The sequence below is a fragment of the Collinsella sp. TF05-9AC genome, assembly GCF_003438495.1.
GTDB lineage: Bacteria > Actinomycetota > Coriobacteriia > Coriobacteriales > Coriobacteriaceae > Collinsella.
The window spans coordinates 1-48,680 of record NZ_QSSH01000013.1 but is presented as its reverse complement, the minus strand read 5'-3'; the positions used below and the strand labels follow the sequence as shown (position 1 = coordinate 48,680).

General features: G+C 60.6%; 37 protein-coding genes and 2 pseudogenes. 17 read left to right on the top strand and 22 right to left on the bottom strand.

What is annotated here, in order from left to right; all coding sequences use genetic code 11:
* Positions 1–113 precede the first annotated feature (113 nt).
* Positions 114–3,566, bottom strand: coding sequence for a CAP domain-containing protein (locus tag DXC52_RS05320; protein ID WP_117746450.1), 3,453 nt, complete (start codon positions 3,564–3,566; stop codon positions 114–116).
* Between the two features lie 305 nt (positions 3,567–3,871).
* Here DXC52_RS05320 and DXC52_RS05315 point away from each other — a divergent pair, with 305 nt between their 5' ends.
* Positions 3,872–5,011, top strand: coding sequence for a DUF389 domain-containing protein (locus DXC52_RS05315; RefSeq protein ID WP_117746449.1), 1,140 nt, complete (start codon positions 3,872–3,874; stop codon positions 5,009–5,011).
* Between the two features lie 125 nt (positions 5,012–5,136).
* Here DXC52_RS05315 and DXC52_RS05310 read toward each other — a convergent pair whose 3' ends face one another.
* The 10 genes and pseudogenes from DXC52_RS05310 to DXC52_RS05260 form a co-directional block, all read right to left on the bottom strand.
* Complete coding sequence (locus tag DXC52_RS05310; protein WP_147330598.1) at positions 5,137–5,586, bottom strand: hypothetical protein; 450 nt, start codon at positions 5,584–5,586, stop codon at positions 5,137–5,139.
* Between the two features lie 191 nt (positions 5,587–5,777).
* Positions 5,778–6,560 carry an aryl-sulfate sulfotransferase gene (locus DXC52_RS10335; RefSeq protein ID WP_158554598.1) on the bottom strand — a complete coding sequence of 261 codons (783 nt, stop codon included), beginning with the start codon at positions 6,558–6,560 and terminating at the stop codon, positions 5,778–5,780.
* Positions 6,479–7,513, bottom strand: a complete 1,035-nt coding sequence (locus tag DXC52_RS10330) for an aryl-sulfate sulfotransferase N-terminal domain-containing protein (protein WP_158554597.1) — start codon at positions 7,511–7,513, stop codon at positions 6,479–6,481. Before DXC52_RS10330 ends, DXC52_RS10335 begins: the two co-directional genes overlap by 82 nt.
* 141 nt (positions 7,514–7,654) lie before the next feature.
* Positions 7,655–8,373 (bottom strand): annotated as a pseudogene (locus tag DXC52_RS10250) (aminoglycoside N(3)-acetyltransferase).
* 202 nt (positions 8,374–8,575) lie between these two features.
* Positions 8,576–9,535 (bottom strand): 3-hydroxyacyl-CoA dehydrogenase, encoded by a 960-nt coding sequence (locus DXC52_RS05290; protein WP_117746446.1) that lies wholly within the window; start codon positions 9,533–9,535, stop codon positions 8,576–8,578.
* A 415-nt stretch (positions 9,536–9,950) separates the two neighbouring features.
* Positions 9,951–14,732 (bottom strand): 2-hydroxyacyl-CoA dehydratase, encoded by a 4,782-nt coding sequence (locus DXC52_RS05285; RefSeq protein WP_117746445.1) that lies wholly within the window; start codon positions 14,730–14,732, stop codon positions 9,951–9,953.
* 11 nt (positions 14,733–14,743) lie between these two features.
* Positions 14,744–15,454 carry a TetR/AcrR family transcriptional regulator gene (locus tag DXC52_RS05280; RefSeq protein WP_099432134.1) on the bottom strand — a complete coding sequence of 237 codons (711 nt, stop codon included), beginning with the start codon at positions 15,452–15,454 and terminating at the stop codon, positions 14,744–14,746.
* Between the two features lie 120 nt (positions 15,455–15,574).
* Positions 15,575–16,432, bottom strand: a complete 858-nt coding sequence (locus tag DXC52_RS05275; protein WP_117746454.1) for an HAD-IIB family hydrolase — start codon at positions 16,430–16,432, stop codon at positions 15,575–15,577.
* A 260-nt stretch (positions 16,433–16,692) separates the two neighbouring features.
* Positions 16,693–17,712 (bottom strand): putative ABC transporter permease, encoded by a 1,020-nt coding sequence (locus tag DXC52_RS05265; protein ID WP_233504856.1) that lies wholly within the window; start codon positions 17,710–17,712, stop codon positions 16,693–16,695.
* 3 nt (positions 17,713–17,715) lie between these two features.
* Positions 17,716–18,252, bottom strand: coding sequence for an HD domain-containing protein (locus DXC52_RS05260; RefSeq protein WP_117746443.1), 537 nt, complete (start codon positions 18,250–18,252; stop codon positions 17,716–17,718).
* 227 nt (positions 18,253–18,479) lie between these two features.
* On the opposite strand from DXC52_RS05260, the gene DXC52_RS05255 reads away from it, so the two are divergent.
* The 6 genes from DXC52_RS05255 to DXC52_RS05230 all read left to right on the top strand — a co-directional run bounded on the left by DXC52_RS05255 (position 18,480) and on the right by DXC52_RS05230 (position 24,993).
* Positions 18,480–20,261, top strand: a complete 1,782-nt coding sequence (locus DXC52_RS05255) for a 1-deoxy-D-xylulose-5-phosphate synthase (protein ID WP_117746442.1) — start codon at positions 18,480–18,482, stop codon at positions 20,259–20,261.
* Positions 20,262–20,671: 410 nt separating this feature from the next.
* Entirely contained in the window at positions 20,672–21,667 is a 996-nt protein-coding gene (locus DXC52_RS05250; protein WP_117746441.1) for a glutamate ABC transporter substrate-binding protein, read from the top strand.
* Between the two features lie 138 nt (positions 21,668–21,805).
* Positions 21,806–22,465 (top strand): amino acid ABC transporter permease, encoded by a 660-nt coding sequence (locus DXC52_RS05245; RefSeq protein ID WP_022094657.1) that lies wholly within the window; start codon positions 21,806–21,808, stop codon positions 22,463–22,465.
* The gene (locus DXC52_RS05240; protein WP_117746440.1) at positions 22,462–23,295 is read left to right on the top strand and encodes an amino acid ABC transporter permease; all 834 of its coding nucleotides are present in this window, start codon (positions 22,462–22,464) and stop codon (positions 23,293–23,295) included. The genes DXC52_RS05245 and DXC52_RS05240 overlap by 4 nt, the downstream gene beginning before the upstream one ends.
* Before the next feature lie 36 nt (positions 23,296–23,331).
* On the top strand, positions 23,332–24,096 hold the full coding sequence (locus tag DXC52_RS05235) for an amino acid ABC transporter ATP-binding protein (RefSeq protein WP_117746439.1): 765 nt from the start codon (positions 23,332–23,334) through the stop codon (positions 24,094–24,096).
* 87 nt (positions 24,097–24,183) lie between these two features.
* Positions 24,184–24,993 (top strand): gamma-glutamyl-gamma-aminobutyrate hydrolase family protein, encoded by an 810-nt coding sequence (locus DXC52_RS05230; RefSeq protein ID WP_117746438.1) that lies wholly within the window; start codon positions 24,184–24,186, stop codon positions 24,991–24,993.
* Between the two features lie 105 nt (positions 24,994–25,098).
* Here the strand turns inward: DXC52_RS05230 and DXC52_RS05225 are convergent, their stop codons facing one another.
* The 3 genes from DXC52_RS05225 to DXC52_RS05215 form a co-directional block, all read right to left on the bottom strand.
* Complete coding sequence (locus DXC52_RS05225) at positions 25,099–25,455, bottom strand: Hpt domain-containing protein (RefSeq protein WP_117746437.1); 357 nt, start codon at positions 25,453–25,455, stop codon at positions 25,099–25,101.
* A 24-nt stretch (positions 25,456–25,479) separates the two neighbouring features.
* Positions 25,480–27,360 (bottom strand): diguanylate cyclase, encoded by a 1,881-nt coding sequence (locus tag DXC52_RS05220; protein ID WP_117746436.1) that lies wholly within the window; start codon positions 27,358–27,360, stop codon positions 25,480–25,482.
* A gap of 211 nt (positions 27,361–27,571) precedes the next feature.
* On the bottom strand, positions 27,572–28,369 hold the full coding sequence (locus tag DXC52_RS05215) for an alpha/beta fold hydrolase (RefSeq protein WP_117746435.1): 798 nt from the start codon (positions 28,367–28,369) through the stop codon (positions 27,572–27,574).
* 225 nt (positions 28,370–28,594) lie between these two features.
* On the opposite strand from DXC52_RS05215, the gene DXC52_RS05210 reads away from it, so the two are divergent.
* The 3 genes from DXC52_RS05210 (at position 28,595) to DXC52_RS05200 (ending at position 31,484) form a co-directional block, all read left to right on the top strand.
* A complete protein-coding gene (locus DXC52_RS05210) occupies positions 28,595–29,371 on the top strand; it encodes a radical SAM protein (protein WP_117746434.1) in 777 nt (258 codons plus the stop codon).
* A gap of 160 nt (positions 29,372–29,531) precedes the next feature.
* Complete coding sequence (gene map, locus DXC52_RS05205) at positions 29,532–30,419, top strand: type I methionyl aminopeptidase (protein ID WP_117746433.1); 888 nt, start codon at positions 29,532–29,534, stop codon at positions 30,417–30,419.
* A 129-nt stretch (positions 30,420–30,548) separates the two neighbouring features.
* Positions 30,549–31,484, top strand: a complete 936-nt coding sequence (locus DXC52_RS05200; protein ID WP_117746432.1) for a D-2-hydroxyacid dehydrogenase — start codon at positions 30,549–30,551, stop codon at positions 31,482–31,484.
* Between the two features lie 82 nt (positions 31,485–31,566).
* Here DXC52_RS05200 and DXC52_RS05195 read toward each other — a convergent pair whose 3' ends face one another.
* The 3 genes from DXC52_RS05195 to DXC52_RS05185 all read right to left on the bottom strand — a co-directional run bounded on the left by DXC52_RS05195 (position 31,567) and on the right by DXC52_RS05185 (position 34,031).
* Positions 31,567–32,058 (bottom strand): PIN domain-containing protein, encoded by a 492-nt coding sequence (locus DXC52_RS05195; protein WP_117746431.1) that lies wholly within the window; start codon positions 32,056–32,058, stop codon positions 31,567–31,569.
* Positions 32,051–32,431: a translation repressor RelB gene (locus DXC52_RS05190; RefSeq protein ID WP_117746430.1), complete on the bottom strand. Its 381-nt coding sequence runs from the start codon at positions 32,429–32,431 to the stop codon at positions 32,051–32,053. The genes DXC52_RS05195 and DXC52_RS05190 overlap by 8 nt, the downstream gene beginning before the upstream one ends.
* 214 nt (positions 32,432–32,645) lie before the next feature.
* On the bottom strand, positions 32,646–34,031 hold the full coding sequence (locus DXC52_RS05185) for a M18 family aminopeptidase (RefSeq protein WP_233504854.1): 1,386 nt from the start codon (positions 34,029–34,031) through the stop codon (positions 32,646–32,648).
* 161 nt (positions 34,032–34,192) lie between these two features.
* Here DXC52_RS05185 and DXC52_RS05180 point away from each other — a divergent pair, with 161 nt between their 5' ends.
* Together DXC52_RS05180 and DXC52_RS05175 are read left to right on the top strand one after the other, a co-directional pair.
* Positions 34,193–35,278, top strand: coding sequence for a carcinine hydrolase/isopenicillin-N N-acyltransferase family protein (locus tag DXC52_RS05180; RefSeq protein WP_117746429.1), 1,086 nt, complete (start codon positions 34,193–34,195; stop codon positions 35,276–35,278).
* Positions 35,279–35,418: 140 nt separating this feature from the next.
* Positions 35,419–36,498, top strand: coding sequence for a 6-phosphofructokinase (locus DXC52_RS05175; RefSeq protein ID WP_117746428.1), 1,080 nt, complete (start codon positions 35,419–35,421; stop codon positions 36,496–36,498).
* Between the two features lie 537 nt (positions 36,499–37,035).
* Here DXC52_RS05175 and DXC52_RS05170 read toward each other — a convergent pair.
* On the bottom strand, positions 37,036–39,801 hold the full coding sequence (locus DXC52_RS05170; RefSeq protein WP_233504852.1) for an FtsX-like permease family protein: 2,766 nt from the start codon (positions 39,799–39,801) through the stop codon (positions 37,036–37,038).
* Positions 39,802–39,806: 5 nt separating this feature from the next.
* Entirely contained in the window at positions 39,807–40,508 is a 702-nt protein-coding gene (locus DXC52_RS05165) for an ABC transporter ATP-binding protein (RefSeq protein ID WP_117746427.1), read from the bottom strand.
* Positions 40,509–40,777: 269 nt separating this feature from the next.
* Between DXC52_RS05165 and DXC52_RS05160 the strand changes: the two genes are divergently transcribed.
* The 3 genes and pseudogenes from DXC52_RS05160 (at position 40,778) to DXC52_RS05150 (ending at position 42,161) form a co-directional block, all read left to right on the top strand.
* Complete coding sequence (locus DXC52_RS05160) at positions 40,778–41,416, top strand: GyrI-like domain-containing protein (protein ID WP_117746426.1); 639 nt, start codon at positions 40,778–40,780, stop codon at positions 41,414–41,416.
* A gap of 170 nt (positions 41,417–41,586) precedes the next feature.
* A pseudogene (locus DXC52_RS10410) lies at positions 41,587–41,934 on the top strand (Abi family protein); the annotation flags it as partial.
* 32 nt (positions 41,935–41,966) lie between these two features.
* Positions 41,967–42,161: a chloride channel protein gene (locus DXC52_RS05150; RefSeq protein ID WP_117635684.1), complete on the top strand. Its 195-nt coding sequence runs from the start codon at positions 41,967–41,969 to the stop codon at positions 42,159–42,161.
* A 206-nt stretch (positions 42,162–42,367) separates the two neighbouring features.
* Here the strand turns inward: DXC52_RS05150 and DXC52_RS05145 are convergent, their stop codons facing one another.
* From DXC52_RS05145 to DXC52_RS05135, 3 genes are all read right to left on the bottom strand, one after another.
* Complete coding sequence (locus DXC52_RS05145; RefSeq protein ID WP_233504850.1) at positions 42,368–42,946, bottom strand: methylated-DNA--[protein]-cysteine S-methyltransferase; 579 nt, start codon at positions 42,944–42,946, stop codon at positions 42,368–42,370.
* A gap of 352 nt (positions 42,947–43,298) precedes the next feature.
* Positions 43,299–44,324 (bottom strand): aspartate-semialdehyde dehydrogenase, encoded by a 1,026-nt coding sequence (locus tag DXC52_RS05140; RefSeq protein WP_117746424.1) that lies wholly within the window; start codon positions 44,322–44,324, stop codon positions 43,299–43,301.
* Between the two features lie 174 nt (positions 44,325–44,498).
* Entirely contained in the window at positions 44,499–45,887 is a 1,389-nt protein-coding gene (locus tag DXC52_RS05135; protein ID WP_117746423.1) for an aspartate kinase, read from the bottom strand.
* 103 nt (positions 45,888–45,990) lie between these two features.
* Here DXC52_RS05135 and thrC point away from each other — a divergent pair, with 103 nt between their 5' ends.
* Together thrC and thrB are read left to right on the top strand one after the other, a co-directional pair.
* Positions 45,991–47,508, top strand: a complete 1,518-nt coding sequence (gene thrC, locus DXC52_RS05130; protein ID WP_117746422.1) for a threonine synthase — start codon at positions 45,991–45,993, stop codon at positions 47,506–47,508.
* A 201-nt stretch (positions 47,509–47,709) separates the two neighbouring features.
* Positions 47,710–48,591 carry a homoserine kinase gene (gene thrB / locus DXC52_RS05125; protein WP_006234874.1) on the top strand — a complete coding sequence of 294 codons (882 nt, stop codon included), beginning with the start codon at positions 47,710–47,712 and terminating at the stop codon, positions 48,589–48,591.
* The last annotated feature ends 89 nt before the right edge of the window (positions 48,592–48,680 follow it).

The window sequence follows — 48,680 nt, the reverse complement described above, 5'->3', positions numbered from 1 at the left end:
GAAACAAAGAAAGGCCGGCGCGCTGCGTTTGACAGCGCGCCGGCCTTATCGTTTGGCTAACGAGACGGTCCCACTATGAATTGGAGTTCATTGCAGAGCCGACGCCCGAATCACTACATGTGCTTGCGACGACGATCACCCAGCGTCACGCCTGCGGCCACGAGCGTTATGCCGCCGATGACGAAGACCTCACCTGCAAGCGCGGAGGTATCACCCGTCTGGGCAAGCGCACCGTCCGCGGCCTTCTTCTTGGTGACAGAAGCCTTTGTAGCAGCCTGCGCAACCTGAGGCTTGGCCTGCGGCTCAGCCTTGGGATGATACTTGTCGTACTCGGCCTGAGCGGCAGCCAGGGCATCCTTGGCATCGCCAAGCTCGGCAAGCGCGGCGGCATAGGCGTCGTTGGCATCGGACAGCCTGGCATCGGCATCGCTCAGAGCAGCCTTGAGGTCAGCGGCGGCATCGACGGCGGCTTTATAGCGAGCGTAGGCAGCGTTCAGCTTGACCAGCTTCTCGTTGCCCGTCGTGCCCGCGGCAAGGGATGCCTTGTGGTCGACAGCCTCAAGATCGGCCTTGAGTGCCTCGTCGTTGGCAAGCTCGGCCTTGGCCTTAACGATCTCGAGGTTCGCATCGACGACGGCTTCGTTGGCGGCCTCGAGCTGCTTCTGGGCATCGGCGACACCGGCGACGGCAGCGTCATAGGCGGCCTTGGCGTCGTCGACCGCCTTCTGGGCGCCGGCGAAGCGCTCGAAGGCCTTGTTTGCGGTGGCAAGCTCGCCCTCGGCGGCCTTGGCCTTCTCCTGTGCGTCGGACAGGGCCTGCGTCTTGGCGGCAACTGCCTGCTTGGCGTCCGAAAGAGCGGTCGCGGCGTGCACATCTGCGGCCTGAGCCTTGTCAACGCCAGCCTGGGCAGTGTCGTCGGCCTTCTTGGCATCGTCAAGCGTGCCCTGCTTGTTCGCAAGGTCCGTCTTGGCGGCATCGCGCTTGGCGGTAAGGTCCTTGACCGAAGTAGTGGCGTTGTCATACGCCTCGTTGGCCTGGTCGGATTTTGCCTTGGCGGCATCGCGGGCGCTGCGAGCCTTCGCCTTGTGAGCGGTGGCCTCGGCTGCCTTCGCCTTGCTGTCAGCAAGCGTGGCGTTTGCCTTATCGAGAGCTGCCTGGGCAGTAGCGGCCTTGCTCTTGGCGGCTTCGAGCTTGGTCTGGGGCGTCTTGACGTCGATACCCTTGAGTTTGGCTTCGGCGGCGTCGTATGCCGTCTTCGCGGCGGCGGTGCCGGACTTAGCCTTCTCGTACTCGCCCTTGGCGGTGTTCATGTTCACATCGGCCGCGGTGAAAGCGTCCTGGGCGGCATCCTGCCCGTTTACAGCTGCGAAGTAAGCTTCCCTAGTAGTTCCAAAGTTCTTCTGCGCCTCGGCGAGCTTGCCCTGAAGCTCCTTGAGCTGCGCCTTCTGAGCCTGCGTGCCGCCTGCATTGTAGGCGGAATCGATGTAGTCGTTGACGAGCTTCTTGAACTCGGAGACAGTGAAATCCTTCTGCCCCGTGCTCCCGCTATAGTCGAAAACGGTTACCTCGGAATCGGTGTTCTTACCGCTACCGGTTGCGATGCCGATAGCCTTCGCACCGGCATCGATGATGTTGAGATAGTGTCCGCACTCATGGTAGATGCTGTTGTAGTGCTGGTAGATATAGTAGGAATCATATCGGTGGCTGCCGAGTTCGTCGCCATACTGCGCAACGTACTTATCGAATGCCTCTTTCTCTTGGGTGTAGAGACCGGTATATGGCCAGCCGAGGGTATCCTCGGTTTCGCCTCCGGTGTATGCTCCGCCGCCGCCTGCAAGGTTCTCACCTTGATCGAAATAGCAGTTCGAGTGTCCCCAGATGTTCGATGAATATGATGTATTAAGTGCGGCTGCCGCAGTCATGCGGAGGCTGACGCTGAGCTCCGACTGACCGTTCGCCTTGCGGAGGTTGTTCTGGGTATCGAGGTAGGTCAGGGCGTTGCGCATCTGCTCCAAGGAGAGCGGATTGGTGTCGCGAGACATGTCCTGATCGACGTAACTATCATACCAGTCCTGTTTCTCTGTCGTCCCCATGAGCATCGACGCGGCAGTACTTGCATTCGACTTCTGCTGGGCTGTGAAATCGCTGCTGTTGCTGATGTAGGCCATAAAGCCGAGCATGCCCTTATTGATGACTTCCTGGTCAACGGTCATGTTGGACTTGAGGTCAGCAATCTGCTGCTCAAGAGCCTCAACCTGGGCATTAGCAGCGTCATAAGCCTTTTCCGCGGCGTTCGAAGCGGCGCAGGCTGCCTCCCACTCGCTGCGCTTCTGCTTGCGAACTTCGACAAGCTTATCGTACGCAGCCTTCTTGTCTGCTTCGGTCTGCTGCGCCTTCTCGTATGCGGCCTTGGCGGCGTCGCGCTCGCTGGCGGCGGCGTTGTACTCCTCGTTTGCCGCATCGTATGCAAACTGGGCAGATGCCACAGCAGCGTTGGCGGCGTTGGCCTTCTCCTGCGCGGCGGTGGCGGTATTCTGGGCCGCCTGCAGGTTCGCCTGTGCGGTGGCGTCTGCAGTCGTCGCGGCATCGAGCGCGGCCTGCGCGGTCGCGAGCTCGCTGGCGGCAGTGGCCTTGGCAGCCTCGAGCGCGTTCAAATCGATACCCGCGCCCGAGGTCGCGGCATCAAGCGCGGCCTGCGCCTGGTTGAGCTTCTGCTGGGCGTTATCGCGCGCGGTGGTTGCGGCTGCGAGAGCAGCGGCAGTCTCCTGCTTCTTGGCCTGGGCGGAAGTCAGAGCGGCCTCAGTGTCATTCTTTTCCTGCTGAGCGCTAGCCTCGGCAGCCTTGGCCTGGTCCAGATTGGCCTGTGCAGTAGCAACGGCCTTATTGACGTCATCGAGCTTTGCCTGCGCGTCCTCGACGGCTTTCTTGGCAGCCTCGTACTCGTCCATACCCATAGCCTCGAGCTTGGCCTGGGCATCATCGAGAGCCTTCTTGGCCTCATCCTGCTTTGCCTTGGCGTCCTTGAGCGCCTGGGTCTTATCCTCGACACTCTTGTTGGCCTGGTCGAGCTGATCGTTCAGGTCGCCCAGCTTCTTCTGCTGCTGCTCGGTCTTTTCGACGGCGGCTTTGAGCTCGTCAATCTTCTCCTGGAGCGCGGCGACTTCTGCTGCGTTCTGCTCGATTTCGTTGTCGCTCACAGCCTGCGAGGCCTGATTCTTTTGCTGCTGCGCCTGCTTTTGAGACTGGCCCGCCGCATCGGCGTTCTTCTGGGCGGCATCGTAGGCGGCCTGAGCGTCCTTGAGCTGCTTTGCCGACTCCTCGGCCAGCTGGGCAGCCGTCTTTACGACCGCTTGGTTACCGGCGGCAACGGTGTTCTCTACAGAACTACCCCCCTGAACAGAATCGCCGTTATCGGTTGACGGTGCGGCGATTGCCGCCAGCGGCGACATGAGCGGCTGAGCGATGAGACCCGCCGTCAAAACGGTTGCGACGGCGCGGTTAGCAACGCCCTTGACGTTGACGGCCTTAGCCCGAGGCTCAAAGTGTTGTGGACTGTAGTTTGCCATGGCTTTCTCCCTTTGACACGGATGTATCCATACGCTTCAAAATGTAGGAGCTGGTTTTTGAATTCTGTTGCGCAACATTGGTCACCGGCAGAGTTTTTGAAACTAACACCTCATGGCATCACAATTTCGACACATATGAGGGCGTTCGTGAATCATATTTTCGTGAGATGGCGTCCGCTTTGTCGTATACGCTTGTTCTTACGTCATCCGCCCTGCCAGCCGACATCCAACTAGCGCCCTGCCCGCCTCGGTGTAGAGTAAGGGCGACGGGCGGGATATGCGGCCCGCGCCAGAACGAGGTGAACATGGAACTCGACAAGCAACAGATCGAACGACTGCGTGAGCGTCATCATCGGCGTCACGGCATCCGCCCTGCTCATAGCGAAGCCATGGAAAACGTCACCCGCTTCCTCAAGCGCGCGTTCAACATTCGCGAGGGACGCGCGCCCTATCACGCAATCCGAAAGCGCTTTGTAAACGGGGCGCGCCTGACTGGCTCCCACCTATGCATCCCCATCATCGCCATGTTAGTCGCGAGCATCGGCCTCGATATCGATTCGGACATCGCCATCGTGGGCGCCATGCTCATCTGCCCGCTCATGGGCTCGGTTCTTGCCATGGCATACGGCATTGCCACGCTCGACCGCGAGATTACCGTCGAAGCCGTCGCCGGCCTTGCGCTGCAAATGGCCTTTTGCCTGGTCACATCCACGTTGTACTTTAAGCTCTCGCCCCTTGGCGCCACCACAGCCGCCATTATCGACAACTCGACGCCCACCGTGTGGGACCTCGCTGTCGCGCTCGCCGGCGGCTTTGCGGGCGGCCTAGGCAACTCACGCGACCAGGAGCCCGCAACGCTCATCGCCGGTGTGGCCGTGGCGACCGCGCTCATGCCACCCCTGTGCGCGGCGGGCTACGGCATCGCCATCGCAAGCGGGTCGCTGTTTCTCTCGGCGCTTTACGAGTTTGGCATCAACGTCGTCTTTATCGCACTGGCCGCCGAAACCGTGCTACTTCTTCTGCGCGTGCCGCTCAAGCGCGACCTTAACGGCGACGGCATTGTGACCGCCGAGGAAAATGCCGAGGTCGACGAGCTGTCGCGCAAAGTGCGCCGCCGCATCATCGTGGGCACGGTGATCTTTGCCATCCCCTGCATCGTTATGACCGCGGGGTCTATTGGCTCGGCGCAGGCCGGCGTGCAGGACGGCTACGGCGTCACCGAGACCACACGCGAGCTTGCCGCGGTGCTGCCGGGCTTTAAGGATTACACCGTCGCCGTCGAGACCTCGACCACCGAAGACGACGAGGAGGGCATCGTCGAGCGCGAGATTGTCGCCCATGTGACAACGAGCGAGGCGCTCGGGGCGCACGACCGCCACGTCGCCCGCAAGCTCATCGACCTCAACGTGCCCGAACTCGATCGCGTGGAGTTCGATGTGAAGTGATGCCGGCGTGGGATGAATGCTCGCACGGACGCAAGTTACGACAAGGCGCAGACGCGATACGGACACGAGCAAATAGCGGGGTGCAGTTCACACCCGCGCCCCGCTCTCTGTTTTATTACCGTGAATCAACTGTCCGGATCGACATCGCCGGACTCCACCGTAAACGCAGGTTTGGTGCTCACCAGATAAAATCGGGTCACTTTGCTATCTCTAAATAGATAGAGCTGGCCTTGCTCGCGTCGGCGTGACATATACGCCACGTGGACCGTACCGAATTCTTCACCGTTTTCCTTCTTTAATATCAGGATATTGGGGTCATCCGTACGCTTAAACTGCCCGTCTGTGCAGATTCCGTCTTGGTCGACCAGCTGCCATCGACAGTTGTCCTCCTCAAGAAAAGCCAGGGTTTCCCGACTCGTTTTGTCATCCCGATAGAAACCATCAATGGCAAACCCTTCGGAAGCGCATTCCTGCATATAGGACGTTTCTCGGCTTATAGCAAACAGCCCTGTAGCGCCCAGGAGCACAGTCAGGCAGACCACTGCAAGGGTTATCGAAATAGCACGGCGACCCATGTTAGCCCAACCGATAGTTATTTAACGGAGCGCGAAACATACCTGGAACCTCCGATATCAGGGGGGAACGTCACCGGCAGGCCAGCGACACCTATATGCTTCTTTTATCAAACCATATGGCTGTCACTCGCGGAGGGGGCATCGGCGAACGGCGTGCTTTCATACGCCATTGGTCAAACCTAAGCGCGGCCCTACAACCCGTACTTGTACACGCGGTAGATGAACTTCTCGGCTTCCATCTCGTAGGTGGCGATGGGCAACCCGTAGCGATCGTACTCGGCAAAGGTCTTGGCCCGGCCCGATGCCACAAGCATGCTATTCGAATCGCCGACGCGCTGTGCACTGCTTACGTAGCCCGAAAACGGCACGGCGATCTGGTCCTCGAGCTCGTAGGTACGCGCGGTCTCGTCTACCGCGAACACGCGCCCAAACGAATGCGTGCCCTTGTTGTAGTCGGTCACCACCGCGGCGCCCAGCTGGCCCCAGTCGAACTTGGGATAGCTCTCGGCCGCACCAAAGTTGTTGTCGTACAGCAGCACCTGGTAGCAACCGGTCGTTGCCGTGTCAGGACTCGGCAGATACGTCACGCTGTGCTGGCCTGCGTTGAGCGAAAAATCGCCCTGGGCTTGCAGCAGTTTGTCCTCAAAGCCCGAACCGGCCCAGAAATCGGGCGAGCCCATGAGCCAATCGACCGTGGGCGTGCCGTAGATATCGGCGAGCTTGATGACCGTCGAGGTTTCGCGCGAGCTGAGCAGGACGGTACCGCCGCCGAGCCACTGAATCGTGTTGATATGGATCCAATCCAGGTCGCCGTCCAAGGCCACCTTGGCGCTCGCTTTGAGATCGGGGAACATGTCGCCCAGGTCCACGACGAGGGAGACATCGCCGATTGTCACGTCGATTTTGATGATGAGGTCCTCGACATTAACGCGGTCGTCCTTGCCTTTTTTGGCAGCCGCGCGGTCGACGTCCAAATCGGCTTCGGAGCCGGCATGGCTCGCCAGCACCAGCAGATTGCGTCGTCATCGAAGGCGTAGTCGTGGTGCAACTCATAGTCGCCCGTGCTCCAGACGTTTACCACCTGGCCGATGGCGTTAATCTGGGCCATCTTGGTAGTCGAGACGCTCATGATCATGCTGCCGTCGCCTGGGAACAGCAGGCGATGGCAGCGGTAGCCGACAATCGGCACCTCGCCGCGGATCTGGCCGTCGTTGTCGTAGAGGTACATAAAGTCGAGCTTGGACGAGTCGTTGCCCAGGATGGTAAAGAGACCATCGGCAAGCGGCGTGTTGGACTCCCCCGCCGTGACGGCGAGGCGTTCTTCCTCCTCGCCCTTGAGAGCCGGGGTCTCAACCGTGAACGTCGAGGTTCGGCTGGCGCCGTCTTGTGCGGTACAGGTGAGGGTTACCGTGTTTTTGTGGTTGGGAATGAGGCCGATGACCTTGAACTCGTGCTCCGTTGCCGGCGTGTCGCCGCTGTGGGGCCCACGGGAAAAGGCGGCGACTTTGGGCGCGTCACCGGACTTTTTGCGACCGGCGACCTTGTAGGAGACGGTTACGGGATCTACCGTTGCAAAGCGGACGTAGCAGCTCAGGATGTCGGTGCCAAAGGAGTCCTGTGCGACAAACGGGGCAGTTTCGTCGTAGCCGCCTGCAGCATACTCAGCATCGAGCCGCTCCTTGATGGCCGCTTGTTTCTCGACGTCATAGGTCGCGACAATCTGCTTGTGCAGCTTCTTTTGCTCGTCGGTGAGCTCGTTGCTCGCAGTAGATGCGTCGTTCGCGCTGACGCCAAAAGCAGAGCAGCCCATGAGCTCTGTCCCGGCAAGCGCCAGCGCGCCCGCCGCACCCGCAAGAGCCGCTCGACGCGAGAACAGTCTGCCGTCTTTGTCACGCAATTTCAAATCGTTACCGTCTTTGAATGCCACTGTCGTTTCCTTCATATGCGGAGGCACTTGCCCAGCCTTGTCCAATATCGCTCGCAGCTTAGCAAACGCCCCTTAGCGGTAGCTTAGGTTTGCGGCGATGCAGAGACACAGGACGCACAGTTGGCCCGCAATGCCCCCGAATCATTCGAGACGGCCGCGATGGCGCTCAATCCAGCCCACGGCAAAGTCGACAAGCTCGCGCTGGCGCATAAAACGGATTATCCCGTTACCGAGAGGCGCCGTACGAACCGAGCATTCACGCTCAAAAGCAGCACCGATTTCATCGAAATCCTCGCCATCGACAAAGAGCGTGCGGTATTCCTTCCATATGCGTCGACCGTTTTCCACAATCGCACTGTGTTCCACACAGTCGTGCTTGCCGGGGTACTGCGCACGGGCATCTGCCAAATGCAGTGACGTATTCTTGTCATAGCCAACGCCCACCAGCAGAACATAGCCGTCCAAATCGTACAGACGCGCGATGGGCGATCCATCGCCAAAGATGTTGCTCAGGTCGTGGTTCTCCGTCAGGAATTGCGCTGCTGGCCGTTTGCCGCCACTGAACGCGCTGGGTGATCGCTGCGAAACGTGCCCGGCCACGTCCGGAACATCTCAGCCACGGCACCCATCGTGTTGGTGGGCGTAATGCGCTTGTCATAGGCAGGCCAGTTATCGCGAATCAGCTGCAACTATTCTTGCGGCTCTTGCCAATGGACACCACTCTCGGGGTCCAAGCTTTTCCATGATTGCGTCGGCATCATGATGGTACCGGTCTCGCCCACCATCTGGAGCAGCGCCTCGATTACCGGCTGTGCGCCGCCGCACACATATCCAAGCGCGCTGAGCGAGCAATGGACCATAACCGTCTGCCCTGCGCACATACCGACAGCGGAGAGCGCGTCGAGGATATCCTGCTTAAGCACGATTTGCCGATCCATTACCGTTTCCCCTCTATCCCCGCACATCAGTTTCTTTTGCGTCATGCGCCGAAATGGCACACAGGCTATGCGGCGCATGACGCTGCAAATGATACGTTTCCTAATGTTGCCGAGGGATCATTATTTAGTACTTGAAGAAGCCCTCGCCCGAGCTTTCGCCCAGCTTGCCTTCGTCGAGCATCTGCTTGAGGACGGATGCCATGGCCTTAAAGTTGTAGGGCATCATCATCTTTTTGAGCAGCGGGCTCACCAGGCCCGGCACCTTCTGATACTGCATGACGATGTTGTAGGCCGTCTGGATACCAACCGTGTCGAATACGCGGAACGGACCCTTGGGGGCGCCAGTGCCACGCGTCCACGCGAGGTCGATGCTCTTGGGGTCACTCACACCCGAGGCATACAGGTCAAGGCCCGCAAGCAGCCACGGCACCAGCATGGAATTGAGCAGATAGCCGTTCTTTTCCTTGTTGACGGGCAGGGCAAGCATGCGAATATCGTTGGCAAAGTCGACGAGCTCATCGAAATAGCGCTTGTCGGTTTGGCCCTGTGCCATGACCTCGGTCATGTTGTTCTTCCAGATGGAGTTGGCAAAGTGCAACGACAGGTACTTCTCGGGGCGGCCGGTGTACTTGGCAAAGGTACTCGGCAGCAGCGTGGAGGAGTTGGTCACGACGACGGTCTTTTGCGGGAGTACCGGGGCGAGCTTCTTGTAGAAGTCGATCTTTGCCTGGGTGTCCTCGGCCATAGACTCGATGACCAGGTCGGCGTCGGCCACTGCCTTGGCAAGATCGAGCTCCAGCTTGAGTGTGGAGTAGGCGCGCTCGACGGCGGCGAGTGCCACCTCCTTGTCGAAGGGCCGATCGCTATCGGCGATACCGGCGCACCACTCGCCCGTGCCGTCCTCCATGCCCTCGATAGCAGCGATGTACTCCTCGCGCACATGATCGATCTTGGGCTGGGTGCGGCCGATGCTGCCCTCGCTGCGCAGCCAAATCGTTACATCAAAGCCGCAGTAGGCAGCCTGAAAGGCAATCTGGCTTCCCAACACGCCGCCGCCAGCAACACAAACGGTCTTGTAGCTCATGAAACGGTCCTCTCTTACGTAATTCCATAGATGTGTATTTATTCAACCGTAAGGGGACTGCACGCTGGGGGTGGGTTCTATAAACGGACGGTAATTTGCGGCGAACGGCTACACCTGTTCATTATCTCAGGGCTTTAAAGGCCGTTTATCGTACCGCAGGGCCGTCGTTTTCGGAAGTGCGGTGAAAAATTGAGTTTCGCCGACCAGACCGACTTTTTTAGCAACAAAACCGCAGGTAACGAGAGCCCAAAAGAGCAGTGTGCTCGGAGGTTCGGAGTTTTTCCCCGCACTTCCGAAATCCGAGTCCGCTGAAGGCGTCAACAAGCCCATTTACGCAACATATGTCCAGCAAAAACGGGTGGTAGCCGGCACGGCTGCCACCCGTTTGTCTCATGTCCAGCCCAAAGCAGGCCAGTTACTTCTTAATGCCGCGTCCCAGGCGCTCAGCGACCGATGCCACGGCCTCCTCGCCGGCCGGTCCGCAACTCGTGCAGCCGTCGTGGGCACGCATCTGGCCGGTAACCTCGTCCATCGCGAGCGGCGCCACCTTCTCGAGCTTAAAGCCCTTGCCGGCGCGCATGTTCTCCTTTGCCACGCTAATCATGAGCTTAATACGGTTGAGCTGGTTGACCTCGGACGCGCCGGGGTCATAGTCCACCGCGACGATATTGCTCTCGGGGTGCTGGCGGCGCAGCTCCTTGATCACAGCCTTGCCCACCACGTGGTTAGGCAGGCACGCGAAGGGCTGCGTGCAGATGATGTTGGGCGCACCGTGGTCAATCAGGTCGAGCATCTCGGCCGTGAGCAGCCAGCCCTCGCCCATGTTGTTGCACACCGAAAGCACCGTACGGGCCTTGTCCGCCATGGTGCCGATGCGCTCGGGCGCCTCGAAGCGGCGGGACTTCTCGAGCATCTCCTCCACCGGCGTACGCATCCAGTCCACCAGCTTGATGAGCGCCTGCATACCAGCGCGCGTGGTAGCAGAGCTTCCCAGCTCGTCCTTCTGCAGTTCGGCGTTACTCATGGAGTACAGGAAGAAGTCGAGCAGGCCCGGCACCACTGCCTCGCAGCCCTCGCGCTCGATAACGTCGACCACGTGGTTGTTGGCTGTGGGGTGGAACTTGACCAGAATCTCGCCGACCACGCCCACGCGCGGCTTGGTGCCCTCGCCCACAAGCGGCATAGTGTCGAACGCGCGGATGGCCTCACGCGCAAGCTTGGTGTAGTTGTGCCTGTTGAACTTGGGCGCCAACTTGCGGGCGCGTGCCATGTACTCCTCGTAGAGTGCGTTGGCAGCACCGGGCGTGGCCTCGTACGGGCGGCAGCGGTAGAGCATCTGCATCATCACGTCGCCAAAGAGCACCGCGTAGACCGCCTGCTTAAGCAGCGCCGGCGTAATCCTAAAGCCGGGGTTGTCCTCACCGAGCGCCACTGCCGAAAGCGAGATCACCGGAATCTCGGGGTGCCCGCTCTCGCACAGTGCCTTGCGGATGAGCGCGATGTAGTTGGTAGCACGGCAGCCGCCGCCGGTCTGGCTGATAACCACGGCCGTCTTGGACAGGTCGTACCTGCCGCTCTCGATGGCCTCCATAATCTGACCCGTTACCAGAATCGACGGGTAGCAAATGTCATTGTTCACGTAGCGCAGGCCGGCCTCGACGGCATCGTGGTCGGTCGAGGGCAGCAGCTCCAGGTTGTAGCCGGCACCGCGGAACACCTCTTTGACCAGGTCAAAGTGAATCGGCGCCATCTGCGGACACAGGATGGTGTAGCCCTCCTCGCGCATCTGCTCGGTAAAGGGCACCTTGGGCCACGCGGTCGAAGCACCCTCGCGCTGAGCCTCAAACGTGTACTTGCGGCTCGCGAACGCGGGGGCATCCGTGGAGGGTGCCACCGGCGCGGCGTCGCCCCGCTCGTAGGCCTCGCCCGCGGCCGTAGCCTCGGCCAGGCGCTCGGCTTCCTGGTCCTTGAGCGCGGCCATGAGCGAGCGGATGCGGATGCGCGCGGCGCCCAGGTTGGACACCTCATCGATCTTGAGCACGGTGTAGATCTTGCCGCTGGCCTCCAGGATCTCCTGCACCTGATCGGTAGTCAGGGCATCGAGACCGCAGCCGAAGGAGTTGAGCTGAATCAGGTCCAAATCGTTGCGCATCGTCACAAAACGGGCGACGGCGTACAGGCGGCTGTGGTACATCCACTGGTCGACGACGCGGATCGGGCGCTCGGGCTTTACCAGATGTGCGAGCGAATCCTCGGTAAAGGCCGCAAAGCCAAAGCTCGAGATAAGCTCGGGCAGGGCGTGGTTGATCTCGGGGTCGTTGTGGTAGGGACGGCCGGCGAGCACAATGCCATGGCCACCGTGGTCCTCGACCCACTTAAGGGCCTCCTCGCCCATGGTCTGGATGTCCTCGTGGAAGCGCGCGTCGGCCTCAAAGGCGGCGTTGACGGCGGCATCGACCTCGGAGCGCGTGATCTTGGGACCGCGCACGCGACCGCGACCGGCCTCAGCATCGGCCACGCGGTCGACGGCGAGCACCTGGTACAGACGACGCTTGAGCTCGGTCTTGTCGTGATAGGGCACAAACGGATACAGGAACTCGATGTTCTGCTCGCGGATCTCGTCAATATTGAGCGCCAGCGCCGTGGGGTAGCTCATGACGATGGGGCAGTTGTAACAGTTGCCAGCCGTCGGATCCTCCTTGCGCTCCCAGCGCACGCACGGCATCCAAATGAAGTCGACATCGCGGTCGATAAGGTTCATCACATGGCCGTGGCTCATCTTGGCCGGATAACACACGCTCTCGGACGGCATGGACTCGATGCCCGCCTGGTAGGTCTTCTTACTCGACTGGTCGGACAGCTGCACGCTAAAGCCTAGGCGCGTAAAGAACGCATGCCAGAAGGGGTAGTTCTCGTACATGTTGAGCGCGCGCGGAATGCCGACGGTGCCGCGCGGGGCCTCGTCGGGACTCAGGACCTCGCGGTTAAAGAGCAACTCGTTTTTCTTTTTGAAGAGGTTGGGGGCCTCGGTTTTCTGCTTTTTGTGGCCGGCGCCCTTCTCGCAGCGGTTGCCGGTAATGAAGCGCCTGCCGCCGCCAAAGTCGTTGACGGTAAGCTGACAGTTGTTGGAGCAGCGACCGCAGCGGACATGCTTTTGCGTCACGGTGAGGTGCGCGATGTCCTCGGCAGAAAGAATGGTCGAGGTGCCGTCGGCGCCGGCGCGATCGCGGGCGAGCAGGGCAGCGCCATAGGCGCCCATGCAACCGGCGATGTCGGGACGCACGGCGTGAACGCCGGTGAGCTGCTCAAACGCGCGCAGCGTGGCATCAGACATAAAGGTGCCGCCCTGAACGATCACCTGGCTGCCGATCTCCTTGGGATCGCGCAGCTTAATAACCTTGAACAGGGCATTCTTAATGACGGAATAGGAAAGACCGGCCGCGATATCGCCCACCGTGGCGCCTTCCTTTTGCGCCTGCTTGACACGCGAGTTCATGAAGACCGTGCAGCGGCTGCCCAGGTCGACCGGGGCCTTGGCATGGATGGCGGCATCGGCGAACGCGCGCACGTCCATGTTCATAGAGACGGCGAAGCTCTCGATAAAGCTGCCGCAGCCCGACGAGCAGGCCTCGTTGAGCATGATGTGCTCGATGACGCCGTCCTTGACGCGCAGGCACTTCATGTCCTGGCCGCCAATGTCCAGAATGAACTCGACGCCGGGCAGGAACGCCTTGGCGCCGCGCAGGTGAGCGACGGTCTCGATTTCACCCGAGTCTGCCTTGAGAGCCTCGATGAGCAGCGCCTCGCCGTAGCCCGTGGTGGTCACGTGGCCGATGGTGCAGCCGGCGGGGATGTGGTTGTAGAAATCGGCCATGATGACCTTGGCCGTGCCCAGGATGTCGCCATTGTTGTTGCCGTACCAGGTGTGCAACAGCTGGCCGTCCTCGCCCACGAGCGCGGCCTTCATGGTGGTGGAACCGGCGTCGATGCCGATGAACACGCGGCCGGTGTAGCCTTCGAGTTTGCCCTTGGGGACGACTTCCTGGTCGTGACGGGTTTTGAACTCGGCGAAGTCCTCGTCGGTGGCAAAGAGCGGATCCAGGCGCTCGACCTCGGCACCCTGTGTGTCACCCAGGGCATCGATAGCCTCGATGAGCTGCGGGAACGTGCTGAGCTTGTTGGACTCATGCGCCATGGCGGCGCCGCTCGCCACAAACAGGTGGGCGTTTTGGGGCACAATGCGGTGCTCCTCGTCCAGGTTGAGCGTGAGGTAGAAGCGGTGGCGCAGCTCGGAGAGGTACTGCAGCGGGCCACCCAGGAAGGCGACGTTGCCGCGGATGGGACGGCCGCACGCTAGGCCCGAGATGGTCTGGGTCACGACGGCCTGGAAGATGGAGGCAGCCACGTCCTCGGGGCGGGCGCCCTCGTTGAGCAGCGGCTGGACGTCGGTCTTGGCAAAAACGCCGCAGCGGCTGGCAATGGGATAGATGGTGGTGGCGTTTGCCGCGAGCTCGTTGAGGCCGCTGGCATCGGTGTGCAGCAGAGTGGCCATCTGGTCGATGAACGCGCCCGTGCCGCCGGCGCAGGTGCCGTTCATGCGCTGCTCGATGCCGTTGTCGAAGTAGATGATCTTGGCATCCTCGCCGCCCAGCTCGATAGCGACATCGGTGGCCGGGATGAGGGTCTCGACGGCGCGCTTGCTGGCGATGACCTCCTGGACAAACTCCAGGTCGAGCCACTGGGACAGCAGCAGGCCACCCGAGCCGGTAATGGCGCAGGTCATTTGGGCCGTCGGCAACACGGTCGCGGCGCCTTCGAACAAGTCGCGGGCACAGGCGCGGACATCGGTGTGATGGCGCTGGTACTTGGCGTACACGATCTGGTTGTTGTCGTTGAGCACGGCGAGCTTGACGGTGGTGGAACCCACGTCGATGCCCAGGTGCAGGTTGCCGCGGACGGCCTCGGGGTTGAAGATCGCGCCTTCGGGGGCCTGGGCGGCGGCTACGGGCTCAGCGGCGGTGGCGGGCTCGCTGACGACGGACGTCTCCCCTGCCACGTTCTTGGCATCGGCAACTGCCTCAGCAACTTTCTCGGCAGCCGCGGTCGCGGCCTTCTGCGCTGCGTCCACCACGGCGGGCGCAGCCTCGCGTGCGGCAGCGACCACACGGTCTTTAATGCCCTCGACGAGTTTGCTCATTGTCTCTCCTCTTAGTTGTTGGACTCGACGGTTGCGGTGGTGTCGACCGCGTCCTCGAGCTGCAGATTCAATAGCTTCATGCCGTATTCCGGCACGTTGATATCGATGGGTTGGCCATACAGGTCGCCGGGGCGCACAAAGGCGATGACCGTCATAATGCGCGCCATGGTCTCGGGCGATTCAGAAAGGTCACGCTCAAACCAACGTTGGATCATGCCGACCTCGGCACTTACGACATAGGTGACGTAGTAGTCAAAGAAGGTGCCCAGCGCCAAGCCCAAAATGCCCGTCTGTGCACGCGGCACCACGGCCTCGCGTGCGGTATCGATGATCTTTTTAATAAAGGCGGGGTCGCCGCCCGGGCCCAGCAGGGCCCCGATAAGGTCGCGATTAGCCGCAAGATAGCGAAGCAGCTCAACCGAGCCGGGTGCCGGCTCGAGCTCGTCGATGTTGCGGTAAAGATCGGGTAATTGAGCTGCGGTGATAAGCTCCACCCGCTCACGAATCTCGGCAAGCAGGCCGTCCTCGATCTGGCTGATAAAGTCGGGGATATCGCGGTAGTGCGAATAGAACGTGCGGCGCGTAAGGCCGGCACGCTCGGTGAGCGACGCGACGTTAATGCGCGAAAGGTCGCCGCTTTCGGCAAGCTCGCTGGCAAGTGCCTGGCGAAGGGCGCGCTGCGAGCGAAGGGACCGGCGATCGCATTTCTCGAGCTGGGACAAGCGTCCTCCTTGTTACTCAGCCTGTGCGCTATTGCACAGTGCGAGTATTATTACACACCGTGTGCATCAACACGTAAAGGCAATATTTAGGATGTGACGAAGGGCAGTCCCTTTGTCACATTATTCGATGACGGTGCGGGAATTTTGCTTGCGCATGGTGGCGAGCATATGCTTGGGGACGGCGTGGACCATGCAACTGCCGATGGTCACGCTCGCGGCGGCCTTGGCCGCGTCACTGCCGTTTTTGGTCGCGTAGCTGTGACGGAAACGCTTGAGCATGGCGATATCGTTGCCGCCGTCGCCGTAGACCGCGACCTCGTCCTCGGCAATACCGTAGTAGCCCGCCAGCCACGCCACGCTCTCGCCCTTGTTGCACGCCACGTCCGTGATCTCGAACATCACCGGATCGAACGGCGCGTTGACCACGCGGTCCGATCGCTCAGCCAAATATGCCTTAAGGTCGCGCTCCAGCTCGGGCGAGGTCACGCGGCAGTTGATTTTGCACACGTCATGACGCAGGATGTCACCGATCGGCTGGTCGAAATACTGTTCCTCGTGATACCCGCCACGTGCACGCATGCCGCGCATCACGATGCGCTTGATAGGACTGTCCTTTTTAAAGCCCGCCTGGTGCATCTCGAACGAACCGCTCGAGAACATGCCGTCGGGCGTGGAGCAGTCGAAGCAAATGTCCGGGAACGCCTTGAGCAGCTCCTCGGTAACCTGCGGGTCGATGGTCCAGGTCTTGAGCACCTCACCATGGCTGTCGCGCACGATGGATCCGTTGGAGCAGCAGGCGTCGAGTGCCAGACCTGTGAAGCCATGCTCGCCGATCGGCAGCGTCGAGCGTCCGGTCGCGGGAACCACATGCAGCCCGGCTTCGGTCAGCTCGCGAATGGCGCGGCGGATGGTTCCGTCGGCCTCGTGTAGGGCATTCAGCAGCGTTCCGTCTAAGTCACTCGCAAACATCTTGATCATGGGCATGCCTCTCCTTCGTCTGCACGATATTGTAGACGAGAACGGGCGCGCCCCAAGAGAGGCACGCCCGTCAGGCGAAAGATTGTCCTACACCGCGGCGGGGCCATGTTCGCCGGTGCGGATGCGGATAACCTCCTCGGCCGGCTCGACCCAAATCTTGCCGCCTCCAACGGCACCGCAATCTTGGAAACGGCGCGGCAACGGGCGCGAAACCAACGGGAAATACGCGAGCAAGGAAGCCGCGAGCGCGCCCGTCCCGGCTAGCGCCGGAACAGCTCGCGGGCTCGGTCGCGGAGATCGGTAGCTCGGATGACGCCCTCGTAGCGGTTGATACGCAAGCGCGGGAAGGCATTGAAGAAGCGCAGGTCGCGGCGGCTGAGTGACACGCTCGGCACCGGACGGCTTATGCCCTTGCCGGCAAGGCGACGACTGAGCGACGGACGCGGCATGCTCGGTGCGGCATCGGCCACGCGGCGGGCGGCAAGCGCCAGGCCGCGAGCACCATCCGAGATAAACGTCGGCATCGAAGCCTTCTCGCGCAGGGCATCGAGCGCCGCGTCGCCCAGCTCGACCAGCCACGCGTTAACGGCACGGCCGCGGATGTGCGTCTGCGCCACCGAGTCGATCGCCGAATCGGGAATACGTTCGAGCATGGAGTCGGACGCATCGGCAAGCGACTCATTGATGCGGTCGGCAAGGTCGGCCCGGACGCGCTCCAGCTGATCGGACAGACGCCGCCAGCTCGCCAACGAGCACAACGCGTCGACCATCATCGCGACCGCGACGATAAAGGCGGACAGCCGCACAATCAGCACCGGCAGATGGCCAAGCAGCCCCAGCAATGCCGGCTCCACTAAACGGCAAATACACAACGCACCCAAGCCAAACGCGCAGGCCCAGTACAGGCAAATGCGTCCGTGCAAGTTAAACGGCAGGTGCGAGTAATCCCAAAAGCGAGCGCCCGTTGTTTTTTCCAACAGTACGCCTACGCTGTACTCAATCACGCTGCATACGAGCGCTGCAGCGACAAACTGGCTTGAGGCATCCGGAATCCCGCGCAACAGCAGCCAGCAGGCAATGCCGCCCACACCATAGATAGGACAACACGGCCCCAGCAAAAAGCCGCTGTTGGCAAATCGTCCGTGATTGAGCATGGCGCAGACCGTCGACTCCCACGCCCAGCCGCAAAACCCGTAAAAGGCAAACGAGAGCACCAGTGCCGAAAGCGGGCAGACGGCAAGCGTCGCGCCGCCAAACGCCATATCAATCGCGGTCCCCACCGTCTACCCTCTCCTCTTTTCGCTCGATTCGCCACTCACGCCATCGTCTGCCTCGTCCTTGCGCGGCAGACGGCCGGCGATCGTCTCGCGCAGAGCGCACCATTTATCCGCCAGGCACACAATCCATGCCTCACGACACGTCGGCGGCACCGGCACCAGCGGAAACATATGGCGCACGATAATATTCCGCTCGCGCGGCGTCAGATCAAAATCTTCCTCCGCACGCGCCAGGGCAAAAAATGGATGCCGAAATCCGTGCAGTCGATGGCTTGGGTCGGGATCGTGCCAGTCATAGAGAAAGTAATCGTGCAGCAGGGCCCCGCGCAACAACGAGGCGCGGTCGACCGAGACACCGACGCGGCCCAGGCGCTCGGCAAAGGACAGACTTGCCCGCGCCACCGAGGTCACATGCGCATACACCGTCACGTCGCCATGCTGGATAAACTCGCGCGTCAGGTCCAAGCGGCCCGCCTGGGCGAGCTGGCGGGCGGCATCGTCGACCTCGTGCGCGATTTTCTCGGCACGAACGGCATCGGACATGCTGCCTCCTTCCAGCGGCTCACGGCGGCAAGCCACGGCCTGCACGTATTGAAAAAATCATCATCGAATCTATCAGTATGGCATCGGACAAAACGTTTTGCCCCACCAGTTGGCGAATTACCGCGCCGCCGTCACATATCAAACGCCAAAATGTGCGAGACTGTCTTGTGCAATTGTGTCGGCCGAGGGAGCGCCGGCACTCGATTCGCATGGAGTAACCCACAACGATGCTGCTTACGCAAACGACAACGCCCGAGGACGTCAAGGCTCTTAATCGTGCCGAGCTCCCGCAGCTCTGCGACGAGATTCGCCACGCCATCCTCGAAAGCTCCGCCGCCGTCGGCGGGCACGTTGCCCCCAACCTGGGCGTCGTTGAGCTTACGGTCGCGCTCCATCGCGTGTTTAACTCCCCTATCGACAAGATTCTCTTTGACGTTTCGCACCAGACCTACGCCCACAAGGCGCTGACTGGGCGCGCGTACACTTATATCGATCCGAAGCGCTTTGGCGAGGCCTCTGGCTTTGCCAATCCCGACGAGTCCGAGCACGACCTGTTCGCCATGGGCCATACCTCCACGTCGGTGAGCCTGGGCTGCGGCCTGGCGCACGCTCGTGACCTGGCGGGCGATGCGTACAACGTCATCACCATCATTGGCGACGGCTCGCTTTCGGGCGGCCTGGCGTTTGAGGGCTTCAACAATGCCGCCGAACTCGACAGCAACCTGATCATCATCGTCAACGATAACGACCAGTCCATCGCCGAGAACCACGGTGGCCTCTATCGCAATCTGGCCGAGCTGCGCGCCAGCAACGGCACCTGTGAGCGCAACGTTTTCCGCGCGATGGGACTCGACTACCGTTATTTGGACGCCGGCAACGACGTGTTGGCCCTAGTCGACGCGCTGCAGGAACTGCGCAATATCGATCATCCCATCGTGCTGCACGTCTCCACCGCCAAGGGCAAGGGCTTTGAGCCAGCCCAAAACGACCCCGAGCGCTGGCACCACGTGGGTCCGTTTGACATGGCGACCGGGCGCAAGCTCTGCCCGGGCCATCCGAGCGAGCCTGCGCCGCGCACCTACGCCGACATTACGGGCGAGGCGCTCAGCGCCGCCATCGAGCGCGATCCGCAGGTCGTGGGCATCACGGCCGCCACACCCTACATCATGGGCTTTACACCCGAGCTTCGCGCCGCCGCCGGCAAACAGTTCGTCGATGTGGGCATTGCCGAGGAGCACGCCGTGACCTTTGCCACCGCGCTTGCGCGCTCGGGCGCCAAGCCAGTCTTTGGTGTGTACGGCACGTTTTTGCAGCGCGCCTACGACGAGCTGTGGCACGACCTGTGCCTCAACGACGCCCCCGCAACCATTTTGGTGTTTGGTGCGTCAATCTTTGGCACCACGTCCGAGACGCACCTTTCGTTCTTTGATATTTCCATGCTGGGCGGTCTTCCCAACATGCACTACTTGGCGCCGGCCTGCATGGAGGAATATCTGTCCATGCTGAGCTGGTCGCTCGACCACCGCGAGCATCCCGTGGCAATCCGCGTACCGGGCATCGGCCTGGTAAGCCGCCCCGACCTTGCGCCCGCCGAAGACACCGACTACAGCGCCGTTCGCTACAACGTGGTGCGTCAGGGCCGCGACGTTGCCGTGCTCGCGCTTGGCGATTTCTTTGAGCTGGGTGAGCGCGTGGCAAACCGCTTGGCCGCCGAGTACGGTATCGAGGCCACGCTCGTCAACCCTCGCTTTGCAGCCGAGCTCGACCGCAAGTTCCTCGACAGCCTTGCCGCCGAGCATCGCGTCGTCGTCACCCTCGAGGACGGCATCTTGGACGGCGGCTGGGGAGAGCGCGTGGCATGTTATCTGGCATGCACGCCGTTGCGCACGCGTACCTTCGGCATCGCCAAGGGCTTCCCCGACCGCTACGACCCCAACGAGTTGCTCGCGCAGAACGGCATGACGGTCGAGAACATGGCCGCCGAAGCCGTAAGGCTACTCAACGAGTAAATAACCTCCGCAAGGGAAGCACCCCTGCGGAGGTTTTTATTTTCGCGGCGCGATTATCTCAATCTGTAACATCTAGAGCCCGAATTCCCGTCTAACTGTTACAGATTGAGACATTCGAATTCCCCTGAAGAGAAAATCTCAATCTGTAACAGTTAGAACCCATTTCCTCGTCTACCTGTTACAGATCGAGACAAAACAGCGAGGCGGGCCGTCCGAAAAGCACTATCTCAGCAGCAACAACCGACGTTTGTCCAGATAAAACCTGCCAAAATAAACCTGTCCCTTTTTGGTAGGTAGAATTACCCATAAGGTAAGTATGTTTCTGAGTTATTTTGTGTTGACCCATTTGAGCGCGATAGGGTATAACTCTACTCAACCGCTAGGGATTTTATTGAGAAAGGTGTTCTACCATGAGCAAGAACCTCTCCCAGCAGGTCGTTCTCGACCGCCGCGGCTTCGTTGCCGCCACCTTCGCAACCGTCGCCGGCCTTGGTCTTGCCGGCTGCTCCGACACCAGCGCCGAGGCCGACAAGGGTTCCGCCGCCGGTTCCTCCAAGAGCTCCGAGGATACCGAGGCTTCCACCACGCTCGACGCCAAGGCATTCGACAAGCTCGTCGACAACGGCCCCAAGGCCGATGACGATGCCGTCGCCGCCAGCACCTGGGCCACGGCCGTCAAGGACGCCGGCGTCTTTAAGATCGGTGGCGTTCAGACTTCCACGCTCTTCTCCCTCCTCAACGAGAAGGACGGTCAGACCCGTGGCTTCGATGCCGGTATCGCGCAGCTCCTGTCCAACTACATCCTGGGCGAGAACAAGGTCGAGATCACCCAGGTGACCTCGGACACGCGCGAGTCCGTCTTGCAGAACGGCCAGGTCGACGCCGTCTTTGCCACCTACACCATCACTGACGAGCGCAAGAAGCTTGTCTCCTTTGCCGGTCCCTATTACTACACGCAGCAGGCCATCCTGGTGCTCGCCGATAACGACGACATCAAGAGCGTCGACGACCTGGCCGACAAGAACGTCGCCGTCCAGTCCGGCTCCAACGGCCCCGCCATCCTGGAGGAGTTCGCCCCCAAGGCCAGCCAGCAGGAGTTCAAGACCGACGAGGAGGCCCGCCAGGCACTCCAGCAGGGCCGCGTTGACGCCTACGTCATCGATAACAACATGCAGCAGAGCGCCCTGGTCCGCGAGCCCGGTAAGTACAAGATCGCCGGCAAGCCCTTCGGCAGCAAGGAGCCCTATGGCATCGGTCTGCCGCTCGATTCCGACGGCGTCGCCTTTGTCAACGACTTCCTTAAGAAGATCGAGGACGACGGCACCTGGACCGAGCTGTGGCAGATCTGCATCGGCGACCGTACGGGCGACACCAATGTTCCCGAGCTGCCCGAGATCGGCGCCTAGGCAGCGAGCCTGGTAACGGCCGCAACGAAACCATATGGAAACGCACGATGCACTTTATTGCGATAAACTGTTTCCAATCTGAGTTGTCGGAGCTTCCGTACACACGGGAGCCCCTTTCCTTATCGGCGGGAGGTCCGCATGAGTCTCTCCGAACTCTGGTCGCTCTATGGCCAGAACTATATCGACGCGCTGCTAGCAACCTGGGGCATGACGCTTGAGTCGTTTGCCATCGCCATGGTGCTGGCCGTCGCCGTCACCGTGATGCGTGTGTCGCCGCTCAAGCCGCTGCGCGTCTTTGGCGACCTGTATGTCCAGGTCTTCCGTAACATCCCCGGCATCGCGCTGCTCATCATCGTCGTCTACGCGCTGCCGCCGCTCAAGGTCGTCCTGCCCTATCGCACCTGCGTTATCGTCGCTACGGTCCTTTTGGGCTCGGCCTTTGGCTCCGAGAACTTTATGAGCGGCATCAACACCGTCGGCGTCGGCCAGGTCGAAGCCGCCCGCTCGCTCGGCATGAGCTTCAGCCGTATCCTCGCCAAGATCGTGATTCCGCAGGCGCTGCGCTCAAGCGTATTGCCCATGACGAACCTCTTTATCGCCGTCATGCTCACCACCGCGCTCGGCAGTCAGGTGCCGCTTAAACCGCAAGAGCTCACCGGCGTGGTGAGCTACATCAATACCCGCTCGCTCGGCGGCGTCGCCGCGTTCTTTATCTCGGCGCTCGGCTACCTGGGCACGGCCTTTGTGGTGAGCCACATTGGCAACTACATCGACAAGAAGGTGAGGATCCTCCGATGAGCAAGCACTCCTCCCCTGCGCTCACCATGCGCGATGCGCTCTACGAGGCTCCCGGCCCCAAGATGCGCGCCAAGATTCGCATCGGCACCGCCATCTCGCTTGTTGCCGTCGCCACACTCGTCGTCCTGGTACTGCAGCGCTTTTATGTGACCGGCCAGCTTTCGGTCCACTATTGGTATTTCTTTACGCACCTCACCACCTGGAAGTTCCTGCTTGCCGGCTTTGAGGGCACCGTTAAAGTCGCACTCACCGCCGGTGTCATTGCGCTGGTACTGGGCTTAGCCCTTATGCTCGGCCGCACCAGCGACATTAAGCCACTGCAACTGGTCTGCCGTGTGCTCACCGATTTCTTCCGCGGCGTGCCGAGCCTGCTGTTCATCTACTTCTTCTTTTTGGTGCTGCCCCAGTACAAGATCGCGCTGCCGTCGTTTTGGATGCTCACACTGCCTGTCGCGCTCGCTGCGGCCGGCGTGCTGGCCGAGATTTTCCGCGCCGGCGTCAACGCCGTGCCGCGCGGGCAGGTCGAGGCGGCCCAGGCGCTCGGTCTCTCCAAGGCCAAAATCACCTTTAAAATCGTGTTGCCGCAGGCTATTCGGTTTATCATTCCGTCCTTGATTTCACAGCTTGTGGTCGTAGTCAAAGACACCACCGTCGCCTATGTGGTGAGCTATCCCGACCTGATGCAAAATGCCCGCGTGCTCATTACCAACTACGACGCCCTCGTGTCGGTCTACCTGGTTATCGCGGTCATCTACATCCTCATCAACGTCGCGATCAACAAGGCCGCTGTCTACGTTTCGCACAAGACCGGCGCGACCATCATCCGCTAACGCTTTACCATTTCGAGTCATAAGGAGCCGAGCACCATGGCACAGAGCACCTCTTCCACCGGCAATCAGCCGCTGATCGAGCTCAGACACGTCGATAAGCACTATGGCGATCTGCACGTCCTCAACGACATCAATCTCTCGGTCGACCGCGGCGAGGTCGTCGTTGTGATCGGTCCCTCGGGCTCGGGCAAGTCGACCATGTGCCGCACCATCAACCGCCTGGAAACTATCGACTCGGGCGAGATCCTCATCGAGGGCGAGCCCCTGCCGCAGGAAGGCAAGGATCTTGCCCGCATGCGCGCCGAGTTGGGCATGGTGTTCCAACAGTTCAACCTGTTCGCACATATGACCGTACTGCAGAACGTCATGCTGGGGCCGGTCGACGTGCTGGGTGTATCCAAGGAGGAGGCTCGTGAGCGCGCCATGGACCTGCTGAGCCGCGTGGGCGTGGCCGAGCAGGCCGATAAGGTGCCTGCACAGCTCTCGGGCGGCCAGCAACAGCGCGTAGCCATCGCCCGATCGCTTGCCATGCAACCCAAGGCCATGCTCTTTGACGAGCCCACGAGCGCTCTTGATCCCGAGATGATCAACGAGGTGCTCGAGGTCATGGTCCGTCTGGCCCAGCAGGGCATGACGATGATCGTCATCACGCACGAGATGAACTTCGCCCGCCGCGTGGCCGATCGCGTCGTGTTTATGGCCGACGGCCAGATCGTGGAAACCGGCACGCCCGACGAGTTCTTCGACCACCCCCAGACCAAGCGCGCCCAGGACTTCCTCAACTCCATCAAGGGCCACTAACCCAATTGCCACGCGGGCAAATTCATCAGTAACGTTTGCTCCGCGCCACCCCTGTGCCATGTCCACCCGGATTCGAAAGCTACGCCCATGATCGGAACCCGCACCTCATCGTCCTACACTCCGCACGTCGACGTCGATCCCGCCGACCGTCCGCTCATCCTGGTCGCACCACGCTGGGAAGAAGCGAAACCCTATTTGAGCGGGACGCTCTCCCCCAACGAGGAGATTGCGAGCGTCTTTGTCGATGCCATCCTTGCCGCCGGCGGCCTGCCGCTGCAGATGTCCATCACCGAGGACATTGAGGTCATCCGTCATTACGTCGATATCGCCGACGGCATCGCCATTCCCGGCGGCCCCGATGTCAATCCCAAACGTTGGGGCGATGATCGACCCTACGACCCCACCCTCTGCTGCGAGATCCGCGATAGCTTTGAGTTTAAGCTGGTCGGCGAGGTGCTCCGCGCCAAAAAGCCGCTCTTTACCACCTGCCGCGGCACGCAGTTGCTCAATGTCGCCACCGGCGGCACCCTGTGCATGGACGTGCCAAGCCTGGGCGCGCGCGAGGGCCGCACGCAGTGGCGCCATACCCACGTGCTCAACGACCCCGTGCATCCCGTCGAGGTCGTGCCGGGCTCGTTGCTGGAGCGCGCGCTTGGCGGGCACAGGCTTATCCAGACCAACTCCGCACACCACTGCTGCATCGATCGTCTGGGTAAAAGCACGCGCTTGGTCGCCAAGGCAACCGATGGCGTGCCCGAGTGCATCGAAGTCGAAGGCCAACCCTTCTGCCTGGGCGTGCAATGGCATCCCGAGTACACCTGGCAGACGCTCGAAACCGACTTTAACCTCTGGAAGTCGTTTGTCGAGGCGGCAGCCAAGGTCAAGCAGGCCCGCTAGCACGCGAACCACAAAACAGATAAGGGTGCCCCGCCGGCCACATGGTCCGGCGGGGCACCCTTTCACCTATATGTGGCCGGCAAGCAGCCCAAGGCTCGCAAGCTCTTATTCAGCCGCTTCGCGCAGGGCCGACATCGTAGCCGCATATTGCTGCTGCAACGCATGCATTCCCTTGCGAGCGCCGTCAACGGCATCGGCGCCGCGCAGTGCTTCGGTCACCACGACCGCCGGCTCGTACAGATTATCGAATCCCAGGTTCTGGCTCACGCCCTTGAGCGTGTGCGCTGCCATAAACGCACCTTCGGCGTCTCCCGCCGCCATGGCAGCCTCCAGCTTGTCCATGCTCTCGTCATCTAAAAACTTGAGGGCAAAGCGGGCAAGCATTTCCCCGCCCATCAGCCGAGCACACGCGTCATCATAATTAGCGCCGATCTTCTCATACGCCTCACGCATGGAAATCATGGATTAAAAACTCCTTTGGTCAAACTAAATCGTAGGAAACGCGACGACATCGGCGGGGCGTGCCAACGTCTCGGCAATACGGTCTTGCACCTCGAGCAGGCATTCGAGCAACAGCGGGTTAAAGGTGCCGCACTTACCGTCCAGGATCATCTGGATCGCCTCCTTGTGCGGGATAGCGTCCTTGTACACGCGCACGCTCGTCAGCGCATCGTACACGTCGGCCACCGAAACCACCTGTGCGGCAATGGGAATTTCGTCTCCCTTAAGGCCATCGGGATAACCCTTGCCGTCCCAGCGCTCGTGATGCCAACGCGCAATCTGGTACGCATATTCCATAAGCGCATTGCCGGCGTGATGGCTACCCAGCTCACGTAGCATGTCGGCGCCGATCGTGGTATGCGTCTTCATAATCTCGAACTCCTCGGGCGTAAGGCGTCCGGGCTTGTTGAGAATCGCATCGTCAATCGACATCTTGCCGATATCGTGCAGCGCCGAAGCCAGGGCGATCGTGGAGCGCTCCTCATTGTCGAGGGAGATCGTGCCGCCACGCTGGACCAGACAGCCAAGCAGCAGCTCAGTCAGCTTCTCGATGTTTGTAACGTGCCTGCCGCTCTCGCCGTTGCGAAGCTCCATGACGCCGGCCATGATGTCGATGAGCATGCGACTGTTCTTGACGCGCTCGTTGTACTGCTGGGACAGCAGGTTCGTCAGACGGCGCTGTTTGGCGTATAGGCGGATGGTGTTGCTTACACGACGGCGCACGACACGGGAGTCAAACGGGCGGTTGATATAGTCCGAGGCGCCCAGCTCGTACGCGCGCAGAACCATATCATCGGAATCTTCGCTCGAAATCATGATAAAAGGCAGATTGTCGATACCCGATCGGCGCGACAGATCGGCCAGCACCTCAAAGCCGCTTATGCCCGGCATGACAATATCCAGCAGCACGAGCGACAACTCATCGCCATAGCGGTCGACCATGTCGAGCGCCGTACGACCGTTGTCGGCCTCCAGGATGCAATACTCGTCCTTGAGCATCTCGTTGAGAATGGCTCGGTTCATCTCGGAGTCATCGACAATAAGCACCAAAGGCTTTTCGCTTTGGAAGGCCTCGATGGAATCGGCATCGGTCACGACCGTACCGACTTTTGCCTTAGCGCGGCTCAATAATTGGACAGCACGGCCAACGCCCTCATCGACCGTCTCGCCATGAATGCGAACGCCACCAACACATGCCGTCAAGCTCACGTACTCATGGCCCGGAACAATCGTGGAACGAACGGCATCGGACACCTGATGCAGGCGACGGGTGAAGTCATCGGAGGGAATATTGGGCATGACGACCACAAACTTGTCGCAGCCATAGCGCACAAGCTCGTCAGTCGAACGAATTCCGCTGCGTATGGCTGTCGCCACAGCACCGAGTGCAAGGTCGCCGGCATGACGACCACACGTATCGTTGAAGACCCTAAAATCATCAAGGTCGATCACCGCCACGCCGGCCTTCATGCGGGCGCTACGAAGCTTTTCCTCGTAATATCGGCGGTTGCGCACGCTCGTCAGCACGTCGGTGTAGACAAGGTCCTCTTCCGCGGCCTCTTGCTCATCGATCGGACGCACCATCAGCAGGACGTGAGGCTCGCCCTCGACCTTTAGAGGACGCAGACGGGCGCGGTACTCAACACCATCGTTGAGCAGTTGCTCCGACACCTCATCGGAGTCTGCCAAGGCCTCAAGGCTCGACTGACGCAGACAAGGGCAGCGATCGCCAGCAAGCAAGCAGTTAGGCTCGCTCTTAATCTGATCGGCCGACAGCAAACGCACCACGGGGTAGGTCTTCGCGACGCGGGCGACCTCAGCGGCAGCCTCCTCGTCGGTTAGATTGACCTCGTGATTATTGAGCATATGGGGCCCTTTCGATAGTTTCGCATGGTAGCGGTGGGTTCCAAATGCTACAAGGGTAACACCTTGTCGATGCAGGTAAGTACGTGAATGCTGTTACATTTTTATGAGTTGACAGGCGGCGCTATTGAAGTCGCAGACGTGAGGTTTTGAGCACATTTGTTAACACGGCCGAAACGTTTGCGGGTGAAGCCTGCTTTGGCCATTGCGGGTGTTAGAGCCCCAGGATGCCACAGACAGCCCGGGCAGCCGCTGCCGGGCGATCGCGCAGGCCGTTGTGCGCCCCAGGAATCATTACGAGGGGGCAATCGAGATATTCGGCAGCCGCTCGCGTGCCAGCCTCGCGGGGCGTGCCAATCGAGAGCTCGCCCAGGAGCACGGCGGCCACCGTTTTCGACGCGCGAACGCTATCCCAATCGGGAGCGCAGGTCATAGTAATCCCATATTCGTTTGCCATGAAACTGCGGCCATTGCGCAGGGCATGCTTGGCTTCTGCCTCGGTTAACTTGGGGGCCTCAGGGTCCGAATCGCCGATGGCGCCCAAGAAGGCCCGTAATGCCCTGGAGACCTTTCCCGCGGCGATCATCTCGAGCAAAACCGGGGCCGCGCCCAGGCCGGCACCCTCATCCGTCACGGCGGGTTCATGCAGAATCGCACGCGGGATTATGGCGGGGTTTGCACGGAGAAGCTCCAGCGTCACCAGCGTACCGGCACTGTGCGCGAGCACGTTTGCCGGAGCGCCAATATGCTCGATAACGGCCTGCAGGTCGGCGGCCTGGACGGCGAGGTCGTAGCGTCCGTCTGCAGCGTCGCCGCTCTCGCCGCAACCGCGGCGGTCGTAGGCAATGACGCGGTAGTCACAGGCGAGCTCGCGGGCGATGGCGTCAAAAAAGACGCCGTCGACGCAGGCGCCGTGCACGCACACCAAGGCAGGAGCATCAGACGACACATCCGGGCCGGCATATTCGCGACAGGCAATCGTGGTGCCCGCATTCTCGACCGTAAAATCCATGTTGTGCCCCCATCATCAATGCTCATCCAGTTGCACGTCAGTGCGGTTGGATGGACCCGCATTGCCTTACGCCTTGTTAACAGATTAACTGTACCCGACCCGAGGCTTTTCATGGCACGGCATCATGAGCGACGTGAAAAAACGAAACTTGTAAAGCAAGAGCCCGCACCTTGCTTTGGAGCCGATGCTATGCTTAGGCACAATTGTCTTGAGGAGCATATGCCTATGTCTACGTTTTTGAATGCCAGCCCCATCTTTGGGCCCGTTCGCAGCCGTCGCCTTGGTCTCTCGCTCGGCGTCAACATGATGCCGGCCAGCGGCAAAATCTGCACGTTCGACTGCATATACTGCGAAAACGGTCTCAATGCCGAGCGCCCCTGCCACGAATCGTATAACACGGCTGCCGTGGTGCTCGATGCGCTCGAGGCAAAGCTGCGCGAGATGGCAGCCGAGGGCGAGCTCCCCGATGTAATCACCTTCGCAGGCAACGGCGAGCCCACCGCCGCACCGGAGTTTCCACGGGCCATCGCCGGCGCCGTCGCACTGCGCGACGAGCTTGCCCCAAACTCCAAGATCGCCGTGCTCTCCAACGGCACACGCGCCGACCGCCCCGAGGTGCACGACGCGCTCATGATGGTCGACGACAACATTCTTAAGCTCGATACCGTCGACCCGGCGTTTATCCAGCTGCTCGACCAGCCTGTTGGCCCCTACAACGTCGAACACCAGATCGAGACGTTCGCAAGCTTTGACGGTCACGTTATTATCCAGACGATCTTTTTGACCGGCGAGTATCAGGGCAAGCTCATCGACAATACCGGCGAGGAGTATGTTGCCCCCTGGCTCGCGGCGCTTGAGCGCATTCGTCCGCAGGAGGCGACCATCTACACGGTCGCGCGCGAGACACCAGTCGCCGGCCTTGCCAAAGCAGCGCCCGAGGTGCTCGACGCCATTGCCGCGCGCGTGCGCGCCCTCGGTATTCCCTGCCAGGTGAGCTACTAGCAAAACCACGCAGCAGCTAGTGCCCGCCATCCCGCCCCATCAGTTGCGGTGATATAGTTCCTATTTGTGCTGTTAAACCGCTTAAATCGGAACTATATCACCGCAACTTTTATGGCCGCGTGGGTGGGCTATACTAGCTGCGAATGAAAGGAAGTTAGCCATGTATGACAAAGGACCCGTGCCCGGCCGCAACGACGCTTGCTGGTGCGGCAGCGGCAAGAAATACAAGAAATGCCATAGCGCCTTTGATGAGCGCCTCGAGCGCTTGTGGGAAGAAGGCTGGGAGGTTCTGCCTCACACGCTCTACAAGACTCCCGCCGATATCGAGGGCATCAAGCGCTCGGCAGCCATCAACGTGGGCGTGCTCGATTATGTGGGCGAGCATATCGCCGCAGGCATGACCACCAACCAGATCGACCAGATGATCTACGACTACACCGTCGAGCACGGTGGCACGCCGGCCGACCTCAACTACGAGGGCTACCCCAAGAGCGTGTGCACCTCGATCAATGATGTGGTCTGCCACGGCATTCCCTGCGATACGGACGTGCTGCACGAGGGCGACATCATCAACGTGGACTGTTCCACGATCCTAGACGGCTACTTTAGCGACTCGAGCCGCATGTTCTGCATCGGCGAGGTCTCGGCCGAGCGCCAGCGCCTGGTCGATGTCACCCGCGCCAGCGTGGAAGCGGGTCTGGCGGCCGTCAAGCCATGGCTGCCACTGTCCGTTATGGCCGAGGCCGTGCAAAAGACCGTCGAGGACGCCGGCTTTAGCGTGGTGCGCGAGTACGGCGGACACGGCATCGGTAAGGAGTTCCACGAAGACCCATTTGTGGGCTTTACCACCGAGGCGCCCGATGTGGATACCATCATGGCCCCGGGCATGGTCTTTACCATCGAGCCTATGGTCAATGCCGGAGCGCCCGACATCAAGATTAGCAAGGGCGACGGCTGGTGCGTGCGCACCAAGGACGGCAGCGATTCGGCCCAGTGCGAGGTACAGCTCGTGGTGACCGAGGACGGCTACGAACTGCTCAGCTGGTAGCTGTAGATGCGTCGGATGCTGACGGGCACGCTCGTCTTGCATCCAGCGTTTTATTTGAACATTTTGCCTGATAAAACCCGCCAAAATTAACCTGCCCCCTTTTGGCAGGTCGAGCGGAGAGGACTGCTTGTGAACATCCTGGTTTTGCTGCCCGTCAACGACCGCCATCGCGCAATTCTTGAGTCGAGCGCTCCGGGCGAGGACTTTATCTACACGAGCGCCGACGCCGCCACGCGCAAGCAGGTCGCCGATGCCGACGTGATCCTGGGCAACATCGACCCTGGCATGCTCACGGCATGCGAGCATCTCCAGCTGTTGCAATTGCAGACCGCCGGCTATGACGACTACCTCGCCGCCGGCACCGTGCCGGCTGAAGCCAAGCTGTCTTGCTCAATCGGCGCCTACGGCCAGGCCGTGAGCGAGCACATGTTTGCCATGGTCCTTTCCATGATGAAGCGCCTGCCCGGCTATCACGACTTGCAGCGCGAGCATCGCTGGGAGGACTTGGGCCCGGTCACCTCGCTCAAAAACGCCAACGTGCTGGTGCTGGGCGCGGGCGATATCGGCGGCCACTTTGCCACGCTCTGCCGCAACATGGGCGCGCACGTCCGCGGCATCAAGCGCCATCCGCTCGTCTACCCCATTGTGTTTGAGGACATGGACGGCATGGACACCCTACCTGAGCGCCTGGCGGAGGCAGACGTCGTCGCATCCTTTATGCCCAGCACACCCGAGACCCGCGGCCTAGCGAACGCCGAGTTCTTCGCCGCAATGAAGCCGGGCGCTTTCTTTGCTAACGGCGGCCGCGGTGACCTCGTGGTTGCCGACGACCTGGTCGCCGCCCTTGAGTCGGGACACCTTGCCGGCGCTGCGGTCGACGTCACCGACCCCGAGCCGCTGCCTGAGACAAGCCCACTGTGGGATGCGCCCAACATGCTCATCACGCCGCATGTCTCCGGTTGGTTCCACCTGGCAGCCACGCTCAATAACGTCGTAGACATCGCTGCGGAGAACCTACGCCACTTTCAAGCTGGCGAGACGCTTCGCTGCTGGATCGAACACTGATTGTTCCGGCGTTTTACCAAACGCCGGAACCCCTCGACGCTGCGAGCCCGCCGTTTGGCCAACCTGTGGGGTCTTCAAATTGCTAGAGCGTTGCTAAGTAATTCTTTGCGTCTTCTGCGCTCATTGCTGCGACGGGTGCGTGTGAACAGAGTTTGGCATCGTTGGTGACCAGTAAATCTGCTTGAGCGCGTATCGCTGCCGCAATGATTAAATCGTCTTCGTAATCGCTATGGAGCTCACGCTGTCTGCTCGCCATCCATATGTCGCTCAGGTCACAGGGCACTGGCGTGGCAAGCTGCGACAACACGCTAAGACAATCCCATGCAAGCGAAGTCGCTGCCATAGCGGCATTCTGGGACAGTGAGCCATGCTCGCGCCGATACCATGCCTTATGTTCGCTTGAAATCAAATAGAACAGGTCTTTGGACGATGTCGCCGCGTACAGCAAATCAGCCTGTGCCGTGCATGCATCGCGTAAAAACTCAATCGCCACCGAACGACCACGTCGTGAGGGAATGAAGTAATCGAGCCACACGTTGGTGTCAACCAAGATGCGCTTTGGAGTCTCACTCATAGAGCCAGCTCATCTCCTCGCCATAGCGATCAGCATAGGCATTCCGTTTGAGCTCTTCGTCGTCCGATGGCTGAGCCTTGACCATATCGATTCCCGACTCACAGCAAGCGGCAGCGAACAGCTTCGACCCCTGATCCATAAGCTCGAGCTTACGTTTGGCGGCCTTTTCGCGCTCGCGCTGTTCCGCCCGGGCACGACTGGGCAGCAGGATATCCTCGAGCGCACCGGGGCGATCGGCCAGCGACGCTGCAAGCTGCCAGAGCGCTCGCACCGCTTGGCTCGGCGTCATACCGGCCCTGGAGAGAGCGGCGTCCCCGCTCCTTTTAAGATCGGCATCGAGACGTACGTTGATCTGAGCGGCTGTTGTGGTCATGACCCCTCCTTAATACTTTAAAATCATCATAAAACTCTATGGTAGATACGTAAAGCACGTATAGCATTTATTAGCATTAGCCGCACTCTGTGCACAAAAAGCCGCCGAGGTGCACTGCACCTCGGCGGCCACGTACCACCGATCTAGCTCGGTTTCACCCTTTGCATTTGCCCAGATAAAACCTGCAAAATAAACCTGTCCCTTTTAGCAGGTTTTAGAGCTCCACGCTTTCGGCGCCGTTGATGGTTAGGTTTCGCTCGTAGAAAGCCGTGAGGGCGCGGATGGCGTACATCACGTCGCGCACGCCGCCGGTCTCGTAGCTCGAGTGCATGGCCAGCTGCGGCAGGCCCACGTCCACGGCATGCATGCTCGCCTGCATATTGGACAGATTGCCGAGCGTGGATCCGCCGGCCATATCGCTCTTGTTGGCGAAGGCCTGCGTGGGCACGTCGGCGTCATCGCAAATAGCTTGGAACACCGCGCGGCTAAAGGCATCGGTACAATAGTGCTGGTTGGCTGCCTCCTTGATGACGATACCGCCGTTGAGCACCACCTGGCTGCGGGCGTCGCACTTCTCGGCGTGGTTGGGGTGCACGGCATGCGCGTTGTCGCAGCTCACGAGCATCGATGCGGCAAGGGCGCGATGATACGACTCGTCGTCAAAGCCCAGCGATCCGTTAATGCGGCGCAGCGCGTCGGCCAAGAACGTCGACATGGCGCCCTGCTTGGTCTCGGAGCCAACCTCCTCATTATCAAAGCAGCAAAAGACCGAAACGTCGTGCGCGTTCTCGGCACCCAAAAATGCCTGCAGCGAGGTATAGGCGCAGGCCAGGTCGTCGAGCTTGGGCGTCGAGATAAACTCGTCGGCCCAGCCCCAAATGCACGCATCCTGACGATTGACCAGGAACAGATCGCGGCCCAGAATCTGATCGGGCTCAACGTCCAGCTCGTCGGCGATCAGAGCATCAAAGTCGCCCTGCTTAAGCTCGCCAGCGCTGATGAGCGGGCACAGGTCGACGGCTCGGTTGGGAGCAAAGCCCTCGTTAACGCCGCGGTTCATGTGGATGGCAAGGCTCGGAATGATAGCGACCTCGCGCTCGGTGGCAAGCAGACGGCTCTCAATACGGTCGCCTTCGCGTACCAACACGCGGCCCGCGAGCGCCAGCGGGCGGTCGAACCAGGTGTAGTCGATCATGCCGCCGTAGGCCTCGGTGTTCAGGCGCAGCGTCTCGCCTGCGCCGTCGAGCTCGGGCACGGCCTTGACCTTAAACGTCGGCGAATCGCTGTGCGACGCCGTGAGCTGAAAATGATAGTCACCGGCAACGCCGTCCTCGCCCCACGTCGCGGTCAGGTCCTCGCCCACCTTAAAGGCAATAACGCTCGAGGTATTGCGCTGCGTGTAATAACGCCCGCCCGGCTCGATGTCCCACGCCGCGTTCTCGGGCAGGTAGGTAAAGCCCGCCTCGTCGAGCTCGGCCATAATGGTCGCCGCCGTATGGAACATGCTGGGACATGCCTCGATAAAGTCGATGAGGTCGTTGGCGGCCTCGATATCGTCGGCCGTCACATGCGCGCGCTCGGGCGTTTCCTGATCCGTCATGCTCTCCCCTTTCGCTGGGTTGATGGTCCCCTCCAGCATACCCCGCCACGCCAGCGCCGCACTCTTCATTCCATGTTTAATCCCGCGCCGCTCACCAAGTTGAGCCATCATGCCCGCGCTCCTTTTGCGACAATTACGCTAACAGGACGAGAGGAGCCGTCATGAAGCCACGTAACATTGCCATCGCCTGCGGTGTCGCGGGAGTCGCCGTCGGCCTTGCCGCTGCCACCGGTATCGTTTACCGCAAGCAAATCAAGTCCGCCGCGTCGCTCAAACGCTTGACCGGCTACGCGGATAGCTATGACCTGTACGCAATCGACATCGCCTACGACTACGATCTTGATCGCATCATCGCCGCTGGCGTGCGCGACGACCAGGGCTACATCGATGCCGTGGTGGCGCAGGTGCTGCCCGGTGTGCCGGTACATGTCCAGGCGCCCCAGTTTGCCTGCAGCGCTTTTGTCGCCGTAGATGCCGAAGGCCGCGTGCGCACCGGTCGCAATTACGACTTTAAGGACGACACCTCGGCGCTGCTGGTGCGCAATCACCCACGTGGCGGCTATGCCTCCATCGGGTTTGCCGCCCTTAACAACCTGGGCGATAACACTCCGCTTGACTCCGTCGCCGGACGTGCCGCCGCACTCATGGGCCCGTTTGCCCAGCTCGACGGTGTTAACGAATGCGGCGTGTCCATTGCCGTACTCACTCTGGATTCCAAGCCCTGTGACCAGGACGCGCAACGCCCCGTCATCAATACCTCGCTCGCCATCCGTCTGGTGCTCGACCGTGCCGCCACCGCGCAAGAAGCTGTCGACCTGCTTTCCGCCTACGACATGCACGCCATGGCAGGACGCGATTACCACTTCTTTATCAACGACGCCGCCGGTGACGCGCGCGTAGTAGAGTGGGATCCGCGCGATCCGGACCGTGCTTTCAAAGCGACTCCTGTACGCCAGGTTACGAACTTCTACGCCTGCTATGGCGACGAAGTGCTGCCCAACCAAAAGAATGGCGAGCTGGGCCATGGTAAAGAGCGCGCCATCGCAATCGCCGATGTCCTTGACGCCCATGTCGGTGCCCAGGACGAGGCAGTCGCTTGGAAGGCCCTACGCGCTGCAGCGCAAGAACCCAATCCGAAAGACATCACCAGCAATACGCAATGGTCGGTCGTCTTTGACAATACCGAACCCGCCGCCGCCATTACGCTGCGCCGCCACTGGGGCGACGTCGACGCCTTCGCACTGTAAGGACCCAGGCTCGTCGACCTTACGCTCGCCTGACGTTGTTTACATTTCTATACGCTTGAGCTAACACGTTTTACCCCCGTATCAACAGTGTGCGGGGGTAAACTTATGCGCATGTTATAACTTGCCCGGAAGGATTCATCATGCTTAGGATCGGTCTTCTTACCAGTGGCGGCGACTGCCAGGCGCTCAACGCCACCATGCGCGGCATTGTCAAAACGCTTATGACCAATAGCGAAGAGCCTATTGAGATCTATGGTTTTGAGGACGGCTACCAGGGCCTTATCTACAGCCGGTTCCGCGTCATGACGCCCGCCGATTTTAGCGGCATCCTTACCCGTGGCGGCACCATCCTGGGCACGAGCCGTACGCCGTTCAAGCGCCTGGATATTCCCGAGGCCGACGGCGTCGAGAAGGTGCCGGCAATGGTCCACACCTATCATAAGCTGCAGCTCGACTGCCTGTTTATGCTGGGCGGCAACGGCTCCACCAAGACCGCCAACCGTCTGCGCGAAGAGGGCCTCAACGTTATCGCCCTGCCTAAGACCATCGATAACGACACCTGGGGCACCGAGCTGACGTTTGGCTTTACGAGCGCCATCGACGTCGCCACCAAGTGCATCGACGACATTCACACCACCGCTTCGAGCCACGGCCGCGTGTTCGTTATCGAGATCATGGGCCACAAGGTTGGCTGGATACCGCTATACGCCGGCGTCGCGGGCGGCGCGGATGTCATCTTGATTCCCGAGATCCCCTACGACATGGATAACGTCATCAAGACCATCGAGCATCGCATGGAGACCGGCAGCCGCTTTACCATCGTGGCCGTCGCCGAGGGCGCTATTTCCAAGGAGGACGCGGCGCTGTCCAAGAAGGAGTACAAGAAGAAACTCGCCGAGCGCACGAGCCCGTCGATCGTCTACGACATCGCCAAGGAGATCGAGGCCAAGACCGGTCGCGAGACCCGCGTCGCCATCCCCGGCCACATGCAGCGCGGCGGCCAGCCCGACGCCCAGGACCGCATCTTTGCGACCCAGTGCGGCGTCGAGGCGGCACTGGGCTGCCTGCGCGGCGAGTTTGGCTACATGATTGCCCTGCGCGACGGCAAGATGTGCCACATGCCGCTCGAGGAGGTCGCCGGCAAGCTCAAGTTTGTCGACCCCCAGAGCGATCTGGTGCGCGAGGCCAAGGCGTTGGGCATCAGCTTCGGCGACGAATAGCCTCGGCTGGAACCGCCCCATCGGAGGCCCCAGGGCTTACCTCCCAAATCGTCCTCGGACATGTCAGGACCCCGCTGCGCGCTTCGCGCGGCGGGGTCCTTCCGTCCTGCGGAAAGATTTGGGAGGTAAGCCCTGGGGCCTCCTGCGGTAACTGGGGAGGCCGAGGCTATTCGTCTTCTTGCTGCGGGTGTCTGGGGTAGGATGCGGCGTGCATTTTTGGGAGTATTCAGCAGCCGAGGGTGCCTGCATACTGGATTTTGGGCGAAAGGCAGGCACCATGGGCCGCGTTCTGTAAAAAATGACCAGCTCTTGAGGCATTGGGGGTCCAGGACCAGGGCATTCAGCACGGTTTTGTGCACCCGTTCCCGCGCCCGCGGACTCCGGGATGCTGAATACTCCGAAATTTGCACGGCGCCCCCTGGGTTACCCGTAGGCAAAAAGCAACCGCCCCGCCGAAATATGCAATCGGCAGGACGGTTTATGCAAAAATGCGGTTGTGGTACATTACAGCTCGCTACAGCTTGAATCCCAGGCAGGTTACTCGGCGCTTTTGAGGGCGCCGACCATGTCGATCTTGTTGAGCGTTCGGTTGGTGGCGAGGTTGACGATGATTGTGAACGCAAAGGCCAGCACCACGGCAAGCACGTAGCTCAGCGGCTCGACCTCAACGTCAAAGTAGAGCGACGGCATCTGCAGGATGTACGTAAAGCTCTCGGCCAGCAAGCCGCCCAGCGGAACGCCCAGCGCGGCACCGATTGCCGTCAAAATCAACGTCTCCTTGTTGACGTAATGGTGCACCTCGCCGCGGCGGAAGCCCAGCACCTTAATAGTCGCCAGCTCGCGCTCGCGCTCCGAGATGTTGGTGTTGGACAGCGTAAACACCACCACAAACGACAGGCACGCCGCCATAAAGGTCACGAGCACCACGACCGAGTTGATGATGGTGAAGTTGGCCTCGTAGTTTTCCCAATGCTCGGCCGTGCTCGAAAGCGTCAGCCATCCGTCGCTTTTGAGTTGCTTGCTAAACGCAATCTGATCGGCCGACGAACCCTTGAGCAGCGCAAAGATGCCGTTGAGACGGACGCTTCGACCAAACGCACGTTCATAGGTACTCTGCGTCATATAGAGCGTGTTGCCCAGGTAGTTGAGCGAAATACCGCTCACCTCGACATCGGCGACGTTGAGCGACGAATCCTGAACCTGCGCCGTATCGCCCGGTTGAATCCCCAACACCAATTGCGAGCTTTTGCTCAGATACACATCCCCGTCGCGCAAAGCGAGCGGCTCTTTGGACTCATCCTCCAGGCACACGTAGTCGTCCAAGTCGCCCGTGCGATCATCGGGCACCACGACCAGCTGCACGGTCTCGCTCTTGCCGCCAAACGTAAAGGTGACGTTGTCGGTCATAATCGGCAGCGTCGAGGTCACGGTCACATTGGAGTCCTTGGCCGCACTGCGCTCGTCCAGCGCCGCGCACGTCTGCGTAAAGTCATCGGGATTGGCGACCGCCAGCAGGTCATAGCGCGTAATGTGCCCGTACTGCTTGGGCGAAAGCGCCACCGATGTGTCACGAATACCCATGCCGCAGATCACGAGCGCCGTGCAACCTGCGATACCGAAGATGGTCATAAAGGCACGTTTTTTGTAGCGGAACAGATTGCGCGCGGCCACCTTGTTCAAAAAGCCCATGCGACGCCAAATAAAGCCAATGCGCTCGAGGAAAATGCGCGAGCCGGCGCGCGGGGCCTTGGGGCGCATGAGCGATGCCGGAGTCTCGGCCATCTCGTGGCGGCAGGCGATAATCGTAGCGCCCACCACGCCTACGGCAAACAGCGCCACCGAGACGATCGAAGACACGATGTCGTACGAAAGCAGCATCTGGGGCAGCGAGTACATGTCGTCGAACACCGTAAACAGGAACAACGGCAGGCCCACAAAACCGATGATGTTGCCGAGCACGCCACCGATCAAACAGGCCCACAGCGAGTAGTCCACATATTTGGACAGAATGCGCCCGCGCGAATAGCCGAGTGCCTTGTACAGGCCGATCAGCGTGCGTTCCTCCTCGACCATGCGCGTGGCGGTGGTGAGGCTGATGAGCACGGCGACGATAAAGAAGATGAACGGGAATACGGTGGCGATGGCCTCGATCGAGGAACTATCGCTCTCCACGCTCGAATAGCTTGCAATGTTGCCGCGATCCTGGATATACCAGGTGCATTCGCCAAGGTCAGAGAGCTCGGCACGAGCATCGGCGAACTGCTGGTCGGCGGCGGCGCGGCGCTGGTCTAGGTCGGCTTGCGCCTGCGTGCGCTCCTCGCTGCCCTCGGCCATGCGGTTGATGTTGTCTTGCTCGATTCCAAAGACCATATTCGCCTGACGCTCAGACGCGTCCAAGTTCGCTGGCGTATCGACCGTCAGCTCCTTGGCACGCACCTTCTCGCGCTCGTCGCGAATCTTATCGATATTGGCCTTGACCTCATTAATCTTTGCCGTATAGGCATCGGAATAGGAGTTGAGATCCTTGGCTCCCTCGACGACCACGTGAATCGCGGAATAGGATGACGACGTCGCGGCGTCCTCGCTCACGTAGAACTTGTAGTCCGCGGCCGAGGCAGCACGGAAAGCGTTGACCGTCGAGTCCGAGCTCACGTCGGTGGGATCGAGAACCTCAGCCGTGATGGTGTAATCTCCCGCAGCGAACTGATCCTTGGCGCTCTGGTTCGACGAGTTCGCGTCGTTGGCGGCAAAGCTCACCGTATCGCCGAGCTTTTTGCCCGATGCCTTCAAAAAGCGCGAAGTTACCGCCACTTCGCCCGACGTCTCGGGCAAGTCACCGCGCACCAACACCGGCTGATCAATATTCTCTTTAGAGAGGCTCTGCACGACGACACGCTCGCGCGCCGTGCCCACGGCGGTGTAGGCGGTCTCGGTATAGATGCCCTCGGCCGTCTTGACGCCGTCGACCTCTTGGATGGCGGCAAGGTCATCATCGGTCAGGCCATAGGTCGACTGCACGTTGATGTCGTAGACATTCTGCTGGTCAAAGTAGGCGTCGACCGAATCGCACAGGTCCTCGCAACCCGCCTGGAGACCGCACATCACGCTCACGCCAAGCGCGGTAATGACCACAATGGACAGGAAGCGCTTAAGACTTCCGCGAATCGTGCGGTAAATGCCGCGGCGAAACACCGTCGGCACCATGTCGTTTGAGCTTTGGGCAGTGCGATAGGTCGTAAAATCCTGCTCACGCTCCGCATGCGCCTCGTTGCCGCCTTGGCTGTTTTGACGATCTTGGTCCATGGGCGCTACCACTCGATCGTCTCGATAGGCACGGGATTTTGCTGGACCGTCTCACTTTCCACGCGACCACTTTTAAAGCGGATCAGGCGATCGGCCATGGGCGCGAGCGCGGAGTTATGCGTGATGATAATGACCGTGATGCCCTGCTTTCGGCAGGTATCCTGCAGCAGCTGCAAAATCTGCTTGCCGGTTTTGTAGTCGAGCGCGCCCGTGGGCTCGTCGCACAGGAGCAGCTTGGGGTTCTTGGCCAGCGCGCGGGCAATGGACACGCGCTGCTGCTCGCCGCCCGAAAGCTGTGCCGGAAAGTTGCCCAGGCGCTCGCCCAGGCCAACCTGGCGAAGCGTTTGCTCGGCATCGAGCGAATCGGGGCAGATCTGCGCCGCGAGCTCGACGTTCTCGAGAGCCGTCAGGTTGGGAACCAGATTGTAGAACTGAAAGACAAAGCCCACGTCGGCGCGGCGGTACTCCACAAGCTGCGCCTCGTTGGCGGCACTCACGTCGCGCCCGTCCACCGTCACAGTGCCGGAGGTCGCCGTGTCCATGCCGCCCAAGATGTTGAGCGCCGTGGTTTTACCGGCGCCCGAAGCGCCCAGGATAATGGCAAGCTCGCCACGCTCAACGGTAAAACTCGCGCCGTCGAGCGCGTGAATGCGGGCATCACCCTCGCCATAGGCTTTAATGACGTCTCTGAATTCGATATAGGCCATCGATTGATTCCCATCTGGTCGGATAACTCTTTAGTATTACCCATTTCGCACCGACCAAAAAGGGACAGGTTTATTTTGGCAGGTTTTATATGGGGAAATGGCGGGTGTTGGTAGAGCGACAGGCGGCAGAAGGGTCATCAACGGAGTCAGGCCACCCGTCAAACGCAAAGGATTTATGTCAGCCGTCAGGCAAATCAGTCGAACGAGTGTTCGTTTCTATGATATGATGCTGACAGTTACACGGGTCCCTACGCAGAAAGGCGGCCGCCATGGCGTTCGACTTTAAAAAGGAATGCAAGGAGCTCTACAGGCCTGCCAGCAAACCGAGCATCGTAACTGTCCCGCCCATGAGCTATGTCGCCGTGCGCGGAAAGGGCGACCCAAACACCGCAGACGGCGAGTATCAAAGTGCCCTTCCGCTGCTTTACGGCGTCGCTTACACCATCAAGATGTCGAAGAAAGGTCCGAGAAACATCGAAGGCTATTTCGACTTTGTGGTACCGCCGCTCGAGGGCTTCTGGTGGCAAGACTCCACCAGCAGCGACATCGATTACGTGCGCAAAGACGATTTCAACTTTATCTCGTGTATCCGTCTGCCCGATTTCGTCACCCAGACAGACTTTGACTGGGCCGTCGCGGAAGCCACGGCCAAAAAGAAGCTGGACTTTTCCGCAGTCGAGCTGCTTAAGGCTGACGAGGGCCTGTGCGTACAGTGCATGCATACCGGACCTTACGACAACGAACCGGCGACCGTGGACGCCATGCATGAATACACGACCGAGCAGGGCTATGTCCCCGACTTCTCAGATACCCGTTTACATCACGAAATCTATCTCTCCGATCCACGCAAATGTGCACCGGAGAAACTAAAGACCGTGGTTCGTCATCCTATCAAGCGCGCTGAATAGCGCGGAGCGTCATTTCACGCGCTAGGTTTTAAGCCAGCCAACCAGCCGCCTCCTAGGCCGTCCGGTAATTATCTTGACGCGGCCCGTCGCATCTTATAAGTTTGTTTTGCTAAAGCTGGAAAGCCTCTCAACGATGCGCAACTCCAGCTCTTTTTCTATCAAGAGGCTTAATGAAATACCAGAAGTCGCGGATATCCATCAACGAACAAATAGCACTATTGACAGAAAACAAGGGTCTTAAGTGCTCTGATCAAAGCGAACTCGAGCGAGCTTTGGTCGAAGCCAACCACTACAGACTGTCGGCCTACTGGTTTCCCTACAAAACCAAATGCAAGTCCGGGATTACCATCTTTCGCGAAGGCACAACATTCGAAACCATCATCTACACGTATGAATTTGACCGAGCCCTCCGGCAGTTAATGTTTGATGCGGTCGGCAGTGCGGTCGGCAGAATTGAGATCTACCTCAGAAGCAGAATTGCCTATCTTGCCTCTGAGGAACGCGGGCCTTTCTGTTACCCAGATGTCGCCATAACGAGGCTCAACTCGGCATGCCCGTCGAGCTCTGCGCCGCACTGGGCTACGCAGCCGTCTTTGGCAGCGCCACCAATACGCTGCTCGCACCCATCCTTATTGGCTGCGAAGTCTTCGGCTTTGGTAACTTGCCGATGTTCATTATTGTCTGCGTTGTGGCTTACCTGTTCAACATGGATAAGTCCATCTACGCCCTGCAGGAGCGGGCGTAGATCGATGTCCAGGCAGGTGGTCTCAGCCGGAAACGGTGTCCCACTCTGAGGCTGTATTCCGGGACACGGTTTCCGCTTGGAACGCCATTCGGAAAGCGCATCCCGCTTTAAAACGGAATTCCGGGACGTAGTTTCCGTCTGAGCCTCCATTCGGAAAGCATGTCCCGTTCTTTCACGGCATCTTGGCTATGCAAAGCGCTCGAGTGTTACTCCTCGTACGCGCCCTCAAGCCGAAGCAGCCACTCCTTGCGATCAAGCCCGCCGGCATATCCGTTAAGCGAGCCGTCGGCCGCCACCACGCGATGGCACGGCACAATAATCGAAATGGGATTACGCGCGACCGCAGCCCCCACCGCACGAGGAGACACAACGGGATCCTCGTTTCCCGGCACACGATGTCGAGCCGCAACACGCTGGGCAATCTCGCCATACGTGGCGACCTCGCCACGCGGAATGGAAAGCAGCTCGTACCAAACTTCACGCTGAAACGCCGTGCCAATCAAATGCAACGGCGGCGTAAACCGAGGTTCCTGCCCTGCAAAATAAGCATTCAGCCAAGCCCACGAACGCTCAAGCACCGAAGAAGCCGCACCATTTGCAGGACTCACCGACGACATGCCGCCAGCACCAGAAACTGCATCGGCGCCTTCAACATGTTCAGGATCTTCTTTGAGAAGCGTGGAGCCAAAATGCTCCTGTCCCTCAAACCAAAGCCCCGTCAGACCGCGGCCATCAGCGGCAAGCAAGATTTCGCCCAAAGGCGAAGCAAACGTCGTCGTGACCACCAGCGGCTCCTTTCAAAACTCCGCAACATAATACCGCGAATTGTGCAGACAACCCCAATCGACCCCAAAGTCACCCAAGGCAGCAGGCGCGCAGCGCCGAGGCCGCCGCCGGGACCAGGGCCCGCAACAGCCACGCGCCCCCACATCAGCCCAGCGGCCTCAACCAACAACGACCCCATCGCAGGCCGCTCGCAGCAGCGTCACCGCAGGCGGGGGCCGGGCTTAGTTTTCAGAACACTCCGCAGACCAGTGTGGCGCCTTGTCCGCGGCTCCGAAGGAGCAGGACAAGGCGCCACACATGGTCGAGGACGTTCTGAAAACTAAGCCCGGCCCACGCCGGACAGGTCCACCGCTACTCGCAGAGCAGCTTAGCGATCTGGACGGCGTTGGTTGCCGCGCCCTTACGGATTTGGTCGCCGCAGCACCAGAAGGTGATGCCGCGCGCGGCCTCGGGGTTCGAGATGTCGCGACGCACGCGGCCGACCCAAATCAGGTCCTGGTCGGACGTATCCATCGGCATGGGGAAGCGGTCGCGTGCATCCTCGGCAGCCATATCGTCAACCAGCTTGACGCCAGGAGCGGCAGCCAGCGCAGCGCGGGCCTCATCAACCGTAATGTCGCGCTCAAACTCGAGCGTAATGCTCTCGGAGTGCGAGCGCAGCACGGGCACGCGCACGCAAGTGCAGTTCACGCGCAGCTCGGGCAGGTGCATGATCTTGCGGCCCTCGTTCTGCAGTTTCATCTCCTCGGAGGTAAAGCCCTCCTCCTTGACGCCGCCGATCTGCGGAATCAGGTTACTCGCCAGCTGAGCGGCAAACGCACGCGGCTCGGGAATCTCCTCGCCACGGCCCAGGGCAGCCAGCTGAGCCTCGAGCTCCGCCATGCCGGGGGCGCCGGCACCCGAAGCTGCCTGATACGTCGAGACGATCATACGCTTCACGCCTGCAAGCTGATGCAGCGGCCAGGTGGGAACCAGGCCGATGATGGTCGCGCAGTTGGGGTTGGCGATAAGGCCGTGATGCCGCTTGATGTCGTCGGCGTTGATCTCGGGCACGACCAGCGGCACCTCGGGGTCCATGCGGAAGGCATGGCTGTTGTCGACCACGACGGCACCGCGCTTGACGGCCTCGGGCAGCAGCTCCTTGGCGATGTCGTCGCCGGCGGCGCCAAGCACAATATCGCAGCCCTCAAAGGCCTCGGGGCAAGCCTCTTCGATCACAATCTGCTCGCCGCGGAACTCAACGGTCTTGCCCGCGGAGCGTGCACTTGCCAGCAGTTTGAGCTTACCGACCGGAAACTCCTGCTCGTTGAGGCACTCGAGCATCTGGGTGCCCACGGCTCCCGTCGCGCCCAAAATAGCAACCGTGTACTGTTTCATGCTTCCCCCTTTAAAGGTTGTGGCTATCGCCCGCACGCCAAGCAGGCCGATTATTGTTGCCAGTGTATACAAGAACGGGGCGGGCACGAAACCCGCCCCGTCGAAACGAAACCGAAACGAAACGCCCCGCCGTAGATTTTTGAGGCGAGTCCCAAAAATCTAGCGAGATAGCAGCTACTTGTGGAGCGCAGCCAGAGCAGGATCGACCGGCGCGGAAGCCTCCAGGTCGGAGACCTTCACAATGCCGTTCTCATCGGAGAAGGCATGGTAAATGGTCCGAATCGCCAGATCGAAGTCCTTCTCCTCCACGCCAATGATGATGTTGATCTCGTCGCAGCTCTGCGAAATCATACGCACGCTCACGCCGGCCTGGCCAAGCATGCCAAACAGATGGCCAGAGATGCCGGCACGACCGCGCAGGTTGCGGCCAACGGTCGCGATAAGTGCCAGACCCTCGACAACCTCGATCTCGAGCGGCTCGACCTCCTGCTGAATGTCGCCTACGAGCGAGTACAGCGAATCGTGAACGTCCCGCTCCTGCACCACGGCGCCAAAGCGGTCGACACCGGTGGGCATGTGCTCGACGGAAACGTCATAACGCTCGAACACCGAAAGCGCACGGCGCATAAAGCCAACGCGGGGCTTGGTGCGGTCGCGGGCCACGTTGATGGCGACAAAACCGCGCTTGCCGGTCACGCCGGTAATGATGGGCTCTGCCTCGCCCTCATCAGCCGTCTCGCTAATGATGGTGCCGGGGTCCTGCGGCGCATTGGTGTTCTTGATGACCAGCGGAATGCCTGCCTCGCGCACGGGGAACACGGCCTCCTCGTGCAGGACGCTCGCACCCATGTACGAAAGCTCGCGCAGCTCCTCGTAGGTAACGCGCGCAATGGGCTGAGCCTCGGGAACAATACGCGGATCGGCAGAATAGAAACCCGAAACGTCGGTCCAGTTCTCGTACAGATCGGCGCCCAGGCACTTGGCCAGGATCGAGCCCGAGATATCGCCGCCGCCACGGTCGAGCAGCTTGATCTGGCCCTCTCGCGTCGCGCCGTAGAAACCAGGCATAACAAAGCCGCCCTGTTGACCGTACTCCTGCACCAGCTCGGAGGTGCGATTCATGCTGAGCGTACCGTCGTGATGGAACGCCACAACCGTCGCGGCGTCCAAGAACGGCAGGCCCAGGTACTCCGCCATCAGGCGAGCGGTGAAGTACTCGCCACGGCTCACGAGCTCCTCGGTAGAGTAGCCGCCCGAGCGGGCGCGCTCGGCAAAGGCCGCGAACTCCTCGCGGATGGGATAGGTGAGCTCCAACTCGTCAGCGATATCAAAATAGCGCTGGCCGATGTCCTCGAGTAGTTCCTCGCACGACACGTGATACTTAACGTGCGCGTTAACCAGGTAGAGCAGGTCGGTTACCTTAGTGTCGCCCTTAAAGCGGCGGCCGCAGGCGGAAACCACCACAAAACGGCGGGCAGGGTCGGCATCGACGATGGCCTTGATCTTCTTGAAGTGTTCGGCGTCGGCGACCGACGAGCCGCCAAACTTGGCAATCTTAATCATGGGCTTGAGGTTACCTTTCTAAAAGCCTCTGCAAACCTGTTTTGCGCGCTCTGATACCATGGTTTCACCGATTGGGTCCAAGGCATCCGAGGAGCAGTGTTATATGGGAACTTATCATAGTACACGAGGACGCACTTTATCGTGCTCAAGTAAGGTGGCAATCCGCACCGGCATCGCTCCCGACGGGGGTTTGTTTGTCTCGGACGAGCTCGGCACCCAGCAGGTCGATATCAGCTCGCTTGCAGATAAATCGTACTTTGAAATCGCTCAAGATGTGTTGGGAATGTTACTGAATGATTACACGGCCGAAGAAATTTCGGCGTGTGTCGACGAGGCATACCGCGGCACGTTCACGAGTGAAGAGGTTACGCCGCTCGTCAAACTCGACGCTGCGCCGGGCGCTGACGCCCCCCAGACCTATGTGATGGAGCTCTTTGGCGGCCCCACAAGCGCCTTCAAGGACGTCGCCCTGCAGATGCTCCCCCGTCTGATGGCCCGCACTTCCGCCAAGGACGGCGGCGCCGAGCGCATCATGATCGTCACCGCCACGTCGGGCGACACGGGCAAGGCCGCACTCGCCGGTTTTGCCGACGCTCCGGGCACGGGCATTACCGTCTTTTATCCCGAGGGCAAGGTCAGCCGCGTCCAGAACCTGCAGATGTCCACGCAGGAGGGCGACAACGTCGCCGTCTGCGGCATCCGCGGCAACTTTGACGACGCCCAGAGCGCCGTCAAGCGCATCTTTGCCGATAAGGAGCTTGCCGAGCGCCTGGAGGCCGCCGGCACGGTGCTTTCGAGCGCCAACTCCATCAACGTCGGCCGCCTGGTACCGCAGGTCGTCTACTACTTTGCCGCCTATGCGCAGCTGCTGCGCGCCGGCGCCATCGAGGCCGGCGACGCCGTGGAGTTCTGCGTACCGACCGGCAATTTTGGCGATATCCTGGCCGGCTACTATGCCAAGCGCATGGGTCTGCCCGTCGCCAAGCTCGTCGTGGCGAGCGACAAGAACAACGTGCTTGCCGACTTTCTGACCACCGGCGTTTACGACCGTAACCGCCCGTTCTTCACGACCATCTCGCCGTCGATGGACATCCTTATTAGCTCCAACCTGGAGCGCATGCTGTACTTCCTGTCCGACGGCGACTGCGAGCTCGTTGCCGGCCTTATGGAGCAGCTTGCCCAGACGGGTCGCTACGAGGTTCCCGCCGACCTGCTGGCAAAGATTCAGAGCGTCTTTGGCTGCGGTTGGGCCAGCGAGGACGAGGTCCGCGCTGCCATCAAGAGTTGCTGGGATGCGAACGGCTACGTGATCGACCCGCACACCGCTTGCGGCTATCACGTCTTTGAAAAGGTCGCCCCCGCCGAGGGCGCCAAGGCCCGCGTGCTGCTTTCGACCGCCAGCCCCTACAAGTTCCCGCGTGCCTGCTGCGACGCCCTGGGCCTCGACGTTCCCGAGGATGATTTTGAGGCTATGCGTGTGCTCGAGCAGGCCACCAACACGGTCGCCCCGACCCAGCTCGCCGAACTCGAATCCAAGCCCGTCCGTTTCGAAGACGTCTGCGACGTCGATGAGATGGCAAACTACGTCGAGTCCGCAGCAAAACGAATGAGCACCAACTAGATCCCTTATTAAGCGCCGGCGAAAGCCGGCGCACCTTCTATTTATTTAGCTTTCGGAATGATGACGAGCATGCGAGCGGGTCTGGCCGTTTAGTTCGTCGCGAGTTCCGCACGAGCCGGAAAGCACTTAATGTGCTTTCCGAGCGAGCCAGGACTGCCCGAGCAGCGAACTAAACGGCCAGACCCGCCCAGGAGGACCCACATGATCAAAATCACCGTCCCAGCAACCAGCGCCAACCTAGGCATCGGCTACGATACCCTCGGCATGGCCGTCAGCCTCTACTCGCACTTCACCTTCGAGCGCGCCGACAAGCTCACCATCACGGGCTGCCCCGAGGAGTTCCAAAACGAGAACAACCTGGTCTACGTTAGCTTTGTCGATGCACTGGCCGCATGGGGCGAGCCGGCCTTCCCCGTCGCTATCGACATTCAGACCGACGTGCCCGTCGCCCGCGGCCTGGGTTCCAGCTCCACCTGCGTCGTCGCCGGCATCATGGCGGCCGCCGCGCTGACGGGCCACACCGTCGACCGTGCCGAGCTCGTCCGCATTGCCACCGAGGTCGAGGGCCATCCCGATAACGTCGCCCCTGCTATCCTGGGCGGCGCCGTCTGCTCCTTTACGCCGACCGATTCGCTCCCCCAGTGCCTGCGCTACGAGGTGAGCGATCGCCTGCGTTTTATTACCGTGATTCCGCCCTACGAGGTGCATACGAGCGAAGCGCGCAAGGTTGTGCCGCAGGAGATTCCACTCTCCACCGCCGTATGGCAAATGGGCCGCATCGCCGGCATGACGCGCGGCCTGGAAACCGGCGACCTTGACCTGATTGCCGCCGCCAACGACGACCGCATCCAGGAGCCCTATCGCCGCCGCCTCATCCCCGACTACAACGCCGTGCGCGACACCTGCCTTAACGGAGGCGCTAAGACCATCTGGATCAGCGGTTCGGGCTCGACCCTCATGGCTGTAACCGACGACACCATCGTGGCAAAGTTCCTGCAGGTCAAGCTGCGTGAGCAGTTCCCCAAGTGTGACACGCATATTCTGACGTGCGACACGGAAGGCGCCCAGATCGAATACCTGTAGTCGCCGTCCCGTATACTCGCCGGGGAGGCCAGGGGCTTTGCCCCCAAATCGTCCTCGGACATGGCAGGACCCCCGCTGCGCACTTCGTG

Coding starts and splice junctions, on each gene's coding strand:
- DXC52_RS05320 (WP_117746450.1), bottom strand. CDS start 3,566: ATGGCAAACTACAGTCCACAACACTTTGAGCCTCGGGCTAAGGCCGTC.
- DXC52_RS05315 (WP_117746449.1), top strand. CDS start 3,872: ATGGAACTCGACAAGCAACAGATCGAACGACTGCGTGAGCGTCATCAT.
- DXC52_RS05310 (WP_147330598.1), bottom strand. CDS start 5,586: ATGGGTCGCCGTGCTATTTCGATAACCCTTGCAGTGGTCTGCCTGACT.
- DXC52_RS05290 (WP_117746446.1), bottom strand. CDS start 9,535: ATGAGCTACAAGACCGTTTGTGTTGCTGGCGGCGGCGTGTTGGGAAGC.
- DXC52_RS05285 (WP_117746445.1), bottom strand. CDS start 14,732: ATGAGCAAACTCGTCGAGGGCATTAAAGACCGTGTGGTCGCTGCCGCA.
- DXC52_RS05275 (WP_117746454.1), bottom strand. CDS start 16,432: ATGATCAAGATGTTTGCGAGTGACTTAGACGGAACGCTGCTGAATGCC.
- DXC52_RS05260 (WP_117746443.1), bottom strand. CDS start 18,252: ATGTCCGATGCCGTTCGTGCCGAGAAAATCGCGCACGAGGTCGACGAT.
- DXC52_RS05255 (WP_117746442.1), top strand. CDS start 18,480: ATGCTGCTTACGCAAACGACAACGCCCGAGGACGTCAAGGCTCTTAAT.
- DXC52_RS05250 (WP_117746441.1), top strand. CDS start 20,672: ATGAGCAAGAACCTCTCCCAGCAGGTCGTTCTCGACCGCCGCGGCTTC.
- DXC52_RS05245 (WP_022094657.1), top strand. CDS start 21,806: ATGAGTCTCTCCGAACTCTGGTCGCTCTATGGCCAGAACTATATCGAC.
- DXC52_RS05240 (WP_117746440.1), top strand. CDS start 22,462: ATGAGCAAGCACTCCTCCCCTGCGCTCACCATGCGCGATGCGCTCTAC.
- DXC52_RS05235 (WP_117746439.1), top strand. CDS start 23,332: ATGGCACAGAGCACCTCTTCCACCGGCAATCAGCCGCTGATCGAGCTC.
- DXC52_RS05230 (WP_117746438.1), top strand. CDS start 24,184: ATGATCGGAACCCGCACCTCATCGTCCTACACTCCGCACGTCGACGTC.
- DXC52_RS05225 (WP_117746437.1), bottom strand. CDS start 25,455: ATGATTTCCATGCGTGAGGCGTATGAGAAGATCGGCGCTAATTATGAT.
- DXC52_RS05220 (WP_117746436.1), bottom strand. CDS start 27,360: ATGCTCAATAATCACGAGGTCAATCTAACCGACGAGGAGGCTGCCGCT.
- DXC52_RS05215 (WP_117746435.1), bottom strand. CDS start 28,369: ATGGATTTTACGGTCGAGAATGCGGGCACCACGATTGCCTGTCGCGAA.
- DXC52_RS05210 (WP_117746434.1), top strand. CDS start 28,595: ATGTCTACGTTTTTGAATGCCAGCCCCATCTTTGGGCCCGTTCGCAGC.
- map (WP_117746433.1), top strand. CDS start 29,532: ATGTATGACAAAGGACCCGTGCCCGGCCGCAACGACGCTTGCTGGTGC.
- DXC52_RS05195 (WP_117746431.1), bottom strand. CDS start 32,058: ATGAGTGAGACTCCAAAGCGCATCTTGGTTGACACCAACGTGTGGCTC.
- DXC52_RS05190 (WP_117746430.1), bottom strand. CDS start 32,431: ATGACCACAACAGCCGCTCAGATCAACGTACGTCTCGATGCCGATCTT.
- DXC52_RS05185 (WP_233504854.1), bottom strand. CDS start 34,031: ATGACGGATCAGGAAACGCCCGAGCGCGCGCATGTGACGGCCGACGAT.
- DXC52_RS05180 (WP_117746429.1), top strand. CDS start 34,193: ATGAAGCCACGTAACATTGCCATCGCCTGCGGTGTCGCGGGAGTCGCC.
- DXC52_RS05175 (WP_117746428.1), top strand. CDS start 35,419: ATGCTTAGGATCGGTCTTCTTACCAGTGGCGGCGACTGCCAGGCGCTC.
- DXC52_RS05170 (WP_233504852.1), bottom strand. CDS start 39,801: ATGGACCAAGATCGTCAAAACAGCCAAGGCGGCAACGAGGCGCATGCG.
- DXC52_RS05165 (WP_117746427.1), bottom strand. CDS start 40,508: ATGGCCTATATCGAATTCAGAGACGTCATTAAAGCCTATGGCGAGGGT.
- DXC52_RS05160 (WP_117746426.1), top strand. CDS start 40,778: ATGGCGTTCGACTTTAAAAAGGAATGCAAGGAGCTCTACAGGCCTGCC.
- DXC52_RS05150 (WP_117635684.1), top strand. CDS start 41,967: ATGCCCGTCGAGCTCTGCGCCGCACTGGGCTACGCAGCCGTCTTTGGC.
- DXC52_RS05140 (WP_117746424.1), bottom strand. CDS start 44,324: ATGAAACAGTACACGGTTGCTATTTTGGGCGCGACGGGAGCCGTGGGC.
- DXC52_RS05135 (WP_117746423.1), bottom strand. CDS start 45,887: ATGATTAAGATTGCCAAGTTTGGCGGCTCGTCGGTCGCCGACGCCGAA.
- thrC (WP_117746422.1), top strand. CDS start 45,991: ATGGGAACTTATCATAGTACACGAGGACGCACTTTATCGTGCTCAAGT.
- thrB (WP_006234874.1), top strand. CDS start 47,710: ATGATCAAAATCACCGTCCCAGCAACCAGCGCCAACCTAGGCATCGGC.